Origin of the sequence: Variovorax sp. M-6 (assembly GCF_052114385.1) — a bacterium.
Classification (GTDB): Bacteria; Pseudomonadota; Gammaproteobacteria; order Burkholderiales; family Burkholderiaceae_C; genus Variovorax.
Map to the genome: position 1 here is coordinate 113,786 of NZ_JBFREQ010000003.1, position 55,432 is coordinate 169,217.

The window sequence follows — 55,432 nt, forward strand, 5'->3', positions numbered from 1 at the left end:
CGGTGCTTTGCGAGGCCGCCTACGCGGTGATCGGCAAGTCGCTGACCGGCCGGCTCGGGCCCAAGCGCATCTCCTCGCTGATCAACCTCTGGGGCTTCGTGCTGTCGACGCCGTTCGGCATCTGGTTCGCGCTGCGCTTCGATTTCGGCTCGGTGTCGATCGGCATGTGGAGCCTGCTCCTGGTCTACGCGCTGGCCGCGAGCATCTGGACGGTGTGGCTCTGGATGACCGGTCTCAAGAGCGTGCCCGCCTCGCAGGCCGGCGTGTTCACCGTGATGCTGCCGGTGAGCGCCGCAGTGGTCGGCGTGCTGGTGCTCGGCGAGGGACTGACGGCTGCGCAGGTCGTCGCTTTTGCGCTCGCGCTGCTCGGTGTCGTGCTCGCCACATGGCCTTCGCGCCGCAGTTGAAGCCTCTCCCCGGGGAAAGTCTCTGCTTTCTCCCTCTGAAAAAACAACAGCTCCCAATGAAAAAGTCGCTTTTTCCCTTGGAAACGCGTTTCTTCTCCTTTAGCATCCGCAATGCCGATGGAGACACTGCTTTTCATTGGTGAAAGTGTCCAACCAAAAAAGGAAATCAACCATGGCAACTGCAAAGAAGGCTCCGGCCAAGAAAGCTCCCGCGAAGAAGGCCGCACCGGCCAAGAAGGCGGCTGCACCGGCAAAGAAGGCTGCTGCTCCCGCGAAGAAGGCTGCACCCGCCAAGAAGGCCGCTCCGGCCAAGAAGGCTGCTCCCGCGAAGAAGGCTGCCGCTCCCGCCAAGAAGCGCACTCCCAACGCTGCGTTCATGAAGGCCCTGACCCCCAGCCCGGCGCTCGCCGCCGTGGTCGGTTCGACGCCTCTGCCGCGCACCGCTGTCGTGAGCAAGCTGTGGGACTACATCAAGAAGAACAACCTTCAGGACAAGGCCAACAAGCGCAACATCAACGCCGACGCCAAGCTGAAGGAAATCTTCGGCAAGGCGCAAGTGTCGATGTTCGAACTGGCCTCGCTGATCGGCAAGCACGTCAAGTAAGCCTGCGAGCGCCTTGCGCGCTTGCCTCGAAGAAGCCGGCACCTGCCGGCTTTTTTTTGCCCCTTTTCAGCGGCCGGCGGCCTGCGCCTCGGCCGCCTTCGTGATCGCACTCAGCGTGCCGCGGGTGGTGATCACCTCGGGGTCGAGCGGGATCTCGATCAGCGTGCCGGTATCGGCCGCCAGCGCGCGCAGCAGCGCGGCTTCGAACTGCGCGGTCTCGGTCACGCGCTCGGCGGCATAGCCATAGGCCCGGGCCAGCGCGCAGAAGTCCGGGTTCTGCAGCGCGGTACCGCTCACCTTGTTCGGGTACTCGCGCTCCTGGTGCATGCGGATGGTGCCGAACATGCCGTTGTTGAGCAGCACGACGATGCTCTTGCCGCCATGCTGCGAGGCGGTGGCGAGTTCCTGCCCGTTCATCAGGAAGTCGCCGTCGCCCGCGATCGTGAAGGCGACGCGTCCGGTCGCGATGTTGGCCGCGATGCCCGCCGGCACGCCGTAGCCCATCGCGCCGCTGGTGGGCGCGAGTTGCGTCTTGTGGCCCTTGGCGAGGCCGTGGTAGCGGAAGTAGCGATGCACCCAGCTCGCGAAGTTGCCCGCGCCGTTGGTGATCGCCGCATCGGGCGGCAGGTGCTTCTGAAGCAGCCCGACCACTTCCACCATGTCGACGGCACCGCGCGGCGCTTCGGCCGGCAGGCCCGCGAGCGGCTGCGGCGCCAGGTTCGCGAGGTAGTCGGCATGGGCCGCCGCGGTCCAGGCCTCCCACGGCAGCTCGGTCGGTGCGCTCAGCACCTCGAGGCTGCGCGCGGCCGAGGCCATGCCGACGTTGATCGCCAGGTCGGCCTGGTAGACGCGGTTGAGTTCCTCGGCGCTGGCGTGCATGTGCACCAGCGTCTGCTTCGCCTTCGGCGCTTCGAGCAGCGTGTAGCCGCCGGTGGTCATCTCGCCCAGGCGCGGGCCGATCGCGAGGATCAGGTCGCTCTGCCGGACGCGCTCGGCCAGCTTCGGATTGATGGCGATGCCGACGTCGCCGGCGTAGAGCGGATGGTGGTTGTCGAAGGTGTCCTGGAAGCGGAAGGCGTTCGCCACCGGCAGCTTCCAGTTTTCGGCGAAGCGCTGCAGCGCCTGCGCCGCCTGCGGGGTCCAGCCGCCTCCGCCGGCGATCACCAGCGGGCGCTGCGATTTCAGCAGCAGCTCGCGCAAGGTGCGCAGTGCGCCGGGGTCGCTCCAGGCCGCCACGGGCTCGACCCGCTTGAGCGGCCGGGCGGAGGTCATCGTGCGCAGCATGTCCTCGGGCAGCACCAGCACCACCGGGCCGGGGCGGCCGTTCATCGCGGTGGCGAAGGCGCGCGCCACGTACTCGGGAATGCGGTCGGCGTCGTCGATGCGCTCCACCCGCTTGGCGAAGCCCTTGGTACTGGGCCCGAAGAAGCTCGCGTAGTCGACCTCCTGGAAGGCCTCGCGGTCGCGGAAGTCGCTGCCGACATCGCCGACGAACAGCACCATCGGCGTGGAATCCTGGAAGGCGTTGTGCACGCCGATCGATGCGTTGGTCGCGCCCGGCCCGCGGGTCACGAAGCACACGCCAGGCCGATTGCAGAGCTTTCCGTGCGCCTCGGCCATGAAGGCCGCCCCGCCCTCCTGGCGGTTGACGATGAAGCGGATGCGGTCGCCGTGGGCATGAAAACCATCGAGCACCGCGAGAAAACTCTCTCCCGGAACGCCGAAGGCCAATTCGACGCCTTGCTCGACCAGGCACTCGACGAGCAGATGGCCGGCCATGACACGGGTGGCGGAGGACGCGCCCATGGCGCCGGACGGGGAAGCTTGTTGAGATTGGGTCATGCTGTGCTTGTGGTCGTCGTCCGCATTATCGGCACCTGCTCCGCGCTAATTCACCGGGCGCCCTCGGGAAAACGATGTGGTTGTTATTCACTCGATCGTGAATTATCCAGCCCATGTTGAGCCGACCGCACACACCGTCGACAGAGGCCCCGGAGCCCGTCGCTTCCGTCGTGGAGATGCGCGGGCGCAACGCCGATCGCACGCAGCAGGAGATCCTGCGCGCGGCCACCGAGGAGTTCTCGACCGTCGGACTGGGCGGCGCGCGCATGGAACGGATCGCTGCGCTCGCGGGGGTGAACAAGCGCCTCATCTACTACTACTTCGAGAGCAAGGAGCTGCTCTTCCTGTCGGTGCTCGAAGACACCTACGCACGCATCCGCGCGGCCGAGAAGAAGCTGCGGCTCGAGAACCTCGACCCGGCCACCGCCGTGCGCAGGCTGGTCGAGTTCACCTGGCAGTACTACCTCGAGAACCCCGAGTTCCTGACCCTTCTCAACAGCGAGAACCTGCACAAGGCGCGCCATCTGCAGCGCTCCTCGCGCATCCAGGAGATGAACTCCCCGCTCGTCCAGCTGCTGCGCGACGTGGTCGAGCGCGGGCAGCGCGCCGAGCTGTTCCGCGAAGGTGTCGACCCGGTCCAGCTCTACATCTCGATCGCGAGTCTTTGCTACTTCTACCTTTCCAACAACGCCACGCTGTCGACGATCTTCGGTCGTGACCTGCTGGCCCCGACGGCACTGTCGGAGCGCCTTTCCCACATGACCGAAGTGATCATGGGCTACCTGCTTCGGAAGTAGCTTTGACGGCGCAATCGACGCTTCGCAATTCACCACTACGGTAATAGAACGGAGACAAGATGGATTCCTTCGACGCGGCGTACTACCGTCACCACGGCCACCTGACAGTCAACGGCGTGTTCCTCCCGCACGAGATGGACAGCGTCGTGCGCGACATCGAGCAATGGGGCGAGTCCTTCCTCGAAGCGTTGCCGGCCGAGCAGCGCGCCTGGTACGTCGACGGCGGCGTTTCCGCGCGCACGGTGCTTCGCAAGCTCGACAACCCGCATGCGCAGCGCGCGCCGGTGCAGGCGCTGGCGCGCGATCGCCGGCTGCTGGACCTGGTCGAGGGGTTCATCGGCCCGGGCGTCTCCGTGTACTTCAGCCAGATCTTCTTCAAGCCGCCGGAAGGCGGCGGTCCGAAGCCGGCGCATCAGGACAACTTCTACTTCGGCCCGGCCGATCCGGAAGGCGTGGTCACGGCGTGGATCGCACTGGACGACGCCACGCTCGAGAACGGCTGCCTCTACTTCGGCGACGGCACCCAGGCCGGTCCGGTCTACCCGCATTTCGCGCCCGAAGGCGAACCGTACAACCTGCAGATTCCGCCGGAGATCCTCGAGCGCCAGCCGATGTCGCCGGCGCCGGTGCGCAAGGGCGGCGTGAGCTTCCATCACGGCAACACCTTCCACTGCTCGGGACCCAATCTGAGCCACAAATGGCGACGCGCCTGCGCCCTGCACTTCGTCAGCAACGGCAACGCCTTCGAAAACCCGGCGCTGCCTTACGACCACTCGCTGAAGTTCCAGGTGTCCTGAAGCGATGAAGCACTGGATACACCCGGCCACGCGCCCCTTCTGGCTGATCCTGGTCCTGCTGGTCCTCTGGGACCTGCTGATCCGGATCTTCAAGATCCCGCCCTATCTGATTCCGCCGCCCCTGGCCGTCATCAAGCAACTCGGCACGGAGTGGCCGATGCTGCTGCGCGAGATGATGCCCACGCTCTATGCGACGCTCGGCGGCTTCGCCCTCTCGGCGCTGATCGGCGTGCCGATCGCGATGTGGATCGCCTACTCGCGTGTCGTCGAAAGCTTCGTCTATCCGCTGCTGGTCTTCTCGCAGTCGGTGCCGAAGGTCGCGATCGCGCCGCTCTTCGTGGTCTGGTTCGGCTTCGGCATCGTTCCGAAGGTCATCGCGGCGTTTCTGCTGGGATTCTTTCCCGTGGTGGTGTCGACGGTGCAGGGCTTCAAGTCGGTCGAGCCGGACGTTGTCGACCTGGCGCGCTCGATGGGAGCCAACGGCCTGAAGATCTTCCTCAAGTTCCGGCTGCCGCATGCGCTGCCCTCGATATTCAGCGGCTTGAAGGTCTCGGTCACGCTGGCGGTGGTCGGCGCGGTGGTCGGCGAGTTCGTCGGCTCGAACTCCGGGATCGGCTTCGTGCTGCAGCGCGCCACGGGCACCTTCGATCTGCCGCTCATGTTCGCGGCGCTGGTCGTGCTGTCGATGATGGGCGTGGTGCTCTTTCTCATCGTCGAACTGGTCGAGCGCTGGCTCATGCCGTGGCATGCCTCGCAGCGCCACGACCTGCAGGCCACGGCCTGAGCTTTCCCCCTCGATCCCGCAACACAAACAGGAGACAAGCATGGAACGTCGCAATCTGATTCGGGTGGCTTGCGCAGCGGCGCTGGCGGCAGGTCTGGTGACCAGCGCCATTGCGCAGCAGCGCGACAAGGTCACGCTGCTGCTCAACTGGTACGTCTACAGCGAGCACGCGCCGTTCTTCCTCGGCAAGGCCAAGGGCTTCTACGAAGCGGAAGGCATCGACCTCGACATCCAGGAAGGCCGCGGCTCGGCCGTGTCGATCCAGGCGGTGGCCGCCAACTCGGCGACCTTCGGCTACGTCGATGTGCCCACCATGATCAAGGCCGCGACCAAGGGCGCGCCGGTCAGGGCCGTCGGCGTCGCGCTGCAGGTGAGCCCCATGTCGGTCATGGGCCTCGCGGAGAAGAACATCAAGACGCCCAAGGACATCGTCGGCAAGACGGTCGCGATGACGCCCGGCGATTCGATGAGCCAGATCTGGCCGCTGTTCCTCAAGAAGACCGGCCTGCAGGAGGGCCAGTACAAGGTCGTCTCCGGCGACGCGCAGACCAAGCTCAACGCGGTCATCAATGGCCAGGCGGACTTGCTGCTCGGCTACCTGATGGATCAGAACATCAAGGTCCAGGATGCCACCAAGAAGCCGGTCGAGGTCATCCGCTTCGCCGACTACGGCGTGTCGCTGATCAGTTCCGGCATCGTCGCCCACAAGGATACGCTGGCCAACAAGGGCGACCTAGTGAAGCGCTTCATGCGCGCCACCACCCGGGCCTTCGAAGAGACCGAAAAGGCGCCCGAGGCAGCGATCGATGCCATGCTCCAGGCCAACGGCAAGGCGGGCCAGCGAGACACCCTCCTCATCGGCATCAAGCTGACCACGCCGCTCTATCACACGCCCGAGACCAAGGGCATGCGCCCGCTGCGCGCCTCGATGAAGGACGTGAACGATTCGCTGGACCTGCTCGTGCAGTACGGCGGCCTCGAAGCCGCGTCGCGCGGCAAGGCCGAGGATTGGGTGACCAACGACTTCCTGCCGCAATGAGCGCCGCGCCGGGCCGCCCCAAGCAAGCTCGCACCCCCTCGGGGGGCAGCGAGGACACGAAGTGCCAAGCGTGGGGGTTGAAATGAGCGCAGTACCCAGCAACGTCGTTCCGCTGGAACCCGCAGCGCGCGCCGCGATGACGACGGCACCCGCGCTGATCGAAGGGCGCGGCGTGAGCAAGGTCTATCGCACGCGCGATGGCGACGTCGAGACGCTCAAGCCACTCGATTTCCGGATCCGTGCCGGCGAATTCGTCTCGGTGGTCGGCCCTTCGGGCTGCGGGAAGAGCACGCTGATGAAGATGGTGGCGGGCCTGCTGCCGATCAGCGGCGGCGAGTTGTCGCTGTCGGGTAAGCCCGTGCGCGGGCCCCAGACCAACGTCGGCATCGTGTTCCAGAGCGCGCTGCTGCTGCCCTGGCGCAGCGTGATCGACAACATCCTGCTGCAAGCCGAGATTCGCAACATGCCGAAGGCAGCGGCGCGCGAGCGTGCCGAGCAGCTGATGGAGATGGCGGGTCTGCGTGGCTTCGAGAACAAGTACCCGTGGCAGCTCTCGGGCGGCATGCAGCAGCGCGTCGCGATCCTGCGTGCGCTGCTGCACGACCCGCCGGTGCTGCTGATGGACGAGCCGTTCGGCGCGCTCGACGCGATGACGCGGGAGAAGATGAACCTGGAGCTCCAGCGGATCTGGATGGCCGCCGGCAAGACAGTGCTGCTGATCACGCACAGCATTCCCGAAGCCATCTTCCTGTCCGACCGCGTGTTCGTCATGACCGAGCGGCCGGGGCGTTTCGCCGCTGTCTACGACATCGACCTGCCGCGTCCGCGCCCGCTGGACGTGATGGGAACGGAGCGCTTCGCCGCCTACGCCCGAACCCTGCGCGCGCACTTCTTCGCGCAGGGCAACCTCGACGCCCATTGAGCGCCTGACCTTGCCTGCCTTTCAATCATCGGCCTCGGCGCCGCCCGTACGCGTCCTCGCGATCGACTGCGGCGTGCGGCCCATGCAGCTGCGCCTGCCCTTCAAGTTCGGCGCCAGCACGCTCACGCGCTGCCCGCAGCTCTTCGTCAGGGCGACGGTGGATTGCGGCGCGCTCGGCACGACGCTGGGCTGGGCCGCGGAAATGATGGTGCCGCGCTGGTTCGACAAGCGCGTGGGCCCGAGCCAGTCCGACAACGTGCTCGACCTGCAGCGCGCGGTCGAGGCCGCATCGACGGCCTACATGGGCGGAGCGTCGACAACGGCATTCGGTCTTTTCGCGCGGCACTACGTCGACCTGATGGCACTGGGCGCATCGCGCGGCGCGACCGCCCTGTCGGCCGCTTACGGGCAGGCCGTGCTGGACCGCGCGGTGCTGGACGCACTCTGCCGCGCCTCGCAGCTGTCCGCCTCTGCCGCATTCCGGTGCAATCTGGTCGGCATGGATGACACGCCGCTGACGCAGGACCTGCGGGGCTGGAACTGGCGCGCATGGCTCGAGGGCCTCTCCCCCGCCTCGAATCTGCATGCGCGCCACACCGTCGGCATGCTCGATGCCCTCGAGGGCGACACCGAAGACGCCACCGGATTGCCGACCAGCCTGCCCGCCGTGGTTCGCCGCTACGGCCATCGCTTCTTCAAGATCAAGCTCGGCGGCGATCCCGAGGTCGACCTCGCGCGCCTCGATGCCGTGCTGGCGACGCTCGACGCCGTGGCGCCGGGCCACCGGTTCACCCTCGACGGCAACGAGCAGTACGCCGACGCGCATGCCCTGCGCGCGTTGTGCGAGGGCCTGCGCGCACTGCCGCGGCTGGCCGCACGGCCGCAGGCGCTGCTGTACCTGGAGCAGCCGCTGCCGCGCGATGCCAGCATGGACGCCTCGCTCATCGAACTCGATGCACCCGCGCCGCTGCTGCTCGACGAGGCGGACGGCACGCTCGACGCGTTTCCCACGGGCCGTACCCACGGCTGGCTGGGGGTATCGAGCAAGGCCTGCAAGGGCCTCTACAAGGCCGTCATCAATCGCGCGCGCTGCGATCAATGGAATCTCTCCGGCGGCGGCCTTGCCGGCCGCTGCTTCATGTCCGCGGAGGACCTGACCTGCCAGGCAGGCCTCGCGGTGCAGCAGGACCTCGCGCTGGCCTCGCTGCTGGGCCTGCGGCATTGCGAGCGCAATGGCCATCACTATGTCGATGGTTTCGGCGATGCGCCGGCAGCGGAGCAAGCCGCCTTTGCCGCCGCGCACCCCGATCTTTACGACACCAGCGCCGGTCGGCCCCGCCTCGCCATTCGCCGCGGCCTGCTGGCGATCGACTCGCTCGCCCGGCCGGGCTTCGCACACGCCGCCGATCCGGACTTCGACAGCCTCCAACCCCTCTCGCAGGCGTCCATCCTCGTGTAGGCGCCGCCAGGCACTTCAACCCCATCCACAGCGGAGAACCACCCCATGGCACAACAACGACTCGGAATCATCATGCACGGCGTCACTGGACGCATGGGCACGAACCAGCACCTGATCCGCTCCATCGTCGCGATCCGCGCCCAGGGCGGCGTGACGCTCTCGAACGGCGATACCGTCATGCCCGACCCGATCCTCATCGGCCGCAACGCCGACAAGATCGAGGCGCTGGCCAAGGCCCACGGCATCGCGCGCTGGGGCAACGACCTCGACCGCGCGCTGGAGAACAAGGACGACACCGTCTTCTTCGACGCCGGCACCACGCAGATGCGCCCGATGCTGCTGGCCAAGGCGATCCGCGCCGGCAAGCACGTCTATTGCGAGAAGCCGATCGCGACCAATCTCAACGAGGCGGTCGAGATCGCCCGCCTCGCCGAAGAGGCTGGACGAACCCAGGGCCTGAAGCACGGCGCGGTGCAGGACAAGCTCTTCCTGCCCGGCCTGCGCAAGCTCGACATGCTGCGCCGCGCCGGTTTCTTCGGCCGCATGCTGTCGGTGCGCCTCGAGTTCGGCTACTGGGTGTTCGAAGGCGACCTGCAGCCGACCCAGCGCCCCTCGTGGAACTACCGCAAGGAAGACGGCGGCGGCATGATCCTGGACATGATGTGCCACTGGCGCTACGTGCTGGACAACCTGTTCGGCGAAGTGCAGTCGGTGTCGTGCCTGGGCACCACGCACATCCCCAGGCGCTGGGACGAAGCCGGCAAGCCCTACGAGGCCACGGCCGACGACGCCGCCTACGCCACCTGCGAACTCAAGGGCCACAACGGCGAGCCGGTGATCGCGCAGATCAACATGAGCTGGGTCACGCGCGTTCGCCGCGACGACCTCGTGACCTTCCACGTCGACGGCACCGACGGCTCGGCGGTCGCGGGTCTGTCGTCGTGCCGCGCGCAATCGCGGGTGGCGACGCCGCGTCCGGTCTGGAACCCGGACGAGAAGCAGACCATCAACTTCTTCGACCAGTGGCAGGAGATCCCCGACTCGCAGGTCTACGACAACGGCTTCAAGATCCAGTGGGAGCACTTCATCCGCCATGTGGTCGAGAACGCGCCGTACAAGTGGACGCTGCCCGAGGGCGCCAAGGGCGTGCAACTGGTCGAGCGCGCCCTGGAAAGCTGGAAGGACCGGCGTTGGGTCGACGTGCCAGCGCTGACGATCTGAGGCATTCGATGGCCCTTTCCCTCACCCTCCCCGTCGCCGGCGGCGCGCTCGCGCCGTACGCGCTGCGCGGCCGCGCACCGGTCGAGCCGGCTGCGGGCATCCAGTTCAACCGCATCGCCTACTCGGCGGCGCACGTCGTGGCCGACCCGCTGGCCGCGGTCGACCCCTGGCTGCAATGCGCGGTCGACTGGGACGCCACCATCGGCTATCGCCGCCACCTGTGGTCGCTGGGCCTGGGCGTGGCCGAGGCCATGGACACGGCGCAGCGCGGCATGGGCCTCGACTGGCCGACCTCGCTCGAACTGATCCGCCGTTCGCTCGAGGCGGCGAAGGAGGTGCCGGGTGCGCGGGTCGCCTCGGGCTGCGGCACCGATCACCTGGACCTCGATGGCGTGAAGAACGTCGACGACGTGATCCGCGGCTACGAGGAGCAGATGGCCGCGATCGAGGCGCTCGACGGCAAGCTGATCGTGATGGCGAGCCGGGCGCTGGCCCGGGTCGCGAAGAGCCCCGGCGACTACGAGCGCGTGTACGACCGCATCCTGAGCCAGGCGAAGCAGCCGGTGGTGCTGCACTGGCTCGGCGACATGTTCGACCCGGCGCTGGCCGGGTACTGGGGCACGGCCGACGTCGACCGCGCGATGGACACGGCGCTCGGCATCATCGCGGCCCACCCGGACAAGGTCGACGGCATCAAGATTTCCCTGCTCGACAAGGACAAGGAGATCGCGATGCGCCGCCGGCTGCCGCCGGGCGTGCGGATGTACACCGGCGACGATTTCAACTACGCCGAGCTGATCGCGGGCGACGGCCACGGCAGCGATCCGATGCATGGCCGCAGCGATGCGCTGCTGGGCATCTTCGACGCCATCGCACCGGCCGCGAGTGCGGCGCTGGGCGAGCTCGCCCGCGGCAACGTCGAAAAGTTCCACGCGATCCTGGGCCCCACGGTGCCGCTGTCGCGCCACATCTTTGCGGCGCCGACACGCTTCTACAAGACCGGCGTGGTCTTCATGGCCTGGCTCAACGGCCACCAGCGCCACTTCACGATGGTCGGCGGCCAGCAGAGCACGCGCTCGCTGCAGCATTTCGCCGAGCTGTTCCGGCTGGCCGATGCGGCCAACCTGCTGGAGCAGCCCGAGCTCGCGGTGCGGCGGATGAAGACGCTGCTGGCGCTGCATGGCGTCGAGGATTGAGCGGGCGATGCGAGACTTTTCCCAGGACCACGACTGGCTGTCGATCAACACCGCGACGATCCGCAAGCAGCGCGGCGCCGAGGTCCCGCTCGACCGCATCATCGACCAGTGCGCCGCGCTCGGCATCCGCGCCATCAGTCCTTGGCGCGACCAGGTCGCCGGCGTCGGCCTCGACAAGATCGCGAAGCAGCTGAAGGCGCGCGGCATCGTGCTCTCGGGCTATTGCCGCGGCGGCTTCTTCCCGGCACCCGACGCGCCCGGTCTTCGGGCCGCGCTCGACGACAACCGCCGCGCCATCGATGAGGCGAAGACACTCGGGGCGCCTTGCCTGGTGCTGGTGGTCGGCGCCCTGCCCGGTGCGCTCGACGGCAAGGCCGCCTACAAGGACCTCGGCCGAGCGCGCGCCGAAGTGCGCGACGGCATCGCCGCTTCGCTGGCCTACGCGCGCCAGGTCGGCATGCCGCTGGCCATCGAGCCCCTGCATCCGATGCAGGCCGCCGACCGCGCGTGCATCAACACGCTGGAGCACGCCCTGGATCTCTGCGACGAACTCGACGCGCAACGCTCGGGCATGCTGGGTGTCGCGCTCGACGTCTATCACGTCTGGTGGGACCCGAAGCTGGAACAACAGATCGCGCGCGCCGGCAAGGAGCGTCTGCTGGCCTACCACGTCTGCGACTGGCTGACACCCACACGCGACCTGCTGTCCGACCGCGGAATGATGGGCGACGGCGTCGTCGAGCTCAAGAAGATCCGCGGCTGGGTCGAGGCGGCGGGCTTCGCAGGCTTCAGCGAGGTCGAGATCTTCTCGACGCTGGACTGGTGGCAGCGCTCCGGCGAGCAGACGCTGGAGATCTGCATCGAGCGGCACCGCAGCGCGGTCTGACCTTCCCCCTCGCGAGCCTCATTCCCGCATCGCCAACGGATTCGGCGACGGCTCGCCGACCTTCGTGAGCGTGTTGCGGTCGGTGTGATGGAAGGGTTCGGCCAGCCCCTGGATCTGCATCACGGTGTCCTGTTCGTAGGACCAGGTTCCGTCGGCATTGAACGCGACCTCGATACGCCACTCCAGCGTGGTGAAGGCATGCTCGATGAAGGGGTTGGACACGATGCCGTTCACCAGACTCCCGCGCGTGGCCGTCAGTTCGAAGCGGTCCGCGTCTGCGCTTGCCTTGCCGCTTGCCATCGCGATCTGCCCTCGGGGAATCGCCAGTGTCTGCATGACGGTACCGGTGGCGGGCTCCCACAACCAGTAGCCGACCTGGTCGTGATACATCTTGGTCAGGCCGGGCTTGTGGATGAAGGTGTGATAGCGCAGGCCATAGAGCACCTGCGGGCCGTTGGTCTGCGGATCGATCGGCTGCAGCTCGTAGTGCTCCACGTAGACCTGCGTCTTCGGGCCCTGCGCCTTGGGCTTGACATCCACGCCTTTCTCGCCGCGCCACAGGCCCGCCATCCTGCGCAGCGGGCCGAGGTTGTCGAGGGTTGCGCCATCCAGGTTGGAAGGCTCGGTGTAGATGTCGTCGGGGAACGTGGGCATGGTGGGGTCCGGGAGAGCTGTGTCGAGGTCGTTCGATGGGTCCTGGGCCGACTCCGGCCCGTCATCGAGCCCAAGTCTACGTCCCGTCACCCCACATCCAGCCGAGGCGACGGGCCAGGTCGTGCCGGGAAGTGGCCGGTGTAAAATGCGCGGTTTTCCCAGTATGGTGCAAGTGTCACGGCGCACAGGTCTCACCGGCTCGGCGCTCATTCGCTTGCTCGCTCGGCTGGCCGACACCGACGCCCCCGAATCCAAACAGTCTTTCGCGGATCGATTGAGTCATTGGCTCAGTTGGACCGACGCCATCTCGCTGTCCGCGGCGTTGGATGGCAGTCCGTCGACTCCGCCACCTGGCGCACGGGCTTCCGGAAGCGCCGAAGAAGGCGAATGCAAGCGCGTGCGAACCGCGCTGGTGAATGCCATCGCCACCCCCATGGACACGACAACCGACTTCGCGCCCTACCGTCGGCGCTACCTCGCCAGGCAACAGGCGATGGAGGCGAGCATCGGCCCCTTGCGCGGTCGTCTGCGTTCGAGGCTGGCCGCCGGATCGCCTGCCATGGCCCGGCTTGCCGCGGTCGATGCGGTCATGGAGCAGGTGCTGGGTGCGCACGAGCAGCGCCTGCTGGCCACCGTGCCCGCGCTGCTCGAGAAGCACTTCACGCGCCTGCGCCGGGCCGACCAGGCGACGCCGCCGGACGAGGCCGACGCGGAACGCCAGCCCGGAAAGTGGCTGGACGTCTTCGGCAAGGACATGCAGGGCGTGCTGCTCGCCGAACTGGATCTTCGATTTCAACCGCTCGAAGGACTGCTCGAAGCCCTTCGCTCGAGCCAACCCAAACCTCCATGACCAGATTTCTTCATCACGCCGCATTCTTCGTGGGCCTGGCCGCCGTGTGCTGGGTCGGCGTCGGCTACATCGGCACCAACCCGCTGGCACTGGCGATCACGCTGCTCATCGGCGCCTTCTACCTGATGGGCGCGCTGGAACTGCACCGCTTCCACCAGGCCACCTCCACCTTGGCCAGCGCCGTGGCGGACATGTCCAATCCCCCCGCGAGCCTGGGCCACTGGCTCGACCAGTTGCATCCTTCCCTGCAGAACGCGGTGCGCCTGCGCATCGAGGGCGAGCGCGTCGGCTTGCCCGGCCCCGCCCTGACGCCGTACCTGACCGGGCTGCTGGTGCTGCTGGGGATGCTGGGCACCTTCCTCGGCATGGTGGTCACCCTGAACGGCACCGGCACGGCACTGGACAGCGCGTCCGACCTGCAGGCCATCCGCTCCTCCCTGGCCGCCCCGGTCAAGGGCCTGGGGCTGGCGTTCGGCACCTCGCTCGCGGGCGTGGCCGCGTCCGCGATGCTGGGCCTGGTCTCCGCCTTGTGCCGGCGCGACAGGCTGCAGACCGCGCAACTGCTCGACACGCGGATCGCGACCACCCTGCGTGTGTTCTCGCTGGCCCATCAGCGCGAGGAGTCCTTCAAGCTGCTGCAGCGGCAGGGCCAGGCGATGCCCGAACTGGTCGATCGGCTGCAGACCATGATGGCGATGATGGAACGGCAGAGCCAGGCGCTGAACGAGCGCCTGATCTCCGGCCAGGACAGCTTCCACAGCAAGGCCGAGGCCGCGTATGCGGGCCTGGCCTCTTCCGTCGGCCGATCCTTGCAGGAAAGCCTGACCGAGAGTGCCCGCGCTGCGGGCGCGACGATCCGGCCGGTGGTCGAAGCCACCATGGCCGGGATCGCGCGCGAGGCGGCCTCGTTGCACGACACCGTCGAGCACAGCGTGCAGCGGCAGCTGGACGGGCTGTCGACCCGCTTCGAGGCGACCACCACCACCGTGGCGGAGCTCTGGAAGACCGCGCTCGCCGGGCACCAACGCGCGAGCGAGGCGCAATCCAAGGACCTGCGCACCACGCTCGACCACTTCGCCGAAACCTTCGAGCAACGCTCGGCATCGCTGATCGAGGGCGTCTCCGCCCGGCTGGACACCACGGTCGACAGCGTGTCGGACACCTGGCGCAGCGCCCTGGCGCAGCAGGAGCGTGTCGGCGAGAACCTGTCGAGGGACACGCAGGGCGCCTTGGCGGCGGCGGCGGCGACCTTCGAGCAGCACGCGGCTTCGCTGCTGCGCACGGTGGACCAGGCGCATGCGGACCTGCAGACGGAGATGGCGTCGCAAGACCAGCAACGGCTGGCGGCCTGGACCCAGGCGCTCGAGACGATGGCCGTGTCGCTACAGCAGGAATGGCAGCAAGCGGGCGCGCGCAGCGAGAGCCAGCAGCAGCAGATCTGCCGGACGCTGGCGGAGACCGCCACCGACATTTCCGCCCAAGCGCAAGCGCACGCGAAGAATACGATCGCCGAAATTGCCCAGCTCATGCAAGCCGCCTCGGAAGCCCCGCGCGCCGCGGCCGAAGTGATCGCCGAACTGCGCCAGAAGCTGTCCGACAGCATGGCCCGCGACAACGCGATGCTGGAGGAGCGCAGCCGCATCCTGGAAACGCTGGAGACCCTGCTCGGCGCCGTGAACCATGCCTCCACCGAACAGCGCGCCGCGATCGACGCTCTGGTCGCTGCGTCGGCGGATCTGCTGGACCGTGTGGGCGCGCGCTTCACGGAGAAGGTCGACGAGGAGTCCGGGAAGATGGCCGAGGTCGCCGCACAGATCACCGGCAGCGCCGTCGAGGTGGCGAGCCTGGGCGAAGCATTCGGCTTCGGGGTGCAGCTGTTCAGTCAATCGAACGACAAGCTGGTGACCCATCTGCAGCGCATCGAAGGCGCGCTCGGCAAGTCCATCGCACGCAGCGACGAGCAACTGGACTACTACGTGACGCAGGCCAGAGAAGTCATCGACCTGAGCATCATGTCGCAGAAGCAGATCGTCGAGGATCTGCAGCAGCTGGCGAGCAGTCGTGCGGCCGTGGGCAGCGAAGCGTGATGACCGAGGACATGGACGCCGGCCTGGAGCCGACAGTGCCGGTATGGGCCGTCTTCGGCGACCTGATGTCGGGGCTGCTGGGGGCTTTCGTGCTGATCCTGGTGTGCGTGCTCGGCATGCAATTGGAACTCGCGACCAAGCTGGAAGCCGAGGTCAAGCAGCGGCAGGTGGAAGCGCAGCGGCTGCAGGCGCTCGAGAAAGCCCTGGCCGGGCCCCTGGCGGCGGGCCGGGTGACGTTGAACAACGGGCGCATCGGCATCAGCGGCAGCGTGCTGTTTTCCGTCAACTCCGCGGAGTTGCAGCCCGACGGCCGGCAACTGTTGAAGAGCCTGACCGCACCGCTGGCCGCCTACCTGCAGGCCCGCAACGAGATCCTGATGGTGAGCGGCTTCACCGACGATCGGCAGGTGCGTGACGGCAACCGCCGGTTCGCCGACAACTGGGAGCTGTCGGCCCAGCGGGCCCTGACGGTGACCCGGACGCTGATCGAGGAAGGCGTCCCATCGGCCTCTGTCTTTGCCGCAGCGTTCGGTTCCGAACAGGCGGTGGCGTCGAATGCCGACGCCGACGGACGATCGAAGAACCGGCGAGTCGAAATGGCACCCACGCCGCGGCCCTCGAACGCAAGCATGTTGCCCCGTGAGTAGCGACGAGGCAGGCGGAACCGGCGCGGCGTCCATGGTCCGAAGCATGGACCCGGGCGCCATCATCGATGCATGGCGCAAGCGCGGCGACCATCGTTTCGATCCCGTCCGCCTTCGCTTCATCGAAGCGCTGGCCCGACGGGCGGCCGCCCACCATGGCGACGCGCGGCGCATCCTGGACGACAAGCTGGCCAGGCTGCTTGCGGCATATGGCGAGGATCTCGAAAGAGCCCGGAGCACGGACGGCGACACCACGAGAGCGCAAGGCCCCTCCCGTCGCGGGCCGCTCGCGGAGCTCGTCGACCACGTCGCCCGGCACCCGTCGTCCCACGGGGACGGCACGGCGGCACGCGACACTGTGGCCAGTCTCTCCGCCCCGGCCGAACTGAAGACGCTCAGGTACTTCAGAAGCACCTGGTCGAAGCTCAGCGCCGATCGACGGCTGACGCAGTCGCTCGCGAAGATGCCGCAAAACGCCGGCCCCCTCAACTCGCACCATCTCGTGCATCGCTCGCTCACGCTGATGCGCGACCTGTCGCCGGAATACCTCAACCGGTTCATGTCCTATGTCGACGCCTTGCTGTGGCTCGACCAGGTGAATGGCGGCAGTGCCTTGGCCGGAACGGACGCACCGCGCGCCGAGAGCCACAGGAAGGCCGCTCGCGGCAGATCCGGCTGATGCCGGGACGAGCGTCCGGGCAGGAAGTTCTCCCCTGCCGCTGTGGAGAATGTTGTGGAAAACCGTGCTGGCTTCGAGCGAAATCGTTGCCTGGCGTGGCCTGCAACAGGGTGCCTCCGAAAGCAGCACGGTCCGACTCGCGCAAGCAGTGAAGCGGCGGCGCACGGCCTCATCGCGTTCTCGCGCGTCACGGTCCCGTCTTCGCGTGTTGGCTCCGGTACTTCGCGATTTCCGATTTCAGGTCGGTGTACTGTTCGCACGGGAAAAAGCAGAGCGAATCGAGTGCCTTCAACTCCTGCTCGGCCCGCCCGAGATCGCCCATCTGCAGGTAGGCCTCGCCGAGATACTCGTGCGCGCCCCTGTGCTTCGGATTGATCCTCAGCGCCCTGTCATAGTCGCTCAGTGCGGCCTCCATGTTGCCCAGTTTGCGGTGCGCGTGGCCGAGCTCGTTCCAGGCGTCGGCGTCGCCGGGACTGCGCAGGGTGTAGACGGTCATGTGCGCCAGGACTTGCGGCCAGTCCTCCTTGCTGACAGCGGCCATTCCCGCCCTGAAGTCGGGATCTGGATTTGCCAGTTCGCCCATTCCAGGTCCGCCACCTCCACCTCCGCCTCCGCCTCCGCCTCCACCGCCACCGCCACCGCCACCGCCACCAGCGGCCAGGGCAGACAGACTGACGGCCAGCGACATGGCTGAAATGAATGCAACAACTGCGCGTTTCATGGTGATTTCTCCTTCACGGACAAAGTTTCAGCGGCTGTCGATGCGACCGTAGACACCATGAGCTCCTCCACCGGGCCCCGCGGCAAAGAACAGCGTGTTGGCAGGTTGGTTGTCGATCCCATTGCCGAACGCGATGCCGCGCAAGCCATCGATCACGATCGGATTGCCGTCCATCATGGAGAGCGTGCCCATCAGTGCGCCAGTCGCCGGGTTGAACGCGTGGATCTTCCCGTCCCCGACATTGGCGACCAGCAATGCGTTGCTGAAGGCACCGAAGTTGGCCGGCGCCATGGCCATGCCCCACGGCGCATTGAGCGCACCGCCGACCGGAACGAGCCGTTTGACGAGGTGTCCCGCGGTGTCGAAGGCGTCGACGGCGCCCAGGCCGGCGCCTGCGACCTCGTTGCGCGCCGACGTGTCCTGCCTGGCGTAACTGACATAGATCAGGCCGCCGATCGCCTGGAGCCCGAATGGCGCGTAGCCGGCCGGCAATGCCTGATCGATGAAGCCGCCCGCAACGTCGACCTTCGTGAAATTCGCGTCGAACACGTCGACGTTCGCGTGGCGAAAATCAGCCGCGTACAGCAGGTCCGACGTGCCTGTGCTGGCGAGCGCCAGGCCCTTGTAGACCGTACCCGCGCTGCCGCCATCGAAGACCATGACGGCATGGGTCATGTCCACCGTGGGCGACCAGCCCGACAAGGTGCCTGCTTCGCCAGCGAAGATGAAGGCACTGGCACCGGACATGCCGTTCAGCGTGACCATGAAGTCCTGGTGGCCATTGAATACGATGCCCGTCGGCGCGGCGCTGCCGGCGGCGCCGGGCGGAATCGCCACGACCAGCGATTGCGGCGTGCCGTTGCCGTCGTAGAGCGTCGAGGTCGAGGTCCCGTTGCTCGTCACCCAGGCGAATCCCGTCGGGTTGAAGGCCACGCCCCGTCCCTTGACCAGATGCGGATCCGTGCTGGCGGTGCCGTACGGATTGTTCACGCCGGAGAGGTCGGAAACGAGGTTGGTTGCGACGTAGCTCATGCCGGTGGCGGGGCTCATACCGGCGCCCATACCGGCGCCCGTACCGGTGCCGGTGCTGACGCCCATCGGAGATGCGCCGACGGAGCTTCCTCCACCGCCGCAGGCGGCCAACACCAACGCACTCGCACAAGCGAGCCCGTACAACTTCAAGCGATAGGCACTCATTTGCGACTCCTTTCGAGCTGGGTACGGTGTATTCCGCGCCGAGACCAAAAGGTTCATTCGCCGGCGATTCAGAAGGCCAGCGACGCGCTGAGCACCAGCGCGCCATTGGCCGCGCGCCCATAGGCGGTCGGATAGACCGCACTGCGACCGCCGGCGACCCAGTCGAGTCGCACTTCCCATGCGTCGCGCGCGACGGCCAGCCCCAGGCTCCCATCGAGGGTCAGGCGCCCGCCTTCTGCGGAAGCCCCGCCGACCCGCATCAGGGCGCCCAAGTGGGCGGTCGCGCGCGTCAGTGGCGAGAGCGGCAGCCCGGCGTTGAACTCGCCATAGGCAGTGCGTGCGCCGCTGCCGAAATAGTCGGGCGCGTAGAGCAGCCGCATGTTCCACCGTTCGCCACTCAGGCCCGCGAACCCCTCTGCATAGTCGTACCGCGAGTCGGCGCCGTAATGAACGGCGGTGGCACCCGCTTCCCAGCCGAGGCGATCCGAAAGCCGGCCCGCATACCCGGCGTAGCCGAGCACCTGCAGCTGTCGCCGGAGTTCTGGCCCCAGCGTCACGCCCGTGAGCGATGCGCCGCCGAACCAGCCGTTCGGATCGTCGTGCGCGACGCTCAGACTCAGCGTCGGCCGCTCGTCGCTGAGGGAAACGCCGCGGTAGCGATAGTCAGAAAAGAACGCAACGTTGCCGCCGGTTTGTGCGAAGGCGACGCCGCAGGCAAGGCATAGCGAGGTGCAGAGCGCGGCATGCAGACCGGCGGTCGGCATGTCACTGACGAACGTTGAGGGGTGTCGTGGAGCGCGTCACGGTGCGGACGCAGGCACCAGAGCCTGCGACGCGTGTCAGTGTGGCACAAGCGTCGATTCCTCCGCCGGGAAAATACACGACGCTGGCCATGGAGGGCGGCACCGCGTGCGCCGGTGACCGCTCGCGCATCAAGGCGAACAGCCCCGCCACATGGGCTGCGGCAAAGGACGAGCCCGATACGAGGTCCCAGCGGGCGCCGGGCAGCGTGGTCGGCACATCTCGCCCCGGCGCGACCAGGGCTCCCAGGAAGTCCGGACCGCCGGTGTCGTCGGCGACGGCCACGACGCCGGCGTGCGAGGCCGGAAATCCGCCGTCCGGCAGGCTTCGGTCGACGGCGCCGACGACGCTGATGCGGCGCGTCAGGGCCACGTCCAGCAGCCTGTCCAGCAAGCGATCGGGCGGGCCGCTGAGGCTCAGGTTGATGATGTCCGCCTGATGCGAAATGGCGAAGTGCAGTGCCATGGCAAGGCTCAGGCTCGTGCACAGGGTCGCTTGGCTGTTCTCTTGCCAGCAGGCGCGCAGCGCCAGCAGGCGGGCGTTCGGTGCCACACCCACGATGCCGACGCCGTTGTCGGCGCGCGCGGCGATGATGCCGGCGACCGCGGTACCGTGATGCTCCGGAAGGTCGGGACGGCCGACGACAAAGTTCTGCTTCAACGCCACCTGACCGACAAGGTCAGGGTGGTCCTCGTCGACTCCGCTGTCGACGACGGCGACGCGCACGTCTCGGCCGGTGGAGGTCTCGTGCAGATCCGACAGGTGCCAGGCCTGCGCCGCCGGCTGCAGCGCGTACAGCGGGTCGTCGTGGCCGCGCGCCCGGTAGACGTTCATGGTCTGGGCCCAGGCGACGCGCGGGTCGCGCGACAACGCCTGCGCCACTTGTTCGGGCAGTTGGTCATCAGGCACTGTCAACACGAAGCAGTCCACACCCAGCAGCGGCATCGCCCAGTCGTTGACCAGCGTCAACCCGTGTTCGCGTGCCAGCGCAGCAGCCACGCGGCGCCGCGCGCCATGGGCGGGGCCGTCGCCATAGCCGCCCGAATAGGCGCTTTCGGGTCGAAAGTGTTCCGGCGGAAGACGCAACAACAGCAGCACCTGTTGGCCGGCGGCAGTCGATGCCGCCGCCTGATCGGCCGGCTCGGCGAAGGCGAGCGGCTGGACCGCGGCGAGAGCAAGCAGCCACGCGACCAGAAGGAACTTCATGGCACGACCCGGCCGTCGAGCGGTTCGACGAGCAACACCGCGCTTTCCTTGCGCAGCCGCGTCACCGCCGCCGTTTCGAAGCCGRCCGGCACGGCCAGCAGATAGGCATCGGTGACGGTCGGTCCGTAGACCAGCCGGGCCTCGCTGTCGCGCAGCACACGCCGCATTTCCTGTTCGGTGGCCTCGGGCCGGAACCTCACGATCAGGTTGCCGCTGTCGCCAGGTGTGGCCGCGGAGCCGCCGAGCGCCCGGAAGCGCTGTTCGGGAGCCAGCGGCAGGAGCAGCAAGCCGCTCAGCGCCGCGACCACGGCGAACTGCGCCGCCAATGCCCAGCGAGTCCACGCCGGGCCTTCGCGCCAGCGATCCTTCAGCCGCGCCAGGAACCCGACGCGGCGCCGCTGCACAGCGGCGCCGGCGATGCGCTCGCGCAACAGCGCGAACTCCTGGTCGACATCACCCCCCGGGGCGTCGATGTCCGCATAGGTGGCCTGGAACCTTCGTTCCCAAGCCAACTCGGCCTGGCAGCGCGGGCACTCGGCGATGTGGGCTTCGACACGGAGGCGATCTTCCGCACCGAGGCTCGCGCCGACATACCACGGCAGCAGCGCCTGCACCTTCTGATGCAAGTCGGTGCCGAGGTGTACCACCCGCCCGCTCACAGCCAGTCCTCCAGCCGGCCGGACAGCAATGTCTTCAGCCTGCGCCGTGCGTGGAACATGCGCGTCTTCACGGTGTCGACCGGACAGCCGATGATCTCGCCGATCTCGCGGCAGCCGATGCCGTGGAAATAGGTGAGATGGACCACCGCACGCTGCTCGAGCGAGAGGCAGTCCAGGGCTTGTGCCAGCACCGCGCGCGTTTGCGACTGCGCGGCATGGTACTCAGGACCGGCCTCCAGGGGCGCAGGATGATCGATGTCGCGCTCGTCCTGCACGGGCTCGTCCAGGCGGCTCAGTGCCTGGATGGCCTTGCGGTAGGCGATCGCGAAGATCCAGGTAGAGACCTTGCAGTGGCCGTTGTAGGTTCCGGCCCGGTTCCAGACGACCAGCATCGTGTCGTTGAGCAGTTCTCCGACGAGACCGGGCCGCCTGGTCACGCGGCCCAGGAAACGCGTGAGACGCGGATGGTAGACGCGGTACAGCTGCTCGAACGCTTTCGACTCGCCGTCCGCGGTTCGGCCGACCAGACGCGCCTCGGCGCGTTCGGCCAACGGCGACCCCTCGTCCTGAGTCCGAACGGCGTCGCGGGGCATGCTCGGCATGGAAGGCTCGTGATGTGAGGCGTTCAGAGACTCTACTCCCTTGCGCTCGAGCTGGGCCACGGCAGGGTCAGCGGTCGTCACCGTCGCGGCCCTCGGACGCGGGCACCGCCGGCCGCACCGCCTTTTGGCTCCCGCTCAACACCCAGGCTCTCTGGCTCGGGGCAAAGCGCGGCGCCAGCAGCCCGTCATTGATCTCGCGCGTGACCGCGAAGCGGTTGAAGGAGGTCGGCGGAAGGAACAGCCGCGCGTTGTCCGCGAAGCCATCGGAGGCCGTGTCGACGTCGCCTTCCACGGCCGAAATGACGCCGTCGCCATTGGCGTCGACCCGCTTGACCTCGATCGCATAGGCGTCATACAGGCGCTGCGGGAACGGCACGCCAGGCTCGAAGGACTTGACCCGTTCGTAGATGTCCAGATAGATCTCGTGCGCCAGGCCGCTCGGAATGAACCGCATCCGGTACTCGCGTTGTGCATCGGCTTCGCCGTCGAACTTGTCGGCGTCGCGGGGGCCGCTGCCCGTCAGCGCGCCGAGGGTGTTGGGATTGTCGCCATAGGTCACGGGGTTGTTCTTCACGCCAGCGGGGCCTGATCCCGGCACGATGGACGACAGTGCACCGAGCTGGCCCGCCTCGAAGCTGCCCGGCAGGCCGCCAGTGAAGGGCAACTCATAGGTCGGATGGACCCAGTTCGTCGTGTAGTTGAATTCCCAGTAGGAATGGCAGTCGCTTTGCTGCAGGCAGTTGTACGCCCCCATGCTCAACTGGATCGGCACGACGTTGGTCTGCCGGCTCGGAAACTGGTCGTCGGCGCCAGGAAGATGCACATCGCGCCCGTCCATCGTGAAGAACTGGCCCGGCACGTTGTGGCCATTGCCCATCGCCTTCAGCGCGGCGGCGTCCTCCGGCGTGATCGTGCCGAACGCCGGCTTGGCGGAGCCCGACGGCGAAGCCACGGGCGCGACGCGCAGATCGTGGATCATCCAGCCTTCGTACCAGCCGCTTTCGTTGTTGATGACGAACAGACCCGAGAGGTCGGTGAAGATGTCGATGAACGCGCGGATGTCGGTCGGGTCGGTCGGCAGTTCCGGCTTGGGCTCCACCACCAGCCGCACGGCACCGATCGTGGGCAGCCCGCAGTCGAATCCGGTGGCGGTCAGTTGCACCTGGTCGTTCACACCCGGGAACCGCTTAGTGAACGGATTCGGCTCGAAGCCTGTCGCGTCGAGCACGTAGTACTGAAACAGCTGGCTCGGCTGATCGGCTTCAGCGTACGCCTGGATGGGCAGCGCCGAATGCGGGCGCTCGGCCAGTGCCTCCAGACGATCCTTCAATGGATCCGGCAGATGCCGCACGTCCCCGCGCTGCTCGACGATCTCGCCGTCGGCCCTGGCATGCGGGTTCGGATGGCACGGCGGCGGTGGCTGGTTCGACCCTGCGGCAGCCTCGACGCTTCCCCAACCGACGCCGCAGGCGACGGCAAGGCAGGCGCCGGCAACGCGACTGAGGTGAAACCGACGGGCGATCGACAACCGTGGGATGTTCATGGTGACCTCCAAGCGGGTTGAAACACGGACCCGGACGGCGCTTGCCGACCGGACCCGTTCATTCCCGACAACGGACGATCGGTTCAATACCCATGGAGGCAGCTCGGCAAAAGCGGGGCATGCGTTGGCGCGTCGGTCGCGACGGAACCCTCAATGGGCATCCATGGCGCGCCGCAGGATGTACCCGAACACGGCAACGCCGGCGAGCGCCGCGATGACCGTGAGGCTCAAGTCCGGGGCCTCGGATTTCGAGGATCGCGTCGCGGCGGCGGCCTGCGAGCCACTGGACTCGGGCACCTCCGCGAAGGGGGTGTAGATCGCCCCGCCGGGGCCGACCGCAGCGTCGGTCTTCGCGCTGCTCGAGCCACCGTCGGACAGCGCGGTGCTGTCGACAGGTGGGCGCGAAGCGCCACGGTGGGACGGGCCTCCGCCGATGGCTTCGGTGCGGGCATGCGCAGGCATCATCGTGGCAAGTACGACGAGAACCGCTCCGACGAATGCTCCTGGGGTCATGCCATGCCTCGTTTTTCCGATCGGTTCATTCCCGGAAACGCAAGATCGGTTCAATGCCCATGGCCCGACGCGATACAAGTAGCGACCCGAAGAAGTCGCCCAGGCTGTCGAGCCGCACTTCGGCGCCTGAAGCGCATTATTCGACGAACAGCAGCGCAGGGGCTTCGATCGTTGCGCGCATCGCCTGCACGAACCGGGCGGCGTCCATGCCGTCGACCACCCGGTGGTCGAACGATGACGACAGGTTCATCATCCGCCGCGACACGACGGCACCGCCGCGCAGCACCGGGCGTTCGACGATCCGGTTGACCGCGACGATGGCGACCTCGGGGCGGTTGATCACCGGCGTCGACACGATGCCGCCGAGCGCGCCGAGGCTGCTGATCGTGATCGTCGAGCCGCTCAGTTCCGCGCGCGTCGCGCGGCCCGCCCGCGCGGCTTCGGCCAGGCGCGCCAACTCGGCGGCCATGGCCCACAGGTCGCGTGCCTCGGCATGCCGAACGACCGGCACGACCAGGCCGTGCCGGGTCTGCGTGGCGATGCCGATGTGCACCGCGCCGTGACGCGTGACGACGCCCGCTTCGTCGTCGAAGAGGGCGTTGACCTGCGGGAACTCGCGCACCGCCAGCACCATCGCACGCATGAGCAGGGGCAGCAAGGTCAGGTGCCCCCGCTCGGCGCTCCATTTCGTGTTGAGCGCCGCGCGCAGGGCCTCGACCTCGGTGACGTCGACTTCCTCGACGTAGCTGAAATGCGGAATGCGACGTTTAGATTCCTGCATCTGCAACGCGATGCGGCGGCGCAGGCCGATGACGGGCACCGCCTGCTGGTCGTTGCGTTCGGCGCTCCCCGTTCCGGGCGCACGGTCCGGCGGCCGCGTGCCATGCGCGGCGACATGCGCGTCGAGGTCGGCATGCACGATGCGGCCAGCCGTGCCGCTGGCCACAACGCCGCCGAGGTCGACGCCGAGTTCCCATGCGCGCCTGCGCACCGCCGGCGAGGCGATCGGACGGTCCGCCGCGGGCCTCGCGGGCCCCGCATACGGCGGCGGCGTTGCGGCAAGCTTCGCTGCCGGCGAAGGTGGCGGGGCGGCCCGCGCAGGCGCAGCCACGGGCGCCTCGGCGTCGCCGGCCCGCTCGATGCGAATCAGCTCGGCGCCGACCGCCAGTGTCTGTCCGACCTCTCCGCCCAGCGCAAGCACGCGGCCCGCGACCGGCGACGGAATCTCGACGATGGCCTTGTCGGTCATCACGTCGGCCAGACCCTGGTCTTCGACCACCGCGTCACCCGGCCGTACGTGCCAGGCCACGAGCTCGACCTCCGCGGTGCCTTCGCCCACGTCGGGCACCTTGATCACATGGATGCTGCCGGCCACGTCATGCCTCCATCGCGCGCCTGAACGCCGCAGCCACGCGCGCCGGGCCAGGGAAATAGGCCCATTCCAGCGCGTGCGGGTACGGCGTGTCCCAGCCGGCCACGCGTTCGACGGGCGCCTCCAGGTGATAGAAGCAGTGCTCCTGCACCAGCGCCACGAGTTCCGCGCCGAAGCCGCTGGTGCGCGTGGCTTCGTGGGCAACGACACAACGGCCGGTCTTCCTGACCGAGGCGACGATCGCCTCCAGGTCCAGTGGCCAGAGGCTGCGCAGATCGATGATCTCGGCATCCACGCCGCTCTCGGCCGCGGCCGCCTCCGAGACGAACACCATCGTGCCGTAGGTCAGCACGGTCAGGTCGGCGCCCCTGCGGAACACCGCGGCCGTTTCGAGCGGCACCGTGTAGTGCCCTTCGGGCACCTCGCCCAATGCGTGCTGCGACCAGGGCACCACCGGCCGGTCGTGGTGGCCATCGAACGGTCCGTTGTACAGCCGCTTGGGCTCGAGAAAGATCACCGGGTCGTCGTTCTCGATCGAGGCGATCAGCAGGCCCTTGGCGTCGTAGGGATTGCTGGGCATCACGGTGCGCAGGCCGCAGACATGCGTGAACAGCGCCTCCGGACTCTGGCTGTGCGTCTGCCCGCCGTAGATGCCGCCGCCGCAGGGCATGCGGATCGTGATCGGCGCGCTGAAGTCGCCGGCCGAGCGATAGCGCAGCCGCGCGGCCTCCGAGACGATCTGGTCCGAGGCCGGGTAGAAGTAGTCGGCGAACTGCACCTCGACCACCGGGCGCAGTCCGTAGGCCGCCATGCCGATCGCCGAGCCGACGATGCCGCCCTCGGAGATCGGGGCATCGAAGACGCGCGAGCGGCCGTGCTTCGCCTGCAGTCCTTCGGTACAGCGGAACACGCCGCCGAAGTAGCCGACATCCTGACCGTAGACCACGACGTTCGGGTCGCGCTCGAGCATCACGTCCATCGCCGAGCGCAGGGCCTGGACCATCGTCATGCGGGCCATGTCAGCGCCCGCCCACTGAACGCCCCCTCGGGGGGCAGCAATGCACGAAGTGATGAGCGTGGAGGCAGACCATGTCAGCCACGCGCCTGCCGCAACTGCGCTTGCAGGTGCGCCGGCATGTCCTTGTAGACGTCCTCGAACATCGACTCGAGCGGCGGGACATGGCCGTCGATCAGCGTCCCGCCGTAGCGCTCGGCCTCCTTCAGCGCAGCGGACACCTCGGCCTCGAGTTGCTCTTGCGTGCGCTCATGCTCTTCGTCGGACCAGGCGCCCAGGCCCACCAGATGCTGCTTCAGCCGGGCGATCGGGTCGCCGAGCGGGAAATGCTGCCAGTCGTCGGCAGGCCGATAGCGCGACGGGTCGTCCGACGTCGAGTGCGCGCCGGCGCGGTAGGTGACCCATTCGATCAGCGTGGGCCCGAGATTGCTGCGCGCCCGCTCGGCCGCCCAGCGCGACGCCGCGAGCACCGCGAGAAAGTCATTGCCGTCGACGCGCAGCGACGCGATGCCGCAGCCGACGCCGCGCGCCGCGAAAGTGGTTGCCTCGCCACCGGCGATGGCCTGGAAGGTCGAGATCGCCCACTGGTTGTTGACGACGTTGAGGATCACGGGCGCGCGGTAGACATGCGCGAAGGTCAGCGCCGTGTGGAAGTCGGATTCGGCCGTGGCGCCGTCGCCGATCCACGCCGACGCGATCTTCGTGTCGCCCTTGATCGCCGAAGCCATGCCCCATCCGACCGCCTGGATGAACTGCGTCGCCAGGTTGCCGCTGATCGAGAAGAAGCCGGCGCGCCTGTACGAATACATCACCGGCAACTGGCGTCCCTTCATCGGATCGCGCGCGTTGCTCATCAACTGGCAGATCAGCTCCACCAATGGAATGTCGTCGCGCGCCAGCAGCAGGCCCTGCTGACGGTAGGTCGGAAATGACATGTCGCCCGGCTCGATGGCGAACGCATGGGCGGTCCCTATGGCCTCCTCGCCCAGGCACTGGATGTAGAACGAGATCTTCTTCTGCCGCTGCGCAATCAGCATCCTGGCGTCGAAGGCTCGCGTCTTCATCATCGCGCGCAGGCCGCGCTTGAACAGCGGCACATCGGGCTGCGGCGCCCACGGGCCGACAGCGCGGCCGTCCTCGCCGAGCACGCGCACAAGCGTGAATGCCAGGTCGGCAGTGTCGACCGGCGAGGCGTCGAGGGCCGGCTTGCGCACGGCGCCGGCAGGCGACAGGTGCAGGTAGGAGAAGTCGGTCTCGTGACCCGGACGCCCGGTCGGCTCGGGCACGTACAAGCGCAGAGGTTGCGGCGAGTTCATCCTCGTTCTCTCGGCGCGAGCCTGTCACGCCACCCGCACAGTATGCGCTGCAAAGCGCAGCGAAGGAATACGCTTCGCCGCACCTGCGCAGGTCGGACGCGCCCACCCATCGCGGCCACGCTGCAAGCGTCGACAGGTGCGATCAGGCCCGTCATCGAGGCCTGCGGACGGCCCCCCTCAGAGCCGGCGCGCCTGCACCGGCTGACGCGACCAGTAGACACCGTCGAGGCGATCGAGCCGCACCTCGCCGCCGGTCGACGGCGCGTGCACGAATCGCCCCTCTCCGACGTAGATGCCCGCGTGCGACGGCGTGGAAGCGCCGAAGAGCACCAGGTCGCCGGAGCGGATCTCGGACACCGGCACCGGGCGGCCGAAGGCGCCCATCCGCGCCACGGTGCGCGGCGTCGCCTGGCCTGCGCTCTTTCGATACACGTAGCCGATGAGCCCGCTGCAATCGAAGCCGCCTTCCGGCGTGTTGCCGCCGTAGCGGTAGGGTGTGCCGACCAGGCCGAGCGCATGGATCGCGGCGTCGTTCGATTGTTCAGCCGTCAGCGCCGCGGCGCCGACGGCGGGCCCCGGCGCCGGTGGGCTCGCGCAGCCCAGCGCCAGGAGGCAGGCCGCGATCGGCAACAGGCGCAGCAGATGGATGCGGGAACGTGCTGTTGGAACGGGGGCGTCGGACATCATGAATCGGTCGTGCTGAATGGCTGGTCGTATGGGGCGTACTGTATTCAAGATTGCCAGGCCTCGATCCGGGCGAACGTCCGCTTCGAGCGGATATGACGTCTTCGCACACACGCTACTCCGGGGTGTAGAGTTGAACGAGTTCGAAAGTCGATCGTGAAAACCTTGTTTCTGGTGCGCCATGCCAAATCGAGTCGGGACGATCCGTCCTTGCCCGACCGCGAGCGACCGTTGGACGATCGCGGCCACCAGGACGCGCCCGCCATGGGCAAGCGCCTCGGCAAGCGCGGAGTGAAGCCCGAGCTGATCGTGTCGAGCCCGGCACTGCGCGCGCTGACGACGGCGCAACTCATCGCCGCGGAGATCGGCTACCCACGCGAGGCCATCTTCGTCGACGAACGGCTCTACGCCAGCAGCCCGGACGGCCTGCTCGCCGTCATCTGCGCACTCGACGACACGCTGGAGCACGTGATGCTCTTCGGCCACAACCCCGAGTTCACCGACCTCGCGCACCGGCTGTCGAACGAGATCGTCGACATGCCCACGTGCGCTGTCGCCGAGTTCCGCTTCGACGCGAAGGCGTGGGCCGATGTCCGGGAGATCACCCCGGCGAAAGTGAAGCTGGACGCGCCGAAGAAGTAGCGCCCGGCGACATCCCGCAGCTGTGCTGCAATCCGCTGCATGCCTGAGACGACCCTCGATGCCTTGCGCCGCTACGCGGTGGCGCGGACCCTTTTCACGCCGACGACGCTGCCGCGCGCGATCCAGCGCCTGGGCTTCGTGCAGGCCGATCCGATCCGCGCGCCGGCGCGCGCGCAGGACCTCACGCTGCGCCATCGCGTCAAGGACTACCGCGTCGGCGATCTGGAGAATCGCTACACGCGGCTCGCGGTCGAGGAAGACTGCCTCGTCAACTACGGATTCCTGCCGCGCGAGCACCTGGCGCTGATGCACCCGCGCGAGGCCGGGCGCGCATGGGATGCCGAGACCCGGCGCAAGGCGGCCGATGTGCTGGCTTTCGTGCGCGAGCGCGGGCCGGTGCATCCGCGCGAGGTCGAGCAGCATTTCGCGCATGGCCGCATGAAGAACTACTGGGGCGGTTCGAGCAACGCCAGCACGCACCTGCTCGACGGCATGCACTACCGCGGCATGCTGCGCGTGAAGCGGCGCGACAGCGGCACGCGCGTCTACGAGGCGGTGACGCACCCGCCCGCCGACGACAGCCCCGCCGGCCGGGCGCAGCGCGCCGCCGCGCTGATCGATCTGGTGGTGCGCAAGTACGCGCCCCTGCCGGCCGCGAGCCTGACCTACCTCGTGCGCCTGCTCGGCTACGGCGCCCCGCATCTCTCGGTCCAGGTGCAAGCGGCGCTGCGCCTGGCGCGCGAACAGCTCGCCAGTTGCCGCATCGATGGCACGACCTGGTACTGGCCGGCGGACGACAACCCGGCCTCGCGACGTCACGCGCCCGACGAGCAGCTTCGCCTGCTCGCCCCCTTCGACCCGGTGGTGTGGGACCGCCGCCGTTTCGAACTGCTGTGGGGCTGGGCGTACAAGTTCGAGGCCTACACGCCGGCGTCGAAGCGAAAGTTCGGCTACTACGCCCTGCCCATGCTGTGGCACGAGCGCGTGATCGGATGGGCCAATGTCTCGGCGCGCGACGGCCGGCTGCAGCCCGCTTTCGGCTATGCCGGCACCCCGCCGACGGGCGCCGCGTTTCGCGCCGCGCTCGACGAGGAGATGCAGCGCATGGCGCAATTCCTGGCCGCTCGCTGAGGCGCCGACGCGCCAGCCCCGGCCGGTCCGGGGTCTTGGCCCCTGGGCGACAGCGCGGCCGGCCGGACTTGCCTAGAATCCGTGCTGCTTCGGCGCGAGCCGGAGCAGCGTTCTCAGGGCGGGGTGAGATTCCCCACCGGCGGTGATGGCGGCGCAAGCTGCACGAGCCCGCGAGCGCCCGAGGCTCTGCTTGAGTCTCGGGGTCAGCAGACCTGGTGAGATCCCGGGGCCGACGGTCACAGTCCGGATGAAAGAGAGCGCGATCCCGTGGTCGGGCCGGCGCGTTCTCGTGCCGGCCGGGCGTCGGGTTCGTGCGCCCTGATTCAGGAAATCCTTGCAAAGGCAAACCATGAGTCAGATCAACGACCTTCCCCTCTCCGCCATCCCTGCCTCGGACGCCCCGCGCGGCCAGCGCATCGCCTTCGTTCAGGCGCAGTGGCACTCGGACATCGTCCACCAGGCGCGCGACGCCTTCCTGGCCGAAATGAAGCGCCAGGGCGTGCCGCTCGACACCATCGACGTGTTCGACGTGCCGGGCGCCTTCGAGATCCCGCTGCACGTCAAGCGGCTCGCGACCTCGGGCCGCTATGCCGCCATCGTCGGCTGCGCCCTGGTGGTCGACGGCGGCATCTACCGCCACGACTTCGTCGCCACCACAGTGGTCAACTCGCTGATGACGGTGCAGCTGGAGACCAACGTGCCGGTGCTGTCGGCGGTGCTCACACCGCATCACTTCCACGAGCACGTGGAACACCGCAGGTACTTCCACCAGCACTTCGCGGTGAAGGGCACCGAGGTGGCCGAAGCCTGCGTCAGGACCATCGAGGGCCTGCGCCGCGTCGATGCGCTGATCTCGGCCTGATCACGGTCCTCGCAGGCGGAAGGCGCCGAGGCGTGAAAATAGGCGGATGCAAACCAGCCAAGTCACCCTCTTCCACAACCCGGGCTGCGGCACCTCGCGCAATACGCTGGCGCTGATCCGTGAACACGGTCTCGAGCCCGAGGTGATCGAATACCTGAAGACGCCGCCCACCCGCGAGCGGCTGCGCGAGCTGGCCGCCGCGATGGGCGTTCCGGTGCGCGATCTGCTGCGCCAGCGCGGCACGCCTTACGACGAGCTCGGCCTCGGCGACACCCGGTGGACCGACGACCAGCTGCTCGACTTCATCGTCGCGCACCCGATCCTCCTGAACCGTCCGATCGTGGTCACGCCGCTGGGCACGCGCCTGTGCCGGCCGGCGGAACAGGTACTCGAAATTCTTCCGAAGCGCTGAGCGCGACGCTCAGCTCGCTTGCTGCAGGAGTGCCGGCAGCGACGACGCCAGCAGCGCCACCCCCGAGGCCGTCAGCAGCCCCAGCACCAGGTTGCGGAACGCCGCCTCGCTGATGCCGATGTAGAGCCGGGCGCCGAGCAGGACCGGAACCAGCACCGCGAGCGCCACGATCCCGAGCAGCGGCAGCATCTCGGCCCCGACATTGCCGGCGCCGAGATGGAACGCGAACGACACGGCGAGCATCGCGAGATTGAAGTTCTGGACCACCGCGCGGCTCGCGTCCTTCGGCATGCCGCGCACGCTGCACCAGAGCGTCGGGATGGCCCCGGCGAAGCCCGCGACGCCGCTGCAGATGCCTCCCAGCAACCCCGAAACGCCGTCGGCCGCGCGCCCACCCGCCCGGACCTTCGGCAGGCTCCGCGCCATCAGCATGTCCGGGCACCAGATCACCAGCAGGCCGCCCACGCAGGCCTTGAACAGCGGCACGTCGAGCCGGGGCAGCAGCCAGACGCCGAGCGGCACGCCGGCCAGCCCACCGACCAGGAAGGGCCACAAGGTCGGCCAGTCGAAGCCGCGGCGCACCGTGACAGCCGCGATCAACTGCCCGGTGAGGGCGCCGAACACCGCCAGCATGGCGGCAAGCATCGGCTCCACCGTCCAGGCCCAGAAGGACATCGCGACCAGCCCGAAGGCGAAGCCCGAGAGCCCCTGCACGAAGCCGGCGACCACCGCGCCGAGCGCGACGACCAGGTAGAGCGAGGCAGGCAAGAAGCGTCAGGCCGAAGCGGGCAACAGGGCTTCGCGGCGGACGCGTCGGACGTTGAAGGCGCTGGCGATCAACACGCCCTGCACCACCGCCAGGCCCACGATCACGCTGACGTACTGGCCGTGGTCCATCAGCCGGCCGAAGATCAGCGGCGCGACCGCCTGCCCGATATCCAGCCCGGCATACACGACGCCGTAGACGCGGCCGGTGGCATTGGCGGGCGTCGAGCGCTTGACCAGCAGGTCGCGCGACGGTCCGGCGATGCCCGAGGCGAAGCCCATCGCTCCGAACATCACCGGCACCAGCGCTGGCGCCAGGTCGGCGAATGCCAGCACCAGCGCCAGCCCCGCGGCCATGCCGAAGCTGGCGCCGACGATGCGCTCGCAGCGCGACGGATCGGAGGCCAGGAAGCCGCCCACCACCATGCCGGCCGCGCTGGCGACCATGTAGACGGTCAGGCAGATCGCGATCAGTGCCACCGGCACCTCGTGCAGGCGCCCGGCCGCGGACGGCGCGAAGGTCTGCACCACGCTCAGCGCCATTGCATAGAAGAAGAAGAAGCCGAAGCACATCCAGACGGCCGGAATGCGCAGGAAGGCCAACTCGCCGCCGGCTGCGGCGTCCGCGCCGACGGCTTTCTGCACCGCCTTCACGTCGAGCGACAGCGCGCTGCGGTTGAGCCACAGGACCCCCAGCACGACCACCGCCACGGCGCCACCCGACGCCAGTGCCACGCGCCAGCCGAAGGCCATCGCCAGCGGCACGACGAACGCCGGCGCCAACGCCCATCCCAGGCTGCCGGTGATGCCGTGCACGCTGTAGGCATGGCCCAGGCGCGTCGGCGCCACCTTGCGATTGAACAGCGTGTAGTCGACCGGGTGGAACACCCCGTTGCCGATGCCGGCCACGACCGCCGAGCCGAGCAGCATCCAGTAGTTCTGCGCCAGCGCATAACCGAAGGCCGCGAGGGCCAGCATGCCCAGCCCGACGAACAGCACGGGCCGCGGCCCGAGCTTGTCGACGATGAAACCCGAGGCCGCCTGCACCAGGCAGGAGACGACGAAGAACACGGTCAGAACGGCGCCGAGTTCGGTGTAGCTGACGTTGAACGCGTCCTTCAGCCATGGGAACAGCGGCGCCAGCAACAGCTGGCTGAAATGGCTGACGGCATGCGCCAGGCCGACGAGGCCGATCAGCTTGACGTCGGAGCGCACGGTGGGCGCGGAACTGGCGGAAGGAGCGGAAGACATGGATTGCAACAAGAAACTGGCGTGGGGGTCGATCCTAAGCCGGCCCGGCACGGCAGAATGGCGATACAGAGACAACATTTGTCGAATTCATGCCGCCCACCGCCGCCCCCATCGCGCCCGGTCCTGCCCCCGCCAACAGCGTCGGCCCGCTCACGCCGCACCTCTACGCGCCCGACGCCCTGCGTCCGCTGCGGGCCAAGGAGCATTTCCTCAATGCCGACACGCTGGTCGAACTGCACCGCCACCCCTGGCCGCAGCTGACCTTCTCGACCCGCGGCGTGATCCGCCTGAGCACCGAGGACGGCAGCTACATCGTGCCGCCCTCGCGCGCGCTCTGGGTTCCGGCGGACATGCCGCACAGCATCTCGCTGATCGAGGATGCCGAGCTGCGCACCGTGTACCTGCACAGCTGGCTGGGTCCGGTCTGGGAGCGCTGCGAGGTGCTCGAGATCAGCCCGCTGATGCGCGCGCTGATGCTGGCGCTGGACACCACGCCCGACGGCCTGCCGCCGGCCGATCCGCATGCGGCGCAGCGCGAGCGCTGGATCGCGCCGCTGCTGGTCGACGAGCTCGAGCGCGCCACCCAGATCCGCATCGACGTACCGTTGCCGGCTGACAAGCGCCTGCGCCAGCTGTGCGAGGCGCTGCTGCGCAACCCGGCCGGCCGCGCCACGCTGGCCGAACGCGCCCAGCAGATCGGCGCCAGCGAGCGCACGGTGGCCCGGCTGTTTCGCGACCAGCTTGGCATGAGCTGGCAGCAGTGGCGCCAGCAGGCGGTGCTGGCGCATGCGCTGCCGCTGCTCGCACGCGGCATGGCGGTGAGCCTGGTGGCCTCGGCCAGCGGCTACGCGACCGACAGCGCCTTCTGCGCGATGTTCAAGGCGGCCACCGGGCAGTCGCCGACGGCGTTCCAGCACAAGAAGCGCGGGTAGGTTGACCCCCACGCTCCCCCACTTCGTGTGGGTCGCTGCCCCCCGGGGGGGCCGCAGCCGCCTTGGGGCGGCCCGGCGCCGGCTGAACTGCTAGCCCAGCACGCGAAGCAGTTTCATCATCCGCCGCAGCTTCTCGCCATAGGGCGGATAGATCATCGACCCGGCCGACCAGCGCGACTGCACCAGCACCGCCTTCTGCTGCGTGAAGCGCAGGAAGCCGGCCTCCCCGTGGTAGGAGCCCCAGCCGCTTTCGCCCACGCCGCCGAACGGCAGGTTGTCGTGCGTGATGTGCATCAGCGTGTCGTTGACGGTGACGCCGCCGCTCACGGTGCCCGCCAGCACGCGGTCGCGCGCGGCCGTGTCGGTGCCGAACCAGTAGAGCGCGAGCGGTCGCGGGCGGGCATTGATGTAGCGGATCGCCTGCTCGCTGTCGTCGCACGGCAGGACCGGAAGGATGGGGCCGAAGATCTCCTCCTGCAAAAGCCGAAGGCCCGGCTCCGGGCCGATGACCAATGCGGGCGCCAGCTGCCGCGCTCCCGGGTCGGCAACGGGCTGCTCGATGCGGGCGCCGCTGTCCCTGGCCTCCTGGAGCAGCGCGCGCAGCCGCTCCAGGTGACCCTGTCCCAGGATCGCCGCGTAGTCGGGGTTGCCCTCGACGCGCGGGAACAGCCGCGCCACCGCGCGTTGCCAGGCCGCCGCGAAGTCGTCCTCGCGCCCGCGCGGCAGCAGCACGTAGTCGGGCGCGATGCAGGTCTGGCCGGCGTTCAGCAGCTTGCCGTGCGCGATGCGCAGCGCCGCCTCCTCGAGGTCGGCCGAGGCATCGACGATGCAGGGCGACTTGCCGCCCAGCTCCAGCGTGGTCGGCGTGAGGTTGGCCGCCGCGGCCTGCGCCACCTTGCGGCCCACCGCGGTCGAGCCGGTGAAGAACAGGTGGTCGAAAGGCAGCGCCGCGAACTGCGCCGCGATGCCCGCGTCCCCCTGCACCACAGTGAACTCCCCCGGGGCGAAAGCCTCGGCGACCAGCTCGGCGAGCAGCGCCGACGTGCGCGGCGTCAGCTCGCTGGGCTTGAGCATCACGCGGTTGCCCGCAGCCAGCGCCGTGGCCGCGGGGCCGAGCGAAAGCTGCAGCGGGTAGTTCCAGGGCGAGATGACGCCCACCACGCCGAGCGGCTGGCGCTGGACCCAGGCCCGCGCCGGCTGCAGGTGGATCGGCGTGCGCACGCGCACCGGCCGACTCCAGCCGGCCAGCCGGCACAAGAGCTGGCGCAGCAGGTTGCGCAGTACGAACAGGTCGGCCACCTCGGTGAGCGCCGCGGAGCGGACCCCGAAGTCGGCCTCGACCGCCGCCGCGATCGCGGCGCCGTGCCGGTCGAGCAGGCCCTGCACGCGCTGCACGCGGTCGCGCCGCTCGGCGATCGGCACGTCGGCGGCGTGGCGGCTGGCCCGGTGCTGGTCATCGAACAGGGATTGCAGGTCGGTCATGGCGCGAATCTAGCGCGCCCAGCGCCACAGCAGGGGCACATAGAGCAGCACGCACAGCGCGTCGAACACCGCGGCGCCGCGCAATCCCCGCAAGGCCGGTTCGTTCCAGGCCAGTGCGACGAGCAGCACCAGCCCCAGTTTCTCGACCGTGGCGGCCAGCACGATGGCGCCGCGCGCGCCCACGGGCCGCGACGCGACCATGAGCAACGCGCCCACGCACACCGCCATCAGCCCCCAGTGGCGCGCGTAGAACATGCCCGCGGCATCGCCCACCTCGATGCCGAGGGCGCCGAGCGTCGCCACCGGAAAGACGAACTGCAGGCCGGGCAGCATCGTGGCCAGTCCGGTCCAGAAAAGAAGACGCGAGCGGGGCGCGCTGGAAGTCATCGTTGCCTCTCCTGAATGTTCAACTGCGGCTGTACCAGCGCGCCGGGCCGGGAAACTCCGCACCGAGGTCGGCACCGACCTCGCGCGCCACCAGCGCATTGGTGCGCGCCGACAACGCCAGCAAGCGCTCCTTGTGGGCCTCCGGCTGCGCCGCGAGGTTGACGAGTTCGTCGGGGTCGGTCTCGGTATCGTAGAGCTCGAGTTCGTTGCGCGCGGTCAGCGTCGCCCAGTCGGTGGGCGTGTGGTGGTCGGCCGGCCGGAAGTAGCGCGCGAACTTGTAGCGGCCGTCGTGCACGCCCCGGAACAAGGCCGGGTGCTCGCGCCCCGGGAACATCTGGCCGCGGTCGAGCGCCACGCGCAGCGCCGCGAGCCCGGGGCTGCGCGCATCGGTCTCGATGGTCGCGCGCGTGAAGTCGGGGTCGATGTAGAGCGGAACGCCGTAGTTGAAGAGGATGCCGCGCGCATCGCGCTCGGTGCGTGCGCGCGGGTCCGACACCGCGGCGCCGACATCGACGCCCTGCAGCCATGGGTAGTGCTCGCTGCGGGCGGCGTCCTGCACGCCGGCAAAGCCCAGCAGCATCGGCAGCACGTCGATGCAGCCGCTCAGCGCCTCGGTCTGGCGGCCGCCGCGCACGTCGGGGTGGCGCACGATCAGCGGCACGCGCACGTTTTCCTTGTAGATGTGCGGGCCCTTCTGGCGCAGCCGGTGCGCGCCCGCCATCTCGCCGTGGTCGGCCGTGTAGACCACGATGGTGTCGCGTTCCATGCCGAGCCGCTCCAGCGCGCGCAGCACCGTGAGCGCATGGGCGTCGACGTCCCGGATGCAGTTGAAGTAGTAGCTCTGGTAGGCGCGCCACAGCGCTTCGTTCGAGGGTTCGATGTGGCCGTAGAGCGTGTTGCACACCTCGACGTACGAGCGCTGCGCCCAGGGCTTGGTCGACAGGTCGTCCCGGTAGTAGCTGGCGGGCAGCGGCAGGTCCCAGCGACGATCGTAGGTGCCGCCTACCGGGGGCGCCGACAGGGGCGCGAGCAGGTCGCGCCGCAGCCGCGTTCGCAGCTGCTCCTGGCCCGAGCTGAAGTACATGATGTCGTGCGGGTTGACGAAGTTGACCGCCAGGAACCAGGGCTTGCGCTCATCGGCGAGCGCACGGGCGCGGGTGCCGAGCCACTGCACGGCGTTGCTCGCGATCTGGGCGTCGTAGCGGTAGCCGGTCCAGGTGGCGCCATGCGGATCGCCGTCGATGTTGTAGTCGGCGAAGCCGAAGGGCTCGAGCGCATCGACCGTGTTCGGATAGGCGCCGTACACCAGCCCGGGATCGTGCCCGATCGGGCTCAGGTGCCACTTGCCCTTGTACGCCGTGTAGTAGCCCTGGGCGCGCAGCAGGTGGCCCATGCTGGGCAGGCCCGAGGGCAGCTTCGGGAAGGTGGGCGGCGCATCGATGTTGGCCGTCATGTGGGTGCGCTGCGTGTGCTGCCCGAAATAGATGTTCGAGCGCGAGGGCGAGCACGGCGTGGTGTGCGCGTGGTGGCGCGTGAACCCGGTCCCGTGCTCGAGCAGCAGTTCGTGGGCGTCGAGGCCCAGGCCCGCCGGCAGGTCGGGCCAGCCGCGCTCCTGGTCCGACATGATCAGCAGGATGTTGGGCCGCCGGCCGGCCCGCTGCCTGTCGCTCACCGCCGCCGACAGGCCCCGCGGTGCGCGGTACGGACGCTGCGCCCGCTCGCCCAGCGTGCCGACCACGGCACCGACACCGACGGCAGCGAGCGCGCCCAGCATCTGGCGCCTTCCCGGACCCGGATGGTTCATTGTCTTGCCTCCTCCGTGCGCGATCGGCCCGGTGACGCGGATTCTGGGTGCCGGCACTTTGCACGTCCAATGCATTGTTTTCCGTATCTTGATGAGAGAAACTCATTGCCTCCTCCATCGAAATTGAAGATCGAAGCCATGGACCTGCGCAAGCTGCAGCACGCCGCCCTGCTGGCCGAGACGCGCCACTTCGCGCGCGCGGCCGAGCAGGCCCACCTGACCCAGTCGGCCCTGAGCCGCAGCATCCAGTCGCTCGAAAGCGCGCTTGGCGTGCGACTTTTCGACCGCAGCCAGGGAGGCGTCGCGCTCACGGCCGCAGGCCGCCAGCTGCTGGCGCGCGCCCACCCCTTGCTGCGCAGCGCGCGCGACCTCGCGCACGACATGCGACTTTTGCGCGACGCCGAGATCGGCGAGCTCGCGGTCGGGGCCGGGCCGTTTCCCGCCGCCACGCTGCTGCCCGTGGCCCTGGCCGGACTCCAGGCCAGCCATCCGGGATTGCGCGTGACGCTGCAGATCGACCACACGGCGGCACTGTGCAAGCTGCTGGACACCGAGGCCATCGAGTTCTTCGCCGCCGACACGCGCGCCACGACGCTGCCGGAGACCGTCGCGGTGCATCCGCTCGCGACGCAGCGTGGCGGCTTCTTCTGCCGGGCCGCGCATCCGCTGGCGCGGCGCCGTCGGCTCGCGATGGCCGACATCGCGGGCGAGCGCTTCGCCTCGGTGCACCTGCCGCCGGAGCTCAGGGAGCGGTTGCGCCGGATGCTCAAGCTGCCGCAGGCGGTGCCCTGGGCCCTGACCTGCGACAACGTGTACCTGCTCAAGGATCTGGCCCGGCAAAGCGACGTGGTGCTGGTGTGTACCGAACAGGTACTGGCAAGCGAACTCGCGAGCGGCGAGTTCGTCCGCCTGAATCTCGCCGACTTTCGCCCCTGGCCGGTGGCGGTCGGCGCGGTGAGCCTGCGCGGCCGGACACCCTCGCCCGCTGCGGTCCTGCTGATCGAGCGCCTGGCGGCGGCCGCGACGCCCGCGCCCTGATCGAAGGTCCGCGCTTTCGTATCATCGGCGGGTGCATTCTCCAACTTCCCGCGGGCTGCGCCCATGGCCCTGACCCGCGACCAGCTCACGCGCTGGCTTCCCTTCCTCGCCTGGCCGCGTCCCGACCGGGCACTGCTCGTCAACGAGGCCGCGGCCGGCGTCACGGTGGCGCTGATGGTGATCCCGCAGGGCGTCGCGTATGCGGCGCTGGCGGGCATGCCGCTGGTGACCGGCGTCTACGCCGCGCTGCTGCCGGCGCTGGTCGCGCTGCTGTTCAGTTCCTCCGCCCGGCTCTCGGTCGGCCCCACGGCCCTCACCAGCCTGCTGGTCGGCGCCTCGCTGGCGCCGCTGGCGATACCCGGCAGCCGCGAATGGGTGGCCTACGCGGTCTGGCTCACGCTGCTGTCGGGCCTGATGCAGGTGACGCTCGGCGCGGTCCGCTTCGGCTGGCTGCTGCGGATGGTCAATTCGCCGGTGCTGATGGGTTTCACGCAGGGCGCGGCGGTGCTGATCACGCTCTCGCAGTTGCCCGCCTTGCTGGGCTACACGGGACGCTCGGCCACCCAGCTGTTGCAGGGCCCGCGGCCCGACGTCATCGCGATCGCCTTCGGGCTCGGGGGCATGGCGACTCTGTGGCTCGGCAAGCGGCTGGCGCCACGCTTCCCGACCACCATGGCGCTGGTCGGGGCCACCGCGGCGATCAGCGCCGCGATCGGCTATGCGCTGCACGGCGGCGCGGTGATCGGCACGCTGCCTTCGGGCCTGCCGCATTTCTACTGGCCCGGCGGCCTCTCGCTCAATGAACTGGGCAGCCTGCTGCTGCCGGCCTTCCTGGTCACGCTCGTGAGCTTTCTGGAGACCGCATCCAGCGCCAAGGTGGACAACGCACGCTCCGGCAAGCTCTGGAACGAGAACCAGGACCTGATCGGCCAGGGTCTGGCCAAGATCGCCTCGGGCCTGACCGGCTCGTTCCCGACCAGTTCCTCCTTTTCGCGCTCGGCCATCACGCTGTACGCCGGCGCGAAGACGCAATGGGCGACGCTGTTCAGCGTCGCCGTGGTCGCCGCCGCGCTGCTGTGGGCCATGCCGCTGCTCTACCACGTGCCGCAGGCGGTGCTCGCCGCCATCGTGGCGACCGCCACCATCGGGCTGCTGCGGCCCTCGGCCTTCGTCGCGCTGTGGCGCATCTCCCGCATCGAAGCGTCGATCGCGCTCGGCACCTTCGCGCTCACGATCGCGACCGCGCCATCGATCTACTGGGGCGTGCTGGGCGGCCTGCTGGCCGCGCTGGCGCACTACATGTACCGCCACCTGCATCCGCGCATCATCGAGGTCGGCCTGCACCCGGACGGCAGCCTGCGCGACCGCCACCTGTGGCACCTGCCGCCGCTGGCCCCCGACCTCTATGCGCTGCGCATGGACGCCGAGCTTGATTTCGCGTCGGCCAGCACCTTGGAACGCGCGATCACGGTGGCGCTGGCCGAGCGGCCCGGGCTGACCGACGTCTGCCTCTTCGCCCACCCGATCAACCGCATCGACATCACCGGCGCCGAAGTGTTCGGCAGCATCCGCCGCCTGCTCGAGTCGCAGGGCGTGCGGCTGCACATCTCGGGCCTGAAGCTGCCGGCGCAGCAGGTGCTCGAGCGCGCCGGGCTGCTGGCGCCGGGGCCGATGCTGTTCGCCTACCGGACCGACAACGAGGCGCTGGCGGCCCTCGCGCGGCAGCCGGCGGCGGCCGAAGAACTCAGTCCTTCACCGGTCCGCGCAGGCTCTTGATCTCCGAGCGCTGGCTCTTGCCTTCGAGCCGGCGCTGCCTGGAGCCATAGGTCGGCTTGGTGGCGCGGCGTGCGCGCGGCGGCGTGGCGACGCCGTCGACCAGTTCCTGCAGGCGCGCCAGCGCATCGGCCCGGTTCATGTCCTGGCTGCGGTGCCGCTGCGCCTTCAGCACCAGCACGCCCTCCTGGGTGATGCGGCTGTCGCGCAAGGCGAGCAGCCGCTCCTTGACGTCTTCGGGCAGTGAACTCGCCGGGATGTCGTAGCGCAGGTGCACCGCGCTGGACACCTTGTTGACGTTCTGGCCACCCGCGCCCTGGGCCCGGATGGCGCTGAATTCGACTTCCAGGGGATCGATGAGAACGGGCGGACGCGGCGTGGACATCCGCTATTTTGACTTGCGCGCCGCCGTCTTCCTCGCCGTCGCGGGCCGCTGCTGCACACCGGACATCAGCAGCGCGATGCTCTGGTCGGCGATCTGCTCCGGGTCGAGCCCGCCGCCGGGCCGGTACCAGCGGCCGATCCAGCTGAGCGCACCGGCCAGCACGAAGGCCGCCATCTTGGGGTCGCAGGGCGCCAGCGAGCCTTCGGCGATGCCGTCGGCGATGAGCCGCCGGAACTCGCCGTCGATGCCGGCCTTGAGGCGGCGAAGCTCCTTGCGCAGCGGTGCCGGCAGCGGGTCCTCGCCGATGCGGATGACGCACATGCCGAAGTCCATCGTCACGATGCGCGAATAGATCCGCATGCACGCCATGAGCTGGTCGATCGCGCTGCCGCCGGCGCGGCGGACCTCGTCGATGCCCTCTTGCATCATGCCGAGCGCGGTGCGCACGCATTCGAGCAGGATGTCGTCCTTGCTCTTCACGTAGTAGTAGAGCGTGGGCTTGCTGACGTGCAGTTGCTCGGCGATGTCGTCGAGCGAGGTCGCGTGGTAGCCGCGCTCGTTGAACAGCCTGGCGGCCGTCTGCAGCACGGCATTGCGCTTGGCCTCGCGCTGCTGCGCGCGGGCGCCGGCCGGCTTCCAGGGCGAGGCGCCTGTGGGCTTGGGGAGTGTCCTGGTGGCCATGGGTCGAGGTGCCCGGGAAAGTCCCGATGCCGCCGAGGCGGCGCCGCATCGAACATTACCGGTGAGTAGAAATTCTACGCACGGGTAACCCCACCTCCTTCCGCGCAAACCCTGATCGATGCCTGACGCCCAAGCCAGTCCCGACGCCGCAGTGCCCTCCAGCCCCGTGCTGCGCGTGGAGGCCCTCACGCTCGCCTTCGGCGGCGTGCGGGCGCTGAGCGGCGTCGGCTTCGAGGTCGCGGCCGGCTCCATCACGGCCGTGATCGGCCCCAACGGCGCCGGCAAGACCTCGCTCTTCAACACCATCTCGGGCTTCTACCGGCCCACCAGCGGCCGGGTGCTGTTCGAAGGCCGCGACATCACGACGCTGCCGGCACCGCAGCGGGCCCGGCTCGGCCTCGCGCGCAGCTTCCAGAACATCGCGCTGTTCCGCGGCATGACGGTGCTCGACAACATCAAGCTCGGGCGCCACTCGCACCTCAGGACCAACGTGTTCGACGCCCTGCTCTACCTCGGCCGCGCGCGACGCGAGGAAGCCGAGCTGCGGCGCGACGTCGAGGAACGCATCATCGACTTCCTCGAGATCGACCACATCCGCCACGCGCCCGTCTCGGCGCTGCCCTACGGCCTGCAGAAGCGCGTCGAGATGGCGCGCGCGCTGGCGATGCAGCCGCGCGTGCTGATGCTCGACGAGCCGGTGGCCGGCATGAACCGCGAGGAGACCGAGGACATGGCGCGCTTCATCCTCGACGTGCGCGACGAATGGGGCGTGACCGTGCTGATGGTCGAGCACGACATGGGCATGGTGATGGACCTCTCGGACCACGTGGTGGTGCTCAACTTCGGCCAGGTCATTGCCCAGGGCGCGCCGGCGGCGGTACAGGCCGACCCCGAGGTGATCCGGGCCTACCTCGGCGCCGGGGACGTCTCCGCGCTGCGCGACAAGCTGCGCGGCGCGGCCATGGCGGCAGCCCAATGATGGACTGGGCCTACCTGTTCGAGATCGCCCTCAACGGCGTCGCCAGCGGCGGCCTCTACGCGCTGGCCGCGCTCGCCTTCGTGCTGGTCTACAAGGCCACCCGGGTGGTCAACATCGCGATCGGCGAAATGCTGATGATCGGCGCCTACCTGTTCTTTGCCTTCGCCGCCAGCTTTTCGCTGCCGATCTGGCTGGCGGTGCTCGGTGCGGTGCTGGGCGCCGGCCTGCTGGGCGCGCTGGTCGAGCGCACGATGATCCGGCCGCTGCTCGGCGAACCACCGATCTCGGTCTTCATGGTGACCGTCGGCCTGGGGTCGATCCTGGTCGGCCTGGTCGAGATCATCTGGACCGCCGACCAGCGCCGTCTGCCCGAGTTCCTTCCGAAGACGCCAGTGATGATCGGCGACGCCTTCCTGGCGCCCAAGGTGGCCTACGGCTCGCTGGTGGCGCTGGCGCTGATCGTGCTCGTGCTGCTGGTGTTCCGCTTCTGGCGCGGCGGCGTCGCATTGCGCGCCACCGCCTCCGACCAGGCTGCCGCCTACTCGATGGGCATCAACGTGCCGCGCGTGTTCTCGCTCGCCTGGGTGGCCTCGGCCATGATCGCGGCGGTCGCCGGCATCATCGTCGGCTCAATCGGCGGCATCTCGTCGTCGATGGGCGTGTTCGGCCTCTCGGTGCTGGTGGTGGTGATCGTCGGCGGCCTCGACAGCGTGCTCGGCGCGCTGGTCGGCGGTGTCTTCATCGGGCTGGTCGAGGCGCTGGCGGGCTCGTACCTCGGCGGCGAATACAAGTTGCTGGCGACCTTCTTGGTGCTGGTCGTCGTGCTGATGATCCGCCCGTACGGCCTGTTCGGCACCCACGAAATCGAAAGACTCTGATGCGGATAGGAACCCTCAAGCAGAGCTACATCGCCGACGCCGCGCTGTTCGATTCGCGCACGCAGAAGGCCTGGCTGGCACTTGGCGCCGCGCTGCTGCTGCTGTTCCCGTTCATGGCCAGCGACTACTGGCTCTATCTGGCCTGCCTGGTCGCGATCAATGTCGCGAGCGCCACCGGCCTCAACATCCTGACCGGCTACACCGGGCTCGTGAGCCTGGGCCAGGCCGCCTTCATGGGGCTGGGCGCCTACACGGTCGCGATCATGCAGACCCGGCTGGGAACGCCCTTCCTGCTCAACCTGGTGGCCGGCGGCGTGGTGGCGATGCTCGGCGGCCTGGTGGTCGGAATCCCGTCGCTGCGGGTCAAGGGGCTCTATCTCGCGATCGCGACCATCGCGGCCTCGTTCATCACGCACTTCCTGTTCGCCAACCTCAAGCTCACGGGCGGGACCACCGGGCTCTCGCTGCCACCGGCGCAGCTGTTCGGGCTCGCGCTCGACACCTCGTTCCGGCTCTACTGGGTGATCCTGCCGGTCACGCTGCTGATGGTGCTGGGCGCGGCCAACCTGTTCCGCACCCGCATCGGCCGCGCCTTCATCGCGATCCGCGACCGCGACATCTCGGCCGAGGTGCTGGGCATTCCGCTGCTGCGCTACAAGCTGCTGTCCTTCGGCCTGTCGTCCTTCTACGCCGGCGTCGCCGGTGGCCTCTGGGCCTACTTCTTCCGGGTCGTCACGCCCGAGAGTTTTCCGCTCCTGATGTCGATCTTCTTCCTGGCCGCGATCATCGTCGGCGGCATGGGCACGATCCTGGGCGGCATCCTCGGCGCGGTCTTCATGACCATGGTGCCGGAGCTGCTCAAGCTGGTGTTCGACCTGCTCCCCGGAGGCACCGAGGCGACGGTGTTCCTCTCGCCCGTGCGCACGGTCGTCTTCGGCCTCCTGATCGTCGGTTTTCTGGTGTTCGAGCCGCACGGGCTCGCAGAAGTGTGGCGGCGCATTCGCCGCTTTTTCCATCTGTGGCCGTTCAAGACCTAGGCCGCATCCAACCCGGAGACATCATGAAGCCACAACAACCCGTCTCGGCACGACGCCGTACCCTCTTGCTGGCCGCTTCGGCCGCGCTCGCCGCACCGCTGGCGGTGCATGCGCAAGCCGCCGACGACATCGTGATCGGCGGCTCGATCCCGATGACCGGCGTCTTCGCCTTCGCCGGCATCGGCATCAACGCCGGCATCGCCGACTACGTGAAGATCGTCAACGACGCCGGCGGCATCAAGGGCCGCAAGCTGCGCTACGTGCCGGAGGACACCGGCTACAAGGTCGACGCCTCGGTGGCTGCCTTCAAGAAGATCACGAGCCAGAACAAGGTCAACCTGTACTACGGCGACTCCACCGGCTTCGCCAAGACCATCAACCCCGAGCTCGACCGCGGCGGCCAGATCATGATGGCCGGCGCCTCCTTCGCGACCGAGCTCAACGACCCGGCCAAGTACCCGAACCAGTTCCTGGTCGGCCCCGACTACACCGAGATGTTCGGCATCCTGCTGAAACACATCGCCAAGGAGAAGCCCGGCGCCAAGGTGGCCTTCGTGTACTCCGACTCGGAGTTCGGCCGCGACCCGATCGAGGCCAGCGAGGCGATGGCGAAGAAGCTGGGCCTCTCGGTGCCGGTCAAGCTCATGACCCCGCCCGGCAGCGTCGACGTCTCGACCGAGGTCATCAAGCTGCGCCGCGCCAATCCCGACTACACGATCTTCCACGGCTACATCCTGGCGCCGATCCCCGAGTTCGTGCAGCAGGGCAAGCAGATGGGCATGACCAGCAAGTGGATGGGCACCTTCTGGACCATGGACAGCTCGACCGTGATGAAGATGGGCGAGGCCGGCGACGGCTTCATGGGCGTGATGCCCTACCGCTACTACTACGACACCTCGGCCAAGTCGCCGATGCTCGACAAGATCCGGCAGATGCGCCCCGAGTACCAGAGCACGGCCTACACCCAGGGCTTCCTGACCGCGATGCTGTTCACCGAGGCCGCCAAGCGCACGCTCGATGCCGGCAAGCCGCTCGACGGCAAGAACCTCAAGGCGGCTCTCAACACCATCAAGGACTTCGACACCGGCGGGCTGATCGGCGTGCCGATCACGATCAAGGGCAACTCGATTCCCGTGGGGCGCGTGTACACGGCCGACATGAAGGCGCAGAAGATGGTGCCCTCCTCCGACTGGATCAAGCTGGACTGACGATGCAAGGCGCGGCGGCGGACCTGGTCCTCGAGGTGAACAACATCGAGGTGGTCTACAACAAGGTGGTGCAGGTGCTGCGCGGCCTGTCGCTGGCCGTCCCGCGCGGGCAGATCGTGGCGCTGCTGGGCAGCAACGGCGCCGGCAAGTCGACGACCCTGAAGGCGGTGTCGGGCCTGCTGGCGCTGGAGGACGGCGAACTGCAGGCCGGGCGCATCGCCTTCAACGGCGCGTCGACCGAGCGGGTGGCGCCGCAGCAACTGGTACGACGCGGCCTCTGCCACGTGATGGAAGGCCGGCGCGTGTTCGAAGACCTCACGGTCGAGGAGAACCTGGTGGCCGCCACCTACGCGCACACCGGCCGCGGCCCGGCGCCGCGCAACTTCGATGGCGTCTATGCCTACTTCCCGCGCCTGCACGAGCGCCGCAAGGGCCTGGCCGGCTACCTGTCGGGCGGCGAGCAGCAGATGCTGGCGATCGGCCGCGCGCTGGTGGCCGAGCCCGAGCTGATCCTGCTCGACGAACCCTCGCTCGGCCTGAGCCCCAAGCTGGTCGAGGACATCTTCACGATCATCGCGCGCATCAATGCCGAGCGCGGCGTCTCGATGCTGCTGGTCGAGCAGAACGCCAGCGTGGCGCTGGCCGTGGCCCACCGCGGCTACATCATGGAGAACGGAAAGATCGTGATCGACGGCAGCGCCGAGCGGCTCGCGGCCGACCCCGACGTGCGCGAGTTCTATCTCGGCGTGGGCGGCGGCGGCGAGGCGCGCAGTTTCCGCGGACTCAAGCACTACAAGCGCCGCAAGCGCTGGCTGTCATGACGAACGATGCCCTGCCCGCGCTGACCCTGCCGCAGATGCTGGTCGAACAGGCGCGCATGCGGCCCGACGCGATCGCGATCCGCCAGAAGGACTTCGGCATCTGGCAACCGGTACGCTGGGCCGACTACCACCGCCGCGCCAGCCATTTCGGCCTCGGCCTGCGCGCGCTCGGGCTGCAGGCCGGCGGCCACCTGGGCATCCTGTCCGAGAACCRCATCGAGTGGGTGCTGGCGCAGATGGGTGCCGGGCTGGTCGGCGTCGTGACGGTCGGTGTCTACCCGACCAGCCCGAGCAGCGAGATTGCCTACGTCGTCGCCCATGCCGACATCGAGGTGATCGTCTGCGAGGACCAGGAACAGACCGACAAGGTGATCGAGGCGCTGGACCGGCTGCCACGGCTCGCGAAGATCATCGTGATCGAGACCAAGGGCCTGCGCAGCCTCGAACCCGCGCTGCGCGAACGCGTGCTCAGTTTCGAGGAGGTCGAACGCGCGGGCGCCGCGGCCGCGGCGCAAGGCGGCAAGGCGCAGATCGACGCCGCCCTGCAAGCCCAGACGCTGGACCACATCGGCCTGATGATCTACACCTCGGGCTCCACCGGCAAGCCCAAGGGCGCCATGATCTCCTGGCGCAACATTCGCGGCGTGGTGCCGGGCATCGTCGACCGACTCGGGCTGGACCACGACACCACGCACTTGTCCTACCTGCCGCTGTGCCACGTGGCCGAGCAGATGCTCTCGACCTTCGTGCCGCTCTACCTCGGTTCCCAGGTCAACTTCGGCGAGTCGATCCGCACCGTGCAGGAAGACCTGCGCGAGGTCGCGCCAACCATGTTCCTCGGCGTGCCGCGCATCTGGGAGAAGCTGCACGCCAGCATCAGCATCAAGATGCAGGAGGCCGGTCGGCTGCAGCGTGCGCTGTACCGGCGCGCGCTGGCCGCGGGCATGCCGCTGGCCGAGAAGCCGCGCAGCGCATGGCGCCTGGGCGAGCGGGCCCGCTTCGCACTGGCCTACTGGACCGTGCTGCGCGCGCTGCAGAACTTCATCGGCCTGCGCCGCGTGAAAGTCGCGCTGACCGGTGCGGCGCCGATCCCCCCCGACGTGGTGCGCTTCTTCCGTGCGCTCGGCGTACCGCTGGTGGAGGTCTATGGCCTGACGGAATCGACCGGCATGATCGCCGGCCATCGCCGCGACGAGGTCAGGATCGGCACCGTCGGACCGCCGACGCTCGGCACAGCGCACCGCATCGGCGATGACGGCGAATTGCTGGTGCGCGGCGAGATGGTGTTCGAGGGCTACTACAAGAACCCCGAAGCCACGGCGGCCTCGATCCGTGCTGGCTGGTTGCACACCGGCGACGTGGTGCGCGAGGAAGACGGCCAATTGCGCATCGTCGACCGCCTGAAGGACATCATGATCACCGCCGGCGGCAAGAACCTGACGCCCTCGGAAATCGAGAACACGATGAAGGGCAGCCCTTTCATCAAGGAATGCATCGTGGTGGCGGACGGCCGCAAGTTCGTCGGCGCACTGGTGCAGATCGACTACGAGACCGTCGGCAAGTGGGCCGAGGCCGAGCGCATCCCGTTCACGCACTTCCGCTCATTGGTGGACCAGGCGCGGGTGCGGGAACTGATCGACGCCGAGATCCAGCGCGGCAACGCGCAGCTGGCGCAGGTCTCGCAGGTCCGGCGCTTCCACCTCCTGACCAAGGAGCTCGACCACGACGATGGCGAAGTCACCGCCACCATGAAGGTGCGGCGCGCCAGCATCTACCGGAGCTATGCGGACGACATCGAGGCGCTGTACAGCGCCTGATCAGTTGCCGCCGCCGTCGCGCGGCACAGGACGGGCCTGCACGTCGGTGACCACGCCCGGGTCGCGCAGTCGCACCGGACTGTCGGCCGCCTGCCCCTGGGCACGGGCGCCCGCCACGTCGGCCGCGGTCGGCTCGGCCGGACGGCCGGCGGCGCGGAAGCGGTCGAAGCCGCCACGCGGATCGAAGCGCATCACCCAGGGCTGAACCGGCTTGCCGGTGAGGCGCGCCCAGCCATAGCGCAGGCCCCAGACCGCCGCCAGCAGCAGCACGGCGACCGCCAGGCTGGCCGCGAACACCAGGCCCAGGATGAAGAGGATCAGGCGGACGAGAAAATTCACCATCGTGCTTAGTCCACCGTCTCGGCGCTTGGTTCCCCGGCCTTGCGGAACCCGAACTGGCCCGGGGTCCGGATCGGGTCGGTGTTGACCTCGATCGTGTCCTTGGGCCCGAAGCTGCCGTCGAGCAGCAGCTTCGACAGCGGATTCTCGATCCGCTGCTGGATCGCGCGCTTGAGCGGCCGGGCACCGAACACCGGGTCGAAGCCGACCTTGGCGATCTCCGCCAGCGCGGCCGGCGACACCTCGAGCCCGAGGTCCATCTTGGCCAGGCGGTCCTTCAGCACCTTGAGCTGGATCGCAGCGATCGCCTCGATGTTCTTGGCGTCGAGCGCATGGAACACCACGGTCTCGTCGATCCGGTTCAGGAACTCGGGCCTGAAGTAGTTCTTGAGCTCATCCCAGACCGCCTCCTTGATCTCCTCGGCTGGCTGGCCGACCATCGACTGGATGATCGGCGAGCCGATGTTGCTGGTCATCACGATCACCGTGTTCTTGAAGTTCACGGTGCGGCCCTGGCCGTCGGTCAGGCGACCGTCGTCGAGCACCTGCAGCAGCACGTTGAAGACGTCCGGGTGCGCCTTCTCGACCTCGTCGAGCAGGAGCACGCTGTAGGGCTTGCGGCGCACGGCCTCGGTCAGGTAGCCGCCCTCTTCGTAGCCGACGTAGCCGGGCGGCGCGCCGATCAGGCGCGCGACCGAGTGCTTCTCCATGAACTCGCTCATGTCGACGCGGATCAGGTGATCCTCGCTGTCGAAAAGGAAGCCCGCCAAGGCCTTGCACAGCTCGGTCTTGCCGACCCCCGTGGGGCCGAGGAACAGGAAGGAGCCGGTCGGGCGGTTCGGGTCCGACAGCCCCGAGCGCGAGCGGCGGATCGCGTTGGCGACCGCGCCGATGGCCTCGTCCTGGCCGACCACGCGCTCGTGCAGCTTGCCTTCCATCATCAGCAGCTTGTCGCGCTCGCCCTGCATCAGCTTCGACACCGGGATGCCGGTGGCGCGCGCCACGACCTCGGCGATTTCCTCGGCGCCGACCTGGGTGCGCAGCAGCGTCGGTGCGCTCGACTTGCCCTTGCTGGCCTCGGTGTCCTGCGCTTCCTTGAGCCGCTTCTCGAGCCCCGGGAGCTTCCCGTACTGCAGCTCGGCCACCTTGTTGAAGTCACCCTTGGCGGTGAACTCGGCGATCTGGAACTTGATCTTGTCGATCTCCTCGCGGATCTGCGCGCTGCCCTGGGCCTGGGCCTTCTCGGCCTGCCAGACTTCGTCGAGATCGGCGATCTCCTTCTGCAGCTTGGCGATGTCGTCCTCGATCAGTGCGAAGCGCTTCTGCGACGCTTCGTCCTTCTCGCGGCGCACGGCCTCGCGCTCGATCTGCAGCTGGATCAGGCGGCGGTCGAGCCGGTCCATGACCTCGGGCTTGGAGTCCATCTCGATCTTGATCTTGGCCGCGGCCTCGTCGATCAGGTCGATCGCCTTGTCGGGCAGGAAGCGGTCGGTGATGTAGCGGTCGCTCAGCTCGGCCGCGGCGACGATCGCCGGGTCGGTGATGTCGACGCCATGGTGGACCTCGTACTTTTCCTTCAGGCCGCGCAGGATCGCGACCGTCGCCTCGACGCTCGGCTCGCCCACGAGGATCTTCTGGAAGCGGCGCTCCAGCGCGGCATCCTTCTCGATGTACTTGCGGTACTCGTCGAGCGTGGTCGCGCCGACGCAATGCAGTTCACCGCGCGCGAGGGCCGGCTTGAGCATGTTGCCCGCATCCATCGCGCCCTCGGCCTTGCCGGCCCCGACCATGGTGTGCAGCTCGTCGATGAAGACGATGGTCTGGCCTTCGTCCTTCGCGAGTTCGTTCAGCACGGTCTTGAGGCGTTCCTCGAACTCGCCGCGGAACTTGGCGCCGGCCAGGAGCGCCGCCATGTCGAGCGACAGCACGCGCTTGCCCTTGAGCGAATCGGGCACCTCGCCCGCGACGATGCGCTGCGCGAGCCCCTCGACGATGGCGGTCTTGCCGACGCCCGGCTCGCCGATCAGCACCGGGTTGTTCTTGGTGCGGCGCTGCAGGACCTGGATGGCGCGGCGGATTTCCTCGTCGCGGCCGATCACCGGGTCGAGCTTGCCCAGCCGGGCCCGCTCGGTGAGGTCCATGCAGTATTTCTTGAGTGCCTCGCGCTGGCCTTCGGCATCGGCGCTGTTCACGCCCTGACCGCCGCGCACCGCCTCGATGGCGGCTTCGACCGACTTGCGCGTCACGCCGTTGCTGCGCGCCAGGTTGCCGATGTCGGCCTTGCTGTCGGCCAGCGCCAGCAGGAAGAGCTCGCCGGCGATGAACTGGTCGTTGCGCTTGATGGCTTCCTTCTCGGTCGCCTGCAGCAGCTTGCCAAGCTCGGGGCCGACCTGGACCTGGTCGTGGCCCTGCACCTGCGGCAGCTTCTTGATCGCCCCTTCGGCGGCCTGCAGCAGACCGGGCACGTTGGCACCGGCGCGCTCGAGCAGCGCGCGCGGGCCGTCGTCCTGGCGCAGCATGGCGACCAGCAGGTGGACGGGTTCGATGTAGGCGTTGTCGTTGCCCAGCGCGAGCGACTGGGCGTCGCTCAGGGCTTCTTGAAATTTGGTAGTGAGTTTGTCTTGACGCATGGCTTGATTCCTGCATTCAAAATAGGGCCGTTCCGGATCGATATCAAGACCGTCCGGACTTTTTTCCACCCCCCATCATTGGAGTCGATAGATGCTGAAGTCAACATGGAGTGGCGCCGCGCGCCTCGCGCGCGGTTTTTTCGCGGCCGGCCTGCTGGCCGCCGGGGGATTGGCGCTGGCCCAGCCGGCCGGCACGCCGATCCGGCTCCTGGTCGGATTCCCGGCCGGCGGCGGCACCGACGTGATCGCCCGCACGCTGGCCGAGAAGCTCAAGGACGAGCTGGGCACCTCGGTGGTGGTGGACAACCGCGCCGGCGCCGGCGGCCAGATTGCGGCGCAGGCGCTCAAGGCCGCGCCGGCCGACGGCCACACCTTCTTCCTGACGCATGACCACTCGATCTCGATCCTGCCGCTGGTGGTGAAGAGCGCCGGCTTCGATCCGGCGCGCGACTTCGTGCCGGTGGCAGGCTTCGCCACCTTCGCCAACGCGCTCGCCGTGTCGGGCGGGACGCCGGCCAAGTCGGTCAACGAGTACGTGGCCTGGGTCCGGAAGGAGCGCGGCGGCAAGGACACGATCGGCGTCCCGGCGCCGGCCTCGATCCCCGAGTTCCTGGTCAAGCTGATTGGCGCCAAGTACAAGCTCGACGTCCAGGCCGCGCCCTACCGCGGCAGCGCGCCCATGCTCGCCGACATGCTGGGCAACCAGATTTCCGCCGGCATCGGCTCCATTCCCGACTTCATCGAGAACCAGAAGGCCGGCAAGATCCGCGTCGTCGCGGTGATCGGCGACAAGCGCCAGGCCGTGCTGCCGCAGGTGCCGACCTTCGCCGAACTGGGCCTCGCGGGCCTCGAAGACCTGCCCTACTACGGCATCTTCGCGCCCGTGGGGACGCCCCAGCCCGTGATCGACCGCTTCGGCGTCGCGCTGGCCAAGGTGCTCAAGATGCCCGACGTGCGCGACCGCCTGACCGCCATGGGCCTGTCGGTGGAATTCATGCCGCAGGGCCAGTTCGCCGGCCGGGTCCGCAGCTACACCCAGACCTGGGCTCAGATCATCAAGGCCAGCGGCTTCCAGCCGCAATAACTGGCTCGCCCCCCAGGTTGGGCTCACTTCGTGTAGCCCGCCCACCCCCCTGCCGGGGGGCGCTGCCAGCGGCCCGGCGAAGCCGGTTCCGCGGCAGCCCACGAGGGCGGCGCGCTGCGCGCGGCCGGTGTGCGGACTGGCTCGGGGTCAGGCGTTGCTGACGGTGATGCCCCAGCGCGCCATGGCCTCGTCGTCGGTGGCGCGCGCGTCGACCCAGCGCGCGCCCTCGGGCGTCTGCTCCTTCTTCCAGAACGGCGCCTGGGTCTTGAGGTAGTCCATCAGGAACTCGCAGGCCTGGAAGCTCTCGCCGCGGTGTGCCGATGTCACGGCGACCATCATGATCTGGTCCTGCGGCTGCAGGAGCCCGACGCGGTGGATCACGCGGGCGCCGAGGATGGCGAAGCGCCGATGGGCCTCGTCGATCATGGCCTCGATGGCCTTCTCGGTCATGCCGGGGTAGTGCTCGAGTTCCATCGAGGCCACCGTGCTGCCGTCGTTGCGGTCGCGCACCGTGCCGATGAAGCTGCACACCGCGCCGACCCGGGCGTCGCCGGCGCGCAACGCGGCAACCTCCTTCTGCAGGTCGAAGTCCTCTTTCTGAATCGAAACGCGTGCGGCAGTCATGACCGGATTGTGGCACCGCGCTACACTCGCGCGATGCCTTCCAGCGCCCTGCAATCCCGCCTTTCTTCTCGCGAAGAAGCGGCCTGCACGCGCCTGCAAGGCAAAGCCAAAAAACCCAAGCTCGTCTGACCGGAGCTTTGGTTCCGTCGTCGGATGAGCGACGGAACTGCAAAGGCTCTGGCCGAAGTGGGTGGCGTGCGCGCATTCGACGGTGGTTTCCTCCATCGGTCGATTCCCGAAAGGACAACTGCGTGCAAGACTCTCTTTCACCCTCCCCCGATTTCTCGGGCCTCTGGATACCGCTCGTGACGCCGTTTCGCGACCAGGCGGTCGACCACGCCGCGCTGGCGGCACTGGCCGAGCGGCTGGCGCCCACCGGCATCGCGGGCTTCGTGGTCTGCGGCTCGACCGGCGAGGCGGCCGCGCTCGACGCCGACGAGCAACTGGCCGTGCTGGCCACGGTGACCCGGGCGGCCCCCGCGCTGCCGCGCATCATGGGCCTCTCGGGCTACCACCTGGGCAAGACGCTGGGTTGGGTTCGCGAGCTTGGCACGCACGATCTGGCCGGCCTGCTGGTGCCGGCGCCGAGCTACATCCGTCCCTCGCAAGCCGGCCTCGTCGAATGGTTCGGCGCCATCGCAGATGCCAGCGCGGTGCCGCTGCTGATCTACGACATTCCCTACCGCACGGGCATCGCGATCGAGCGCGAGACCTTGCTGGCGCTCGCGGCCCATCCGCGCATCCGCGGCATCAAGGATTGCGGCGGCGACCTGCCGAAGACCCGCGCGCTGATCGCCGACGGCCGGCTGCAGGTGCTGGCGGGCGAGGACGGGCAATTGTTCAGCACGGTGGCCGAGGGCGGCACCGGTGCGATCGCCGCGAGTGCGCACCTACAGACCGGGCGCTTCGTGGCGGTCTTGCGCCTGCTCGGCGAAGGCCGGCTGGCCGAGGCTCGCGCGCAGTGGCAGCCCCTGCTGCCGCTGATCGAAGCGCTGTTCGCCGACGCCAACCCGGGCCCTTTGAAGGCGGCATTGGCCGCACAAGGCCTGCTGCAGGACGAGCTGCGTTCACCGATGACACGCGTCGCGCCCGAGCGGCGCGCGCGCCTGCTCGCCACGCTGGAAGCGCTCAACCGCCCGTGACCGGCGGGAAGAAGGCGACCTCGCTGCCCTCGCGCAGCAAGGCGGCCTCGCTGCTCATGATCTGGTCGAGCGCCATGCGCACCGCCCGGCCGCGCGCCAGGGCGCTCGCATGCGGCCCGCCGCGCGCGATCAGTTCATCGCGCAGCGCGCCCAGATCGAGCGCGGCGGTGTCGACCGTCTCACCGCCGGTTCCAAGCGCCTCGCGCACCGAGGCGAAATAGCGAACATGGACTTTCATCTTCAACGCAAGAGCGAAGCGAAGGGAATGAACTGCACCGTGTCGCCGGCCTTGAACGGCTGGTCTGCGGGCGTGTCGATCACGCCGTCGCCCCACACCATCGAGGTCAGCACGCCGGAGCTCTGGTTGGCGAACAGGTCGAGGCCGCCCGCCGCGTTGCGCCGCGCGCGCAGGAACTCGCGCCGCCGGTCGGCCCGCGGCCAGTCGAAATCGGCGCGCATCGCGATCGGCTCCGGGGCCACGCGAGTCGCCCCTTGCAAGGTCAGCAGGAAGGGCCGCACCAGCAACAGGAAGGTCAGGAAGCTCGACACCGGATTGCCCGGCAGGCCGGTCAGGTGGGCATCCCCGATGCGGCCGTAGGCGAAGGGCTTGCCCGGCTTCATCGAGAGCGACCAGAGATCGAGCTGGCCGAGGTGCTGGACCGCGCCCTTGATGTGGTCTTCCTCGCCGACCGACACGCCTCCGGTGGTGATGATCAGGTCGTTGCTGAGCGAGGCCGCGCGCAGCGCCTCGATGGTCGCCTCGCGCCGGTCCGGCACGATGCCGAGGTCGTTGACCTCGCAGCCCAGCCGCACCAGCAGCGCCCGCATGAA

The 55,432-nt window shown here is 68.6% G+C and carries 55 protein-coding genes, 1 pseudogene and 1 riboswitch (2 of these 57 cut by a window edge); of the genes and pseudogenes, 30 read left to right on the plus strand and 26 right to left on the minus strand.

The genetic code is table 11. From position 1 onward, the window contains the following. On the plus strand, positions 1-407 hold the 3' portion of the coding sequence (locus tag AB4Z46_RS04805) for a DMT family transporter (RefSeq protein WP_442282339.1). It extends 520 nt beyond the left edge of the window; only the last 407 of its 927 coding nucleotides appear in the window; its start codon lies beyond the left edge, outside the window; its stop codon occupies positions 405-407. Positions 408-579: 172 nt separating this feature from the next. Further along, positions 580-1,011, plus strand: a complete 432-nt coding sequence (locus AB4Z46_RS04810) for an SWIB/MDM2 domain-containing protein (RefSeq protein WP_442282535.1) — start codon at positions 580-582, stop codon at positions 1,009-1,011. A 66-nt stretch (positions 1,012-1,077) separates the two neighbouring features. On the opposite strand, the gene AB4Z46_RS04815 is transcribed toward AB4Z46_RS04810, so the two are convergent. Beyond that, complete coding sequence (locus AB4Z46_RS04815) at positions 1,078-2,817, minus strand: thiamine pyrophosphate-binding protein (protein ID WP_442282536.1); 1,740 nt, start codon at positions 2,815-2,817, stop codon at positions 1,078-1,080. A 149-nt stretch (positions 2,818-2,966) separates the two neighbouring features. Between AB4Z46_RS04815 and AB4Z46_RS04820 the strand changes: the two genes are divergently transcribed. From AB4Z46_RS04820 to AB4Z46_RS04860, 9 genes are all read left to right on the plus strand, one after another. Next, positions 2,967-3,650 carry a TetR/AcrR family transcriptional regulator gene (locus AB4Z46_RS04820; RefSeq protein WP_442282340.1) on the plus strand — a complete coding sequence of 228 codons (684 nt, stop codon included), beginning with the start codon at positions 2,967-2,969 and terminating at the stop codon, positions 3,648-3,650. 59 nt (positions 3,651-3,709) lie between these two features. After that, the gene (locus AB4Z46_RS04825) at positions 3,710-4,447 is read left to right on the plus strand and encodes a phytanoyl-CoA dioxygenase family protein (protein ID WP_442282341.1); all 738 of its coding nucleotides are present in this window, start codon (positions 3,710-3,712) and stop codon (positions 4,445-4,447) included. A 4-nt stretch (positions 4,448-4,451) separates the two neighbouring features. Beyond that, positions 4,452-5,231, plus strand: a complete 780-nt coding sequence (locus AB4Z46_RS04830; protein ID WP_442282342.1) for an ABC transporter permease — start codon at positions 4,452-4,454, stop codon at positions 5,229-5,231. A 40-nt stretch (positions 5,232-5,271) separates the two neighbouring features. After that, positions 5,272-6,270, plus strand: a complete 999-nt coding sequence (locus AB4Z46_RS04835; protein ID WP_442282343.1) for an ABC transporter substrate-binding protein — start codon at positions 5,272-5,274, stop codon at positions 6,268-6,270. 136 nt (positions 6,271-6,406) lie between these two features. Beyond that, positions 6,407-7,192 (plus strand): ABC transporter ATP-binding protein, encoded by a 786-nt coding sequence (locus tag AB4Z46_RS04840; protein ID WP_442282537.1) that lies wholly within the window; start codon positions 6,407-6,409, stop codon positions 7,190-7,192. A 10-nt stretch (positions 7,193-7,202) separates the two neighbouring features. Continuing rightward, entirely contained in the window at positions 7,203-8,651 is a 1,449-nt protein-coding gene (locus tag AB4Z46_RS04845) for an enolase C-terminal domain-like protein (RefSeq protein ID WP_442282344.1), read from the plus strand. Between the two features lie 45 nt (positions 8,652-8,696). Continuing rightward, on the plus strand, positions 8,697-9,872 hold the full coding sequence (locus AB4Z46_RS04850) for a Gfo/Idh/MocA family protein (protein ID WP_442282345.1): 1,176 nt from the start codon (positions 8,697-8,699) through the stop codon (positions 9,870-9,872). Positions 9,873-9,880: 8 nt separating this feature from the next. Then, positions 9,881-11,068 carry a dihydrodipicolinate synthase family protein gene (locus tag AB4Z46_RS04855; protein WP_442282346.1) on the plus strand — a complete coding sequence of 396 codons (1,188 nt, stop codon included), beginning with the start codon at positions 9,881-9,883 and terminating at the stop codon, positions 11,066-11,068. A gap of 7 nt (positions 11,069-11,075) precedes the next feature. Next, the gene (locus tag AB4Z46_RS04860; protein ID WP_442282347.1) at positions 11,076-11,954 is read left to right on the plus strand and encodes a sugar phosphate isomerase/epimerase family protein; all 879 of its coding nucleotides are present in this window, start codon (positions 11,076-11,078) and stop codon (positions 11,952-11,954) included. 18 nt (positions 11,955-11,972) lie between these two features. On the opposite strand, the gene AB4Z46_RS04865 is transcribed toward AB4Z46_RS04860, so the two are convergent. Further along, positions 11,973-12,608, minus strand: coding sequence for an FABP family protein (locus AB4Z46_RS04865; RefSeq protein WP_442282348.1), 636 nt, complete (start codon positions 12,606-12,608; stop codon positions 11,973-11,975). 163 nt (positions 12,609-12,771) lie between these two features. Here AB4Z46_RS04865 and AB4Z46_RS04870 point away from each other — a divergent pair, with 163 nt between their 5' ends. From AB4Z46_RS04870 to AB4Z46_RS04885, 4 genes are read left to right on the plus strand one after another with little or no spacing between them, the layout of a single operon-like run. After that, on the plus strand, positions 12,772-13,458 hold the full coding sequence (locus AB4Z46_RS04870; protein WP_442282538.1) for a DUF3348 domain-containing protein: 687 nt from the start codon (positions 12,772-12,774) through the stop codon (positions 13,456-13,458). Then, a complete protein-coding gene (locus AB4Z46_RS04875; protein WP_442282349.1) occupies positions 13,455-15,545 on the plus strand; it encodes a DUF802 domain-containing protein in 2,091 nt (696 codons plus the stop codon). The genes AB4Z46_RS04870 and AB4Z46_RS04875 overlap by 4 nt, the downstream gene beginning before the upstream one ends. Beyond that, positions 15,545-16,192, plus strand: coding sequence for an OmpA family protein (locus tag AB4Z46_RS04880; RefSeq protein ID WP_442282350.1), 648 nt, complete (start codon positions 15,545-15,547; stop codon positions 16,190-16,192). The genes AB4Z46_RS04875 and AB4Z46_RS04880 overlap by 1 nt, the downstream gene beginning before the upstream one ends. Positions 16,193-16,235: 43 nt before the next feature. Continuing rightward, on the plus strand, positions 16,236-16,868 hold the full coding sequence (locus AB4Z46_RS04885; RefSeq protein WP_442282351.1) for a DUF2894 domain-containing protein: 633 nt from the start codon (positions 16,236-16,238) through the stop codon (positions 16,866-16,868). Between the two features lie 187 nt (positions 16,869-17,055). On the opposite strand, the gene AB4Z46_RS04890 is transcribed toward AB4Z46_RS04885, so the two are convergent. The 12 genes from AB4Z46_RS04890 to AB4Z46_RS04945 all read right to left on the minus strand — a co-directional run bounded on the left by AB4Z46_RS04890 (position 17,056) and on the right by AB4Z46_RS04945 (position 28,497). Beyond that, on the minus strand, positions 17,056-17,589 hold the full coding sequence (locus tag AB4Z46_RS04890) for a tetratricopeptide repeat protein (RefSeq protein WP_442282352.1): 534 nt from the start codon (positions 17,587-17,589) through the stop codon (positions 17,056-17,058). Positions 17,590-17,616: 27 nt separating this feature from the next. After that, the gene (locus AB4Z46_RS04895; protein ID WP_442282353.1) at positions 17,617-18,687 is read right to left on the minus strand and encodes a TIGR03118 family protein; all 1,071 of its coding nucleotides are present in this window, start codon (positions 18,685-18,687) and stop codon (positions 17,617-17,619) included. A 167-nt stretch (positions 18,688-18,854) separates the two neighbouring features. Continuing rightward, the gene (locus tag AB4Z46_RS04900; protein WP_442282354.1) at positions 18,855-19,550 is read right to left on the minus strand and encodes a TorF family putative porin; all 696 of its coding nucleotides are present in this window, start codon (positions 19,548-19,550) and stop codon (positions 18,855-18,857) included. A gap of 1 nt (position 19,551) precedes the next feature. Beyond that, positions 19,552-20,793 (minus strand): S8 family peptidase, encoded by a 1,242-nt coding sequence (locus AB4Z46_RS04905; protein WP_442282355.1) that lies wholly within the window; start codon positions 20,791-20,793, stop codon positions 19,552-19,554. After that, complete coding sequence (locus tag AB4Z46_RS04910) at positions 20,790-21,452, minus strand: zf-HC2 domain-containing protein (RefSeq protein ID WP_442282356.1); 663 nt, start codon at positions 21,450-21,452, stop codon at positions 20,790-20,792. The genes AB4Z46_RS04905 and AB4Z46_RS04910 overlap by 4 nt, the downstream gene beginning before the upstream one ends. Continuing rightward, the gene (locus AB4Z46_RS04915; RefSeq protein WP_442282357.1) at positions 21,449-22,054 is read right to left on the minus strand and encodes an RNA polymerase sigma factor; all 606 of its coding nucleotides are present in this window, start codon (positions 22,052-22,054) and stop codon (positions 21,449-21,451) included. Before AB4Z46_RS04915 ends, AB4Z46_RS04910 begins: the two co-directional genes overlap by 4 nt. A 67-nt stretch (positions 22,055-22,121) precedes the next feature. Further along, a complete protein-coding gene (locus AB4Z46_RS04920; RefSeq protein ID WP_442282358.1) occupies positions 22,122-23,684 on the minus strand; it encodes a hypothetical protein in 1,563 nt (520 codons plus the stop codon). Between the two features lie 63 nt (positions 23,685-23,747). Next, positions 23,748-24,110 carry a hypothetical protein gene (locus AB4Z46_RS04925; protein WP_442282359.1) on the minus strand — a complete coding sequence of 121 codons (363 nt, stop codon included), beginning with the start codon at positions 24,108-24,110 and terminating at the stop codon, positions 23,748-23,750. 136 nt (positions 24,111-24,246) lie between these two features. Further along, on the minus strand, positions 24,247-25,485 hold the full coding sequence (locus AB4Z46_RS04930; RefSeq protein WP_442282360.1) for a dihydrolipoamide acetyltransferase family protein: 1,239 nt from the start codon (positions 25,483-25,485) through the stop codon (positions 24,247-24,249). Position 25,486: 1 nt separating this feature from the next. Further along, positions 25,487-26,500 (minus strand): alpha-ketoacid dehydrogenase subunit beta, encoded by a 1,014-nt coding sequence (locus tag AB4Z46_RS04935; protein WP_442282361.1) that lies wholly within the window; start codon positions 26,498-26,500, stop codon positions 25,487-25,489. A gap of 74 nt (positions 26,501-26,574) precedes the next feature. Then, positions 26,575-27,813 (minus strand): 3-methyl-2-oxobutanoate dehydrogenase (2-methylpropanoyl-transferring) subunit alpha, encoded by a 1,239-nt coding sequence (locus AB4Z46_RS04940; protein WP_442282362.1) that lies wholly within the window; start codon positions 27,811-27,813, stop codon positions 26,575-26,577. Between the two features lie 177 nt (positions 27,814-27,990). Next, on the minus strand, positions 27,991-28,497 hold the full coding sequence (locus tag AB4Z46_RS04945; protein WP_442282363.1) for a C40 family peptidase: 507 nt from the start codon (positions 28,495-28,497) through the stop codon (positions 27,991-27,993). 174 nt (positions 28,498-28,671) lie between these two features. Between AB4Z46_RS04945 and AB4Z46_RS04950 the strand changes: the two genes are divergently transcribed. From AB4Z46_RS04950 to arsC, 4 genes and pseudogenes are all read left to right on the plus strand, one after another. Next, positions 28,672-29,139: a SixA phosphatase family protein gene (locus tag AB4Z46_RS04950; RefSeq protein ID WP_442282539.1), complete on the plus strand. Its 468-nt coding sequence runs from the start codon at positions 28,672-28,674 to the stop codon at positions 29,137-29,139. Positions 29,140-29,178: 39 nt separating this feature from the next. Beyond that, positions 29,179-30,270 (plus strand): DNA glycosylase AlkZ-like family protein, encoded by a 1,092-nt coding sequence (locus AB4Z46_RS04955; protein WP_442282364.1) that lies wholly within the window; start codon positions 29,179-29,181, stop codon positions 30,268-30,270. A 105-nt stretch (positions 30,271-30,375) separates the two neighbouring features. Beyond that, positions 30,376-30,533, plus strand: a riboswitch (FMN riboswitch). A gap of 86 nt (positions 30,534-30,619) precedes the next feature. Continuing rightward, positions 30,620-31,132 (plus strand): 6,7-dimethyl-8-ribityllumazine synthase, encoded by a 513-nt coding sequence (locus tag AB4Z46_RS04960; protein WP_442282365.1) that lies wholly within the window; start codon positions 30,620-30,622, stop codon positions 31,130-31,132. Between the two features lie 46 nt (positions 31,133-31,178). After that, positions 31,179-31,538 (plus strand): annotated as a pseudogene (gene arsC / locus AB4Z46_RS04965) (arsenate reductase (glutaredoxin)); the annotation flags it as partial. A 15-nt stretch (positions 31,539-31,553) separates the two neighbouring features. On the opposite strand, the gene AB4Z46_RS04970 reads toward arsC, so the two are convergent. Beyond that, positions 31,554-32,312, minus strand: a complete 759-nt coding sequence (locus AB4Z46_RS04970) for a sulfite exporter TauE/SafE family protein (RefSeq protein ID WP_442282366.1) — start codon at positions 32,310-32,312, stop codon at positions 31,554-31,556. A 6-nt stretch (positions 32,313-32,318) separates the two neighbouring features. Beyond that, positions 32,319-33,560: an MFS transporter gene (locus tag AB4Z46_RS04975; protein ID WP_442282367.1), complete on the minus strand. Its 1,242-nt coding sequence runs from the start codon at positions 33,558-33,560 to the stop codon at positions 32,319-32,321. 89 nt (positions 33,561-33,649) lie between these two features. On the opposite strand from AB4Z46_RS04975, the gene AB4Z46_RS04980 reads away from it, so the two are divergent. Further along, positions 33,650-34,492 (plus strand): AraC family transcriptional regulator, encoded by an 843-nt coding sequence (locus AB4Z46_RS04980; protein ID WP_442282368.1) that lies wholly within the window; start codon positions 33,650-33,652, stop codon positions 34,490-34,492. A 90-nt stretch (positions 34,493-34,582) separates the two neighbouring features. Here the strand turns inward: AB4Z46_RS04980 and AB4Z46_RS04985 are convergent, their stop codons facing one another. Genes AB4Z46_RS04985 through AB4Z46_RS04995 form a run of 3 tightly spaced genes read right to left on the minus strand, consistent with a single transcriptional unit; the run spans position 34,583 to position 38,165 of the window. Continuing rightward, positions 34,583-35,974 carry a coniferyl aldehyde dehydrogenase gene (locus AB4Z46_RS04985; protein ID WP_442282369.1) on the minus strand — a complete coding sequence of 464 codons (1,392 nt, stop codon included), beginning with the start codon at positions 35,972-35,974 and terminating at the stop codon, positions 34,583-34,585. A gap of 9 nt (positions 35,975-35,983) precedes the next feature. Continuing rightward, on the minus strand, positions 35,984-36,361 hold the full coding sequence (locus tag AB4Z46_RS04990) for a hypothetical protein (protein ID WP_442282370.1): 378 nt from the start codon (positions 36,359-36,361) through the stop codon (positions 35,984-35,986). 19 nt (positions 36,362-36,380) lie between these two features. Then, positions 36,381-38,165 carry a sulfatase-like hydrolase/transferase gene (locus AB4Z46_RS04995; RefSeq protein ID WP_442282371.1) on the minus strand — a complete coding sequence of 595 codons (1,785 nt, stop codon included), beginning with the start codon at positions 38,163-38,165 and terminating at the stop codon, positions 36,381-36,383. 138 nt (positions 38,166-38,303) lie between these two features. Between AB4Z46_RS04995 and AB4Z46_RS05000 the strand changes: the two genes are divergently transcribed. Beyond that, positions 38,304-39,203, plus strand: coding sequence for a LysR family transcriptional regulator (locus AB4Z46_RS05000; RefSeq protein ID WP_442282372.1), 900 nt, complete (start codon positions 38,304-38,306; stop codon positions 39,201-39,203). Between the two features lie 63 nt (positions 39,204-39,266). Beyond that, positions 39,267-40,979 carry a SulP family inorganic anion transporter gene (locus tag AB4Z46_RS05005; protein ID WP_442282373.1) on the plus strand — a complete coding sequence of 571 codons (1,713 nt, stop codon included), beginning with the start codon at positions 39,267-39,269 and terminating at the stop codon, positions 40,977-40,979. Here AB4Z46_RS05005 and arfB read toward each other — a convergent pair. After that, a complete protein-coding gene (gene arfB / locus AB4Z46_RS05010; protein WP_442282374.1) occupies positions 40,948-41,361 on the minus strand; it encodes an alternative ribosome rescue aminoacyl-tRNA hydrolase ArfB in 414 nt (137 codons plus the stop codon). The two genes, AB4Z46_RS05005 and arfB, sit on opposite strands and share 32 nt — an antisense overlap. Positions 41,362-41,364: 3 nt before the next feature. Beyond that, the gene (locus tag AB4Z46_RS05015; RefSeq protein ID WP_442282375.1) at positions 41,365-42,042 is read right to left on the minus strand and encodes a TetR/AcrR family transcriptional regulator; all 678 of its coding nucleotides are present in this window, start codon (positions 42,040-42,042) and stop codon (positions 41,365-41,367) included. 118 nt (positions 42,043-42,160) lie between these two features. Here AB4Z46_RS05015 and AB4Z46_RS05020 point away from each other — a divergent pair, with 118 nt between their 5' ends. Genes AB4Z46_RS05020 through AB4Z46_RS05045 form a run of 6 tightly spaced genes read left to right on the plus strand, consistent with a single transcriptional unit; the run spans position 42,161 to position 48,782 of the window. Beyond that, positions 42,161-43,021, plus strand: a complete 861-nt coding sequence (locus AB4Z46_RS05020; RefSeq protein WP_442282376.1) for an ABC transporter ATP-binding protein — start codon at positions 42,161-42,163, stop codon at positions 43,019-43,021. Beyond that, positions 43,018-43,899: a branched-chain amino acid ABC transporter permease gene (locus AB4Z46_RS05025; RefSeq protein ID WP_442282377.1), complete on the plus strand. Its 882-nt coding sequence runs from the start codon at positions 43,018-43,020 to the stop codon at positions 43,897-43,899. The genes AB4Z46_RS05020 and AB4Z46_RS05025 overlap by 4 nt, the downstream gene beginning before the upstream one ends. After that, positions 43,899-44,936: a branched-chain amino acid ABC transporter permease gene (locus tag AB4Z46_RS05030; protein WP_442282378.1), complete on the plus strand. Its 1,038-nt coding sequence runs from the start codon at positions 43,899-43,901 to the stop codon at positions 44,934-44,936. The genes AB4Z46_RS05025 and AB4Z46_RS05030 overlap by 1 nt, the downstream gene beginning before the upstream one ends. 23 nt (positions 44,937-44,959) lie before the next feature. Further along, complete coding sequence (locus AB4Z46_RS05035) at positions 44,960-46,144, plus strand: ABC transporter substrate-binding protein (RefSeq protein ID WP_442282379.1); 1,185 nt, start codon at positions 44,960-44,962, stop codon at positions 46,142-46,144. A 2-nt stretch (positions 46,145-46,146) separates the two neighbouring features. Next, the gene (locus AB4Z46_RS05040) at positions 46,147-46,965 is read left to right on the plus strand and encodes an ABC transporter ATP-binding protein (protein ID WP_442282380.1); all 819 of its coding nucleotides are present in this window, start codon (positions 46,147-46,149) and stop codon (positions 46,963-46,965) included. Further along, entirely contained in the window at positions 46,962-48,782 is a 1,821-nt protein-coding gene (locus AB4Z46_RS05045) for an AMP-dependent synthetase/ligase (RefSeq protein ID WP_442282381.1), read from the plus strand. The genes AB4Z46_RS05040 and AB4Z46_RS05045 overlap by 4 nt, the downstream gene beginning before the upstream one ends. On the opposite strand, the gene AB4Z46_RS05050 is transcribed toward AB4Z46_RS05045, so the two are convergent. Both AB4Z46_RS05050 and clpB read right to left on the minus strand, forming a co-directional pair. Continuing rightward, entirely contained in the window at positions 48,783-49,124 is a 342-nt protein-coding gene (locus AB4Z46_RS05050) for a hypothetical protein (protein WP_442282382.1), read from the minus strand. Between the two features lie 5 nt (positions 49,125-49,129). Continuing rightward, a complete protein-coding gene (clpB, locus tag AB4Z46_RS05055) occupies positions 49,130-51,751 on the minus strand; it encodes an ATP-dependent chaperone ClpB (RefSeq protein ID WP_442282383.1) in 2,622 nt (873 codons plus the stop codon). Positions 51,752-51,842: 91 nt separating this feature from the next. On the opposite strand from clpB, the gene AB4Z46_RS05060 reads away from it, so the two are divergent. Further along, positions 51,843-52,835: a Bug family tripartite tricarboxylate transporter substrate binding protein gene (locus AB4Z46_RS05060; protein WP_442282384.1), complete on the plus strand. Its 993-nt coding sequence runs from the start codon at positions 51,843-51,845 to the stop codon at positions 52,833-52,835. Positions 52,836-52,982: 147 nt separating this feature from the next. On the opposite strand, the gene AB4Z46_RS05065 is transcribed toward AB4Z46_RS05060, so the two are convergent. Next, on the minus strand, positions 52,983-53,459 hold the full coding sequence (locus tag AB4Z46_RS05065) for a molybdenum cofactor biosynthesis protein MoaE (RefSeq protein WP_442282385.1): 477 nt from the start codon (positions 53,457-53,459) through the stop codon (positions 52,983-52,985). A gap of 251 nt (positions 53,460-53,710) precedes the next feature. Between AB4Z46_RS05065 and AB4Z46_RS05070 the strand changes: the two genes are divergently transcribed. Further along, on the plus strand, positions 53,711-54,601 hold the full coding sequence (locus AB4Z46_RS05070; protein WP_442282386.1) for a 4-hydroxy-tetrahydrodipicolinate synthase family protein: 891 nt from the start codon (positions 53,711-53,713) through the stop codon (positions 54,599-54,601). Here the strand turns inward: AB4Z46_RS05070 and AB4Z46_RS05075 are convergent. Together AB4Z46_RS05075 and AB4Z46_RS05080 are read right to left on the minus strand one after the other, a co-directional pair. Next, positions 54,588-54,839 (minus strand): MoaD/ThiS family protein, encoded by a 252-nt coding sequence (locus AB4Z46_RS05075; protein WP_442282387.1) that lies wholly within the window; start codon positions 54,837-54,839, stop codon positions 54,588-54,590. The two genes, AB4Z46_RS05070 and AB4Z46_RS05075, sit on opposite strands and share 14 nt — an antisense overlap. 2 nt (positions 54,840-54,841) lie before the next feature. Beyond that, positions 54,842-55,432 carry the 3' end of a molybdopterin molybdotransferase MoeA gene (locus tag AB4Z46_RS05080; protein ID WP_442282388.1) on the minus strand. Its footprint extends 657 nt past the window's final position, so 591 of the gene's 1,248 nt are visible here — the last part of the coding sequence; its start codon lies off the right edge, out of view; the stop codon is at positions 54,842-54,844.

Coding starts and splice junctions, on each gene's coding strand:
- AB4Z46_RS04810 (WP_442282535.1), top strand. CDS start 580: ATGGCAACTGCAAAGAAGGCTCCGGCCAAGAAAGCTCCCGCGAAGAAG.
- AB4Z46_RS04815 (WP_442282536.1), bottom strand. CDS start 2,817: ATGGGCGCGTCCTCCGCCACCCGTGTCATGGCCGGCCATCTGCTCGTC.
- AB4Z46_RS04820 (WP_442282340.1), top strand. CDS start 2,967: ATGTTGAGCCGACCGCACACACCGTCGACAGAGGCCCCGGAGCCCGTC.
- AB4Z46_RS04825 (WP_442282341.1), top strand. CDS start 3,710: ATGGATTCCTTCGACGCGGCGTACTACCGTCACCACGGCCACCTGACA.
- AB4Z46_RS04830 (WP_442282342.1), top strand. CDS start 4,452: ATGAAGCACTGGATACACCCGGCCACGCGCCCCTTCTGGCTGATCCTG.
- AB4Z46_RS04835 (WP_442282343.1), top strand. CDS start 5,272: ATGGAACGTCGCAATCTGATTCGGGTGGCTTGCGCAGCGGCGCTGGCG.
- AB4Z46_RS04840 (WP_442282537.1), top strand. CDS start 6,407: ATGACGACGGCACCCGCGCTGATCGAAGGGCGCGGCGTGAGCAAGGTC.
- AB4Z46_RS04850 (WP_442282345.1), top strand. CDS start 8,697: ATGGCACAACAACGACTCGGAATCATCATGCACGGCGTCACTGGACGC.
- AB4Z46_RS04855 (WP_442282346.1), top strand. CDS start 9,881: ATGGCCCTTTCCCTCACCCTCCCCGTCGCCGGCGGCGCGCTCGCGCCG.
- AB4Z46_RS04860 (WP_442282347.1), top strand. CDS start 11,076: ATGCGAGACTTTTCCCAGGACCACGACTGGCTGTCGATCAACACCGCG.
- AB4Z46_RS04865 (WP_442282348.1), bottom strand. CDS start 12,608: ATGCCCACGTTCCCCGACGACATCTACACCGAGCCTTCCAACCTGGAT.
- AB4Z46_RS04870 (WP_442282538.1), top strand. CDS start 12,772: ATGGTGCAAGTGTCACGGCGCACAGGTCTCACCGGCTCGGCGCTCATT.
- AB4Z46_RS04875 (WP_442282349.1), top strand. CDS start 13,455: ATGACCAGATTTCTTCATCACGCCGCATTCTTCGTGGGCCTGGCCGCC.
- AB4Z46_RS04880 (WP_442282350.1), top strand. CDS start 15,545: ATGACCGAGGACATGGACGCCGGCCTGGAGCCGACAGTGCCGGTATGG.
- AB4Z46_RS04885 (WP_442282351.1), top strand. CDS start 16,236: ATGGACCCGGGCGCCATCATCGATGCATGGCGCAAGCGCGGCGACCAT.
- AB4Z46_RS04890 (WP_442282352.1), bottom strand. CDS start 17,589: ATGAAACGCGCAGTTGTTGCATTCATTTCAGCCATGTCGCTGGCCGTC.
- AB4Z46_RS04895 (WP_442282353.1), bottom strand. CDS start 18,687: ATGGGCGTCAGCACCGGCACCGGTACGGGCGCCGGTATGGGCGCCGGT.
- AB4Z46_RS04900 (WP_442282354.1), bottom strand. CDS start 19,550: ATGCCGACCGCCGGTCTGCATGCCGCGCTCTGCACCTCGCTATGCCTT.
- AB4Z46_RS04905 (WP_442282355.1), bottom strand. CDS start 20,793: ATGAAGTTCCTTCTGGTCGCGTGGCTGCTTGCTCTCGCCGCGGTCCAG.
- AB4Z46_RS04915 (WP_442282357.1), bottom strand. CDS start 22,054: ATGCCGAGCATGCCCCGCGACGCCGTTCGGACTCAGGACGAGGGGTCG.
- AB4Z46_RS04925 (WP_442282359.1), bottom strand. CDS start 24,110: ATGACCCCAGGAGCATTCGTCGGAGCGGTTCTCGTCGTACTTGCCACG.
- AB4Z46_RS04935 (WP_442282361.1), bottom strand. CDS start 26,500: ATGGCCCGCATGACGATGGTCCAGGCCCTGCGCTCGGCGATGGACGTG.
- AB4Z46_RS04940 (WP_442282362.1), bottom strand. CDS start 27,813: ATGAACTCGCCGCAACCTCTGCGCTTGTACGTGCCCGAGCCGACCGGG.
- AB4Z46_RS04945 (WP_442282363.1), bottom strand. CDS start 28,497: ATGTCCGACGCCCCCGTTCCAACAGCACGTTCCCGCATCCATCTGCTG.
- AB4Z46_RS04955 (WP_442282364.1), top strand. CDS start 29,179: ATGCCTGAGACGACCCTCGATGCCTTGCGCCGCTACGCGGTGGCGCGG.
- AB4Z46_RS04960 (WP_442282365.1), top strand. CDS start 30,620: ATGAGTCAGATCAACGACCTTCCCCTCTCCGCCATCCCTGCCTCGGAC.
- AB4Z46_RS04975 (WP_442282367.1), bottom strand. CDS start 33,560: ATGTCTTCCGCTCCTTCCGCCAGTTCCGCGCCCACCGTGCGCTCCGAC.
- AB4Z46_RS04980 (WP_442282368.1), top strand. CDS start 33,650: ATGCCGCCCACCGCCGCCCCCATCGCGCCCGGTCCTGCCCCCGCCAAC.
- AB4Z46_RS04985 (WP_442282369.1), bottom strand. CDS start 35,974: ATGACCGACCTGCAATCCCTGTTCGATGACCAGCACCGGGCCAGCCGC.
- AB4Z46_RS04990 (WP_442282370.1), bottom strand. CDS start 36,361: ATGACTTCCAGCGCGCCCCGCTCGCGTCTTCTTTTCTGGACCGGACTG.
- AB4Z46_RS04995 (WP_442282371.1), bottom strand. CDS start 38,165: ATGAACCATCCGGGTCCGGGAAGGCGCCAGATGCTGGGCGCGCTCGCT.
- AB4Z46_RS05000 (WP_442282372.1), top strand. CDS start 38,304: ATGGACCTGCGCAAGCTGCAGCACGCCGCCCTGCTGGCCGAGACGCGC.
- AB4Z46_RS05005 (WP_442282373.1), top strand. CDS start 39,267: ATGGCCCTGACCCGCGACCAGCTCACGCGCTGGCTTCCCTTCCTCGCC.
- arfB (WP_442282374.1), bottom strand. CDS start 41,361: ATGTCCACGCCGCGTCCGCCCGTTCTCATCGATCCCCTGGAAGTCGAA.
- AB4Z46_RS05015 (WP_442282375.1), bottom strand. CDS start 42,042: ATGGCCACCAGGACACTCCCCAAGCCCACAGGCGCCTCGCCCTGGAAG.
- AB4Z46_RS05020 (WP_442282376.1), top strand. CDS start 42,161: ATGCCTGACGCCCAAGCCAGTCCCGACGCCGCAGTGCCCTCCAGCCCC.
- AB4Z46_RS05025 (WP_442282377.1), top strand. CDS start 43,018: ATGATGGACTGGGCCTACCTGTTCGAGATCGCCCTCAACGGCGTCGCC.
- AB4Z46_RS05030 (WP_442282378.1), top strand. CDS start 43,899: ATGCGGATAGGAACCCTCAAGCAGAGCTACATCGCCGACGCCGCGCTG.
- AB4Z46_RS05035 (WP_442282379.1), top strand. CDS start 44,960: ATGAAGCCACAACAACCCGTCTCGGCACGACGCCGTACCCTCTTGCTG.
- AB4Z46_RS05040 (WP_442282380.1), top strand. CDS start 46,147: ATGCAAGGCGCGGCGGCGGACCTGGTCCTCGAGGTGAACAACATCGAG.
- AB4Z46_RS05050 (WP_442282382.1), bottom strand. CDS start 49,124: ATGGTGAATTTTCTCGTCCGCCTGATCCTCTTCATCCTGGGCCTGGTG.
- clpB (WP_442282383.1), bottom strand. CDS start 51,751: ATGCGTCAAGACAAACTCACTACCAAATTTCAAGAAGCCCTGAGCGAC.
- AB4Z46_RS05060 (WP_442282384.1), top strand. CDS start 51,843: ATGCTGAAGTCAACATGGAGTGGCGCCGCGCGCCTCGCGCGCGGTTTT.
- AB4Z46_RS05065 (WP_442282385.1), bottom strand. CDS start 53,459: ATGACTGCCGCACGCGTTTCGATTCAGAAAGAGGACTTCGACCTGCAG.
- AB4Z46_RS05075 (WP_442282387.1), bottom strand. CDS start 54,839: ATGAAAGTCCATGTTCGCTATTTCGCCTCGGTGCGCGAGGCGCTTGGA.